The sequence below is a fragment of the Georgenia sp. Z2081 genome (assembly GCF_055326445.1).
Map to the genome: position 1 here is coordinate 1 of NZ_JBUZNK010000014.1, position 53,561 is coordinate 53,561.

Sequence of the window (53,561 nt, forward strand, 5' to 3'; positions counted from 1 at the left end):
CCCTGTCAGTGCTCGTGATCTGGAGGAGGCGCACCTGATCAACGCCGCCTACGACATCCACGCCGACGACCCCGAGTTCGGACACCGCTTCATCGCCGACGAGCTGAAGGACGCCGGCCACGCAGTGGCTGAGCGACGGGTGTGGCGGCTGTGCTCGCAGCAGCGGATCTTCTCGGCCACCGTGCGCCGCCGGCAGCGCTACGGCCGGCCGGGCCCACCGGTGTGCGATGACCTGCTCGAGCGGGACTTCACCGCCGAGACGCTGAACGCGACCTGGCTGACCGATATCACCGAGCACCGCACCCGCCAGGGCAAGGTCTACCTGTGTGCCGTCAAGGACGCCTGCTCGGGCCGGATCGTCGGCTACGCCATCGATGCCCGAATGACCGCCGACCTGGCCGTCGCTGCCCTGCGGGACGCGGTCGCTCGCCGCCAGGGAGCAGCCGCGGTGGCTGGCTGCATCGTCCACAGCGACAAAGGATCGCAATTTCGATCTCGGAAATTTCAGCGCGTACTCAAGGTCTACGGACTCCTCGGGTCCATGGGACGCGTCGGGGCTGCCGGGGACAACGCGGCGATGGAGAGCTTCTTCGCCACACTTCAGAAGAACGTGCTCGATCGGAAGCGCTGGGCCACCCGCGACCAGCTCCGGCTCGCGATCGTGCACTGGATCGAACGCACCTATCACCGACGACGACGGCAACGTCGACTCGGCAGGCTCACTCCGATTGAATACGAACTCGTCCACCACCACGCCGTCACCCTGGCGGCCTGACCCCGAAGTCAACGAAACCTTCAGCAGACCCAAGCGAATCGGCACGACGTGGATACACTGTTCCCGCGCCTGGTCGCTGCTCGTGGGTTCGAGGATGCTGATGATGTTGCCAAGGTCATGCACTACCGGGTGGACCGCGCCACCAGCCGGCCCGCTGGGTCCGGGCGCACCCGCAAACCACCGGCGCTGATTGCTGGACTCATCCCACACGCCGCAGGTCCAATGAGCACTGAGATGCGCCAAGCCCTCACCGAGCGGCGGGAGCTGATCGAGGCCCGCGCCGATGCAGTCCTGGATACCGCCATCGACCAGGGCGAGCCCTGGACCGGGGCTCTGGGCGAGCAGCCCACCGATGAGCGCGGACAGGCACGGTGGCGGCACTCAGCTCGTACGATCGCCGCTTACCGGGATCGCTACGGCATTGACGAGGACAGTCCACTTGGGCCGGTGCCGGAGTCGGTGGCGCAGAAGATCGACCATGCCCGCGCCACCACAGCACTACGACACCTCACCCCGAAGGCCGCGCCGGAGCGGGATGAGCCCCGGCGTGATCCGGTCGGTGTCGACCGCCGCGGTCCCGCCCTCTAACCACCGGAGCTGCCTCCGGGCTCGTGAACCAGGCACTAGAGACTGCGGGCTTGCTCCTGTGGTGAGGGTGCCGACGTGTTGATGGTGCGGTCTAACAGGCCGGAGCGTCCTGGAGTGGACTCTTCGACGTGGCCCATGAGTTCACGGACATCCTTGGCATCGGTCACCACCTCGGCGATGCCGCGTTTGAGCAGTTCGTTCACCCCTGTACTGGCGGCACTGGTGACCGGGCCGGGCACCGCGCCGGCGCCTCGGTCGAGGTAACGGGCCTCGACAGGCACGAGCATCGCCATTGACCGGATACCAGCCTCGGTGACCACCGTGGTACCCGAGAGGGCGGCCATCAGACGAGTACGAGCGATGAACCGTTGCCGAGTCGGTTCCGCTCCGGGCGGGGCTTCGCTGACCAGCGTGCCGAGGTCACCGATCCGGCCCAGCATCTCGGCATGACCCGACGGATACAGCCTGTCCACTCCGCCAGCCATCACTGCCACAGTGCTCCCACCCACTGCCAGCGCGGAACGGTGGGCTTCACCCTCCACCCCGTAGGCGCCACCGGCAACGATGACGTGCTCCCGGCGGGCCAGATCATCGGCGATCTCCCCAGTGACGGTCATGCCGTAGGAGGTGGCGGCGCGTGAACCGGTGATCGTCACCCGATCCTTCATGTCGCCGGCCAGCATCGAAGTCGCCCCGCGAGCCCACAGTACGAACGGGGCACGGGCACCCAGATCGTTCAGACTCTCCGGCCAGTGGTCATCGGCGGGGATGAGGGCGGCGATGCCACTGGCCTCAGCCTGCGCGAGGCGGTCGGGCAGATCGTCGGGGATGCGGGTGGCCATCCAGTTACGCCAGGCGATCCCATCGACCCTGTTCATCCCCGGCACCGACGCCTGGGCATCGTCAATGAGTCGGAGGGTTTCGACCCCGCCAACACGGGCCAGCACCCGTCCAGTGGGTGCGTCGTTGGGGTCGGCGATCATCGACAGCACCATCCGTGCGCCTCGCTCACCCTGCACTTGTTCTGCCAGCTGTGTCATGATCTTGTGCTCCCCCCGACGTCTGCGGTCGTGTGTCGGCAAGGTGCACATACCCCAGCGGCTGGAGGGGCGAGGGGTTCCGCCTGTCACTGCTCAGGCGTAAAGTAGATGGCACAGAGGCAGAAGCCCCTCACCATGTAGCCCCGCTCGCCGGGGTTGTCCTTCGGGATACCTCCACACGTACTGCCTCACCACCGTTACGTGCTTGGAGGCACTCATGTTCCGACTCATCTGGATCGCCAGCATCCACCTGGCAGGCTTCTTCCGCCGGGTCATGCCCACCAACATCCTGCTGGACAAGATTCGCACCCGTTCCGGTCTCAAGTGGGGTGTGCCGGCGATGCTAGTCGCGATCCCGTACCTCTATGCCGCGAGCCTGCTGAGCGTCATCATCCGCGATGGCGGCCCCGGATGGTTGAACATCTTCGTGCTGATCGCTTTGTGGTCGGCGTTGAAGATGCTCTGGATCGGCCCCATCAGCCTCGTCCTGCTTGCCCGCGCCCGGAGCGCGGAGGCACGGACCTACGATGCGGTCCCGCCTCACCTCGATGTCGGAGGTTCCTGGATAGACTGGGACTGCATGTGCACGTCGGGAGACACACGAACGAGCTGAGAGGAGGTCCCGCATGGCGACTAGCGATCAGGTCAAAGCGCTCGTAAAGAGCCACGCCGACGGTGATGACCCTCAGTTCTACGCAGTGGCCATGCAGGTAGCGGCGAAGGCGGCACGGGCTGGACAGGCCAAGTTCGCTCAGGAGCTCCGCGACCTCGTGAACGACCTGCGCGAGCACGCCGAAAGCAGAGCACGAGTCACATCGATCGTGCCGTTGACCCAGCCTAAAGGCGAACTCGGAACGCTCCTCAACGTCTCGTACCCTGAGGCCCGGCTAGGCGACCTAGTTCTCACTGACAAACTCTCCGACCGTTTACGCCACGTCCTCCTCGAACAACGTCAGCGTGCCGCTCTTATGAAACATGGCCTGACTCCCGCGCGCAGACTGCTGCTCACAGGACCTCCGGGGACAGGAAAGACCTCTACAGCTCGCGTCGTGGCTGGCGAACTTGGCCTACCGCTATTCTCGATTCGTCTCGACACAGTTCTGACCAAGTTCATGGGTGAGACCGCAGCGAAACTGCGACTTGTCTTTGATGCCCTCGAAAAGACCCGCGGCGTATATTTCTTCGATGAAGTCGATGCACTTGGCGGGCACCGTGCCGCACAAAACGATGTCGGTGAGATTCGACGTGTCCTCAACTCATTTCTTCAGTTCTTGGAGGAAGACACATCTGAAAGCGTGATAATCGCGGCAACCAACCATCCTGGCCTATTGGATAACGCGCTTTTCCGGCGGTTCGACACAGTCATGGACTTTACGCTGCCAGACGATGCTTCAGTTGAGTCCGTAATCCGGAACACACTTTCTTCGTTCCAGATCAGCAATCTCAGCTGGCCCCGCATAGTCCCCGCTGCCCGAGGACTTAGCCATGCGGAAATCTCGACAGCGGCAGAGAATGCGGCCAAGCGAACTGTTCTCAGCGGTCGCAATCGTGTGCGAACTGATGATGTCGTTATTGCCCTCGAGGAACGCCCCCGCACGCCTCGCCGACCTGACGGGGTCACCTAACAAAGATGGTTGAGAGAGACCGTCCACACATCGTCGTACCTACGCCGCCTGCAAGCGAGCCATTCACGCTCGTAGGTCCCGGCGGCGGGAACGACAAGCCGGCTTTTGGTGGCAGTCGCCCTGCGCACGGCAAACGTCTGACCGACGAGTTCGAGAAAGCTTGGACACCCTCGGAAGACGAAATCGAGACTTCGGGAACATACATCACTTTCGCCTCGTTCCCAGACCTTGAACTAGCAATCGAGAGTCTTGAATCGCGACGGTCCGGCATACAACCCGAACTAGTAGCCGTTCAAGAAGAATCTACTCCCGCTGGTGCTGTGTCCAGGGCGACAGTCTTTATCCCGGACGGGAAGAAGGAGTTCTTCCTTAAGAAGCTCGAACAATATGTCACAACCGCTAAAGTCACAGAAGGCAAGCCAGATAACGCCGCCCTAATCGAGGGCATCGCATCGATCCGACGTGCGACGATTCGCGAGCTTTGGACTGACCCAGCCAACGAGTTCCCAACTGATCAGACACAGCTTCGTTGGTGGGAAGTCTGGCTTCGGACGAGTGACGGTAAAGAGCAAGAGCGACTGACGGCCTATGCTCAACGACATAACTTACGAACGAGCGACCATTACCTCGGATTCGGGGACCGCACGGTTGTTCTCATGCAGGCCACCGCTGAGCAACTCGCAATGACCTTCCGCAGCATTGATGACATCGCAGAGCTTCGCCGTCCGCATGAGGTTTCGTCGTTTCTACCAGGATTATCTGCTGCCGAGCAGAGTCAGTGGGTTCACGAGCTTCAATCACGCGTAGAACACGCCGACATTGGATCGCCAGTCGTGTGCATACTGGACCGAGGCGTTCAAGCAGGTCACCCGTTGCTCGAAGAATCGCTGTCAGCTGAAGATCTTCACGCTGTCGAAACGAGTTGGCGTAAAGACGTTTCGGTTCATTCACACGGTACTGAGATGGCGGGGCTCGCACTATACGGCGATCTTCAAGCAGCAATCACCGCTAGCCAGAGCATCCGTCTGGGACACCGACTTGAATCGGTCAAGCTTCTTCCTGACGCCAGGGACAACGATCCTGATGTCTATGGAGCGATCACTGCACGGGCAGTCGATCAGCCCGAAATCACCGATCGCGAGCGTGGTCGGGTCTTCATGTTGGCCGTAACCGCCCCCGCAGCGATGCCAAACCCTGGAGCGAATGTCCAGAACCGGCCAAAACAAGAGTCGGGTCGTCCCACAGCATGGTCTGCGACCATTGATGCCCTGGCCTTTGGTCGCGCAATCGATGATACGTCTGCCAAGTTCACCTACCTCAATCGCGATGAGGAACCGACGCCGAGGTTATTCGTGATCTCGGCAGGTAACATCCGCGATGTCAGCGCGCAGGGTGATCACCTCGAACGCAGCGATGCCGAGGCGGTCGAAGACCCCGCGCAGTCCTGGAACGCGCTCACCGTAGGCGCATATGCCGAGCACGATGCCATGGACCACGCCCCGGACATTTTCAAAGGTTACGTACCGATCGCGCCTCGGGGTGAACTCTCACCGACCAGTCGCACCTCAGTGTCGTTTGACCAGAAGCGATGGCCTTTCAAGCCCGACGTCGTCGCTCCAGGAGGGAATCTCGCGCGCACACCAGATGGCACCGATGTTGATACCCCAGAGAACCTGGCAATCCTCACCACTCGCCTTCAACGTCCGGGTGTGGGGTATTTCACGACAACTCGTGACACCTCGGCGGCCACCGCTCAAGTTGCTGCCATCGCGGCCGATATTCGCGCTATATATCCTCATCTGCGGTCAGAAACCGTGCGAGCTCTAGTTGTCCATTCTGCCGAGTGGACTGATGTCATGAGGACCCGCGTTGATGCTGCCCCGAACAAGACGGATGCTGTGAACCTCTTACGTCGCTACGGAATGGGTGTTCCTAGCCTTGAACGAGCCACCCGGAGCGCATCGAACGCGCTGACACTGGTCAACGAGGCCCTGATCCATCCGTACAAACGCGAAGGTAGTTCCAGCAGTGGCAAGGCACGAGAGATGAATCTCCACCAGCTTCCATGGCCAATTGAAGAGTTGTCCTCGCTTGGCGAAATCAATGTGCGGCTGCGAGTGACACTGTCCTATTTCATCGAGCCGAACCCATCCAGTCGAGGTTGGACGGGGCGATACGTGTACCCATCTCACGGACTTCGCTTCGCGATGAAACGCCCGGAAGACAGCGTCGAGTCGTTCCGCCAGCGAATCAATAGACAAGCCCGCGAAGATGGACAGAAGCCAGTGTCCCTCAAGACAGAGCCCGGATGGCTGTTTGGGCGGGATCAGCAGACCTCGACGGGTTCACTTCACACCGACATCTGGACCGGACCGGCAGTCGACCTTGCGAGCAAGGAGGCAGTTGTTGTCTATCCTGTCGCTGGCTGGTGGAGGAACCGGCCGCAGATGGACCAGAGCGACCACGGTGTGAACTACTCACTCGTGTTGAGTATTGAAGCGCCAGAGGTCGAGATCGATCTCTGGACTCCGGTGGCACAACAGGTGGCGACCGTCATCGAGGTGTAAGTTAAGGACGGGAGACGCCCCGACCGTGGTTCAGTTCCCTACTCGACAACGTCGGCCTCAACGAGCGCGTCCCGGACAGCCTTCCGTCCAACACCTAGGCGTCGCGCGATCGCACGCATCGAGATCCCGGCTCGGAACAAGCGGACACTCTCGGCCCGTTCATCCACGTCGAGCCCAGGACGACGACGGGGAGTGTTTCGGCGGCTCATGTGCGCGGACACAGTCGCCCGATGAATGTCGTACTTCGTCGCCAGAGCTCGAACACTCATGCCCGCGTTGTAGTCCTCGATTAGACAGTCGACCTCGGCAGGGGTGAGAAAGGTTTGAGCCGTCTCGATTCTCCGGACTAATGAGCCACGGGCATCCCTCACAGGAGGCGTTGACGGCCGCTTCGGACCTTCGTACATCCCCCGTGAAGACCGTGTTACCAGGGTTTTCGTCCTACGGGGAAGGTTGCTAAACGTGCTACGAAGTGACCCCACGAGAACGGGCGGGCCCCGGACGAGGATCTTCTCCACGTCCGGGGCTCGCCCGTTGTAGCGCCCGGTCTCGACCTCGAGCAACCGACCCGGTCGAGGGCCCCTCCACGGCCACCCCACGGTGCGCGGATCGGCGGATGGGGGCAAAGTTGAGGGATGAGCACCGACCAGACCTCTCTGTCCGCCTCCCGCACGATCGATGCGCCGGCCGACGCCCTCTTCCAGGTCCTCTCCCTCCCCTCGCGCCATCACGAGTTCGACGGGTCGGGCACGGTCCGCTCCGACGACTACGCCGACCGGATCCAGCAGGTGGGCGACACGTTCGTCATGAACATGCACGCCGAGTCCCAGGGCGGCGACTACCAGATGCGCAACCACGTCACCGCGTACGCCGAGAACCTCATGGTGGGCTGGCAGCCCAACAGCCCCGACGCCGACGGACCCGGCGGCTGGGAGTGGCTCTACGAGCTGAGGTCGCAGGGGTCGGGCTCGACCGAGGTCACGCTCACCTACGACTGGTCGAAGGTCGAGGACCCGAAGCTGGCCTCCGTCTTCCCCGTGCTGTCCGAGTCGAGCCTGGAGCAGTCGCTGAACCTCCTCGCCGCCACCGTCTCGGACGCGTGACCCCGTGATGGCGCGCATCCGATCACGACGGGGCACCCGACGACGTGCGGGCCGCGACGCCCCCCAGGTTCCCGGCCGCGGCGCCGGAGGCACGGCCGCCCATGACGCGGCGCTCGGCGCCGGGGACGCACGAGGCACGACGCCCGACGACGTGACCTCCGACCTGCCGCCACGGCGAGGCTTCCTCGCCGAGTACCCGCGTACGCGGGTGGTCATCCTCGCCTCGGTGACCATCGTCCTGGTCGGTCTTGCCGTCCAGACGATCAATCAGGCCGGCGCACTGCTGAGCTCGGTACTCATCCCGTCGGCGGTGGCGATCCTGCTCACGGGGCTGCTCATGCCGCTGCAGGTGCTGCTCAACCACCGGCTGCGCCTGCCGCGCATGGCGGCCGCGGCCCTGACAATCCTCATCACGCTCGCCTTCCTCGCGGGCATCGGTACGCTCGTCGGCACCCAGCTCGCCGAGGGGGTCGGCGAGGTCGGTGAGCTCGCCTCCCTGCAGGTGCAGGACATCGTCAACGCGATCGCGGGCTCCTCGCTGCCCGTCGACGCCGCCCAGGTGCAGTCCGCGATGGACCAGGCGACCACCTGGCTCCAGGAGAACTCCTCCACGATCGCCTCGTCGGCCATCGGTGTCGGCACCGGTGCGGCGGGCGTGCTCATCGGCGCACTGCTCTGCCTCATCGCCACGTTCTTCTTCCTCGCGGAGGGCGACCGCCTGGGCACGTGGGCGATCATGCGCCTCCCCCGCCAGTGGCACGAGCGGGCCTACGAGGCGTCCCGGCGCGGCTGGGTCACCGTGGGCACGTACACGAAGACGCAGGCGCTCGTCGCCGCGGTCGACGCGCTCGGCATCGGCATCGGTGCGGCGATCCTCGGCGTCCCGTTCGTCGTCCCCCTCACCGTGCTGACCTTCGTGCTGTGCTTCATCCCGGTGGTCGGTGCGGTCGTCTCAGGCGCCCTGTTCGTGCTCGTCGCGCTCGGCTCCGAGGGCCTGACGGCGGCCATCATCATGCTCATCATCGTCGTCGGTGTGCAGCAGCTCGAGTCGAACCTGCTCCAGCCCGTGCTCATGGGCAAGGCCGTGGACATCCACCCGATCGTCGTGCTGCTCGGTGTGGCGACCGGTTCCTACATCATGGGCCTCGTCGGGGCGCTGTTCGCCGTCCCGGCCATCGCCACCGCCAACACGATCGCGAGCTATCTCGGTGGACGCGACCCGTTCCCGGGGCTGGCCCGCGGCGGGAGCGCCCTGACCGACCCCCCGCGCAAGCTCCTGCCGGAGGTGTCCGCGGAGTCGATGCCGAAGCGGCTCGGCTCCGTGTCGCCCGGGTGGGTGGAGAGGCGGAACTCCCGGCGCGACCGGAAGATCCACGAGGTGCGCCACGGCGACGCCTGACCGGTGACCGTCCTACCCGGCCGCTACCGGACCGGGACTACGGCCAGGATCAGGGCTAGAGCCGCACCCTGCGGTCGGTGGCCGCCGACTCGTAGGCGGCGTAGATCGCCTGCACCGAGGCGTAGGCCAGCTCGACGTCGGCCTGCGGCGTCCCGCCGTGGACCACGCAGTCGATGAAGTCCTGCATCTCCCCGACGTAGCCGCGCGCCAGCAGCTCGTCCAGCAGCACGTACTGCCAGCCACCCTTGTTGTCGACCTTCTCGGTGACGTACACGTCGTCCAGCGCGGCGGCGTCGGAGTGGTAGAGCCGCATCGAGTCGTTCGGGCTGATCTGGCACAGGTGGACGCTGTCCGTGGTGAACACCTGGACGGAGTTGCGCACGCCGCCCACGATCGTGTCGGTCGCCGTCACCACGCCGCGCGTCCCGTCGTCGAAGGCGAGAACAACGTTGGCGACGTCCTCGACGTCGACGGGCCGACCGTGCAGGTAGCGCCGCTGGTCGTCGGTGAGCGTGGGCGTGATCGCCGTCGCGTCCGCGAGGACGGACTCGACCGCCACGCTCCTCCCCGAGGCCCGGGCCTCGACCTGCTTGAGGTACAGCATCGCCGAGAGCGGGTGGCAGCCCTGGCGGATGAGCGCTCCGCCGCCGGTGTGCCGCCAGTACCGCGCGTACTCGGAGTGCGAGCCGTTGTGCGACTCCTCCCCCAGCATCATCGTGATCCGCGAGCCCGTCCGCTCCAGCACCTCGCGGCTCTTCTGGACCGACGGCGCGTAGACGTAGTTCTCCGCGTAGCCGAACACCAGTCCGCTCGCGGCGACGACGTCGCGCAGCCGGTCCATCTCGGCCGTCACGGCGTCGTACATCTTCCTGCGGTCGACCTGGTCCGCCCCGGCGTCGGGCACGTCGAAGTAGCCGGTCAGCGGCTTCTCGCAGATCACGTGCTTCCCCGCCTCGAGGGCCCGCGTCACCATGTCGACGTGCACGGACGGCGGCGTGCAGATGTCCACGACGTCGACGTCGACGTCGGCGAGCAGCTGTTCGAGGTCCTCGTAGACCGTGCCGACGCCGTGCCGCTCGGCGAACGCGTCCCGCCGCGTCGGAGGCGCGGCCACGGCGACGATCCGGACGTCGTGGCCCGCCACCCGGCGATACGCCTCGGCGTGCAGGTCCGCCACGAATCCCGCGCCGACCATACCGATACCGACTGTGCGCATGTCTAGCGGTCCTTTCCAGAGGTGACGAGCTTCTTGATCCTGCCGAACGCACCGAGCTGGGCGATCAGGACGACGGCGATCAGGACGAGGAACATCAGGCTGATCGGCCGTTGGAACATGGGCAGCCAGCTGCCCTCGCTGAGGATCAGGGCGCGACGCAGGTTCGAGTCCGCCATGGGCCCAAGGATGACACCGAGGAGGAACGGTGCGGCGGGGAAGCCGAACTCGTAGAGGAAGAGGCCGACAAGACCGAAGATCAGCATCATGCCGACGTCGAAGAGCGAGTAGTTGATCAGGTACGAGCCGATGACGCACAGCACGTAGATGACCGGCATGAGGATCTCCTTGCGCAGCCCGAGCACGCGCACCGACACCTTCATGACGAGCAGCGCCAGGAACCACATCGCCACCGCGGACGCGGCCAGGTAGACGGCCACCTCGTATATGAACTCCGGCGACTCGCGGGTCAGCAGCGGACCGGGGCGGTAGCCGTGCATGAGGAAGGCCGCGAGCAGGACCGCCGCCGGCGCCGACCCGGGGACCGCGAGCGAGAGGATCGGGATCATCGCGCCGCCGATGGCCGAGTTGTTGCCGGACTCCGCCGAGATCACCCCGAGCTCGTTCCCCTTGCCGAACGACTCGCGGTCCGTGCTGGCGCCCTTGGTGGCCGCGTAGGAGAGCCACCCGCCGACGTCCTCGCCGACACCGGGGATGATCCCGACGCCTGTCCCGATCGCGGACGACCGCACCACCGTCGGGGTCCTGCGGAAGACGGTACGGAGCGCGGCGCCGACCCGTGCCTTGGCCATCTTCAGCGCCACATGGTCCGACCTGCGGAAGGCCTTGACGATCTCGGGAAAGCCGAACAGGCCGATCATGATCGGGATCAGCTGGATGCCGCCCATGAGGTTGACGTTACCGAAGGCGTAGCGCGGTTCGGCACCGATCGGGTCCAGGCCGATCTGGGCGACGAAGAGCCCCAGGAAGCCGGCGATCCACCCCTTGAGCGCGTTGTCCTTGGCGGTGAGCGTGCCGCAGATCGCGATGCCGAACCCCGCCAGGAGGAAGAACTCCCAGGCACCGAAGTTGAGCGCCGCCTGGGTGAGCAGCGGGGTGAGCGTGAGCAGGAAGATGACGCTGATGATCGTGCCGACGGCGGACGCGGTGATGGCGAGGACGATCGCGTACCCTGCCCGGCCCTGCTGCGCCATCGGGAAGCCGTCGACCGCCGTCGCCGCCGACGCCGGCGTCCCGGGGATGTTGAGCAGGATCGCTGTCTGTGCCCCACCGGAGATGGAGCCCACGTAGATCGCCAGCAACGAGATCAGCGCGGTGTCGGTGGGCATGCCGAACGTCAGCCCTGCCAGCAGCGCGATCGCCATGGTCGCCGAGAGGCCGGGGAGGATGCCCATGATGAGGCCGACGAAGGTCGCCAGCACGAGCACCACGAAGTTCAGCGGCTCCGAGACGGTGCTCAGAGCTCCGATCAGATGGTCAGTCATGGCGCGTCCTCACGGGAGCGGGATGTTGAACACGACGGTGAACAGGACGACGATCGCGCCGACGGTCGCAGCGGAGATGACGAGCACCCAGTACCAGCGCACCGCACGCAGGAAGGCGAGCATCGCGATCGCGAAGATGAGGGACGCGGCCCAGAACTGGAGGACGTGGACGAGCACGAACGTGTAGGTCGCCATGAGCAGCAGGCCGACCACGGTCGTCCGGGTGTCCGGATGCCGCGCGACGCCGGCGAGCCACGAGACCGCCTCGCGCGAACGAGCCCGCATCCCGGCGCCGCGGACCGACTGCCGGAGCAGCAGCAGGCTCGCGACGAGCAGCGCACCGCCCAGGAGCGCCGGCATCAGGGCAGGCGAGGAGTGCAGCGGCTCGGCCGTACGGTTGTGGATGCCGACGCTCCCCGCGAGGATCGCGAGCGACAGGACCGTCAGCAGGGTCGAGCTGATGAGGTTCAGCCTGGGTTCGTTACCCATCGGTGCATGCTCCTGCCCGTGACTGCGCGATGAACGGTGAACTGCGCGATGAACGGTGACGACGCGGTGCCGGGCGGGCGCCGTGGACCGGCCGCCCGCCCGGCCCTCACTACGGTCGGGGGATGTCGAAGTCCTCGGGGCTGTTCTCCGCGACTCCGGCGTCGAAGAGGGTCCAGGCGACGATCGACTGCAGCTCGGCGACCCGGTCGCCGGAGTCGGCGCGGCCGATCGCCACCGGGTCCATGCCGTTCTGCTCGCAGAACTCGAGGAAGGCCTCGTCCTCCATCGCCGCGTCGAAGCCCTCGTCGAGCGCGGCGAGCACGCCCTCGTCGAGGCCCGTGGGAACAGCCAGTCCGGTGGTCTCGCCCATCGGCAGCGTGTCGCTGATCTCGGGAAGGGCGTCGGACAGCGTCGGGATGGTGATGTCGCCGTCGAGCGTGACCGGCTCGTCCGAGAGCGTCGCCAGGCCACGGAGGTCTCCCGCGATCAGCATGTCCTGCATCTCGACGAGAAGCTGCGGGGCGAAGTCGACCTCGCCCCCGAGCGCGGCGAGGATCGCCGGGTTGCCCCCGTCGTATGGCACGTGCCGATACTCCACGCCGGCCGCCGTCGCGATGAGCTCGGCCGCGATGTGCCCCGCGCTGCCCGGGCCCGCCGTGCCCGCGGAGACCTCGCCCGGATTGCCCTCCATCGCCGCCAGGAGGTCCTCGATGGACTCGTAGGGCGAGTCGGCGGGCACCGCGATGATGTTCGGGGTGAACGTCGCCAGCCAGAAGTCCCAGTCCGACGGCATGGTCTCGAGCGTGCCCATCACCGGCATCGAGGTGAAGGCGAGCATGCCGTTGGCGAGCAGCGAGTACCCGTCCTGGCCGGCGTTCATCACCGTCTGCGTGCCGACCGACCCCGCGGCGCCGGGGCTGTTGGTCACGACGATCTCGTTGTCGTAGTGGTCCCCCATGGCCTCACCGACCGTGCGGGCCGTGAGGTCCGTCGATCCGCCGGCGTTGAACGGCACCGTCACGTTGATGTCGCGCTCGGGAAAGCTTGCGCCGGCGTCGTCGTCGCCTGCGCAGCCCGCGGTCACGAGCGCCACGGCTGCGGCGCCGGCCATCACCTGGTTGATCCTTCGCATGTCGATCTCTCCTCGTCGGTTCGTATGTCGATGACGGAACTGCCCTCGTGGAGCCGGCAGTCGATGGTGGTCTGGGCGGGCTCGCCGCCGGATGACGAGAGCTCGCCGAGCATCTGCTCGGCGGCAGCACGGCCGACGTCGCCGGAGCGGGGGTCGACGAGGGTGAAGTCGTTCCTGCCGACCGTCGCCCAGTCGGGCGCGCCGATGATGACGACCGACAGGTCCTGCCCGGGCGTGACGCCCTGGTCACGGAGGAGGTCGATGCTGCCCCTGGCCGGCACGTTGTAGCCGAGGCACCAGGCGGTCACCTCGGGATGGTCGCGGAGCGTGCGCTCGGCGAGCTGGTACCCGCCCTCGACCGAGAACTCGCCGTCGAGGCTCAGCTCGGTCACCCGGGTACCCGCGGCCGCCTCGAGCCCGTCCCAGAAGCCGCGGCGGCGGCTGTCCAGGGTGGCGAATCCCGAGTCCCACCCGAGAAACGCTGCGCGGGTGTGGCCCATCCGGCCCAGATGCCCACCCAGCAGGTACCCGCTGCGGTAGTTGTCCGGGATGACCTCGCTGAAGGATCCGGTGATCCCCTGCAGCGGACGGTCCACCAGGACGAGGGGGACGCCGATCTTGCGGATGAACTCGGTGTTCGTCGCGCCGGCGGTGGTCGGCGCGAGGATGAGACCGTCGACGCGCTGCTCGGCCATCTTGATGATGATGTCCCGCTCGCGGGTCGGGTCGTCGAACGTGTTGCTGATCGACAGGACGTAGCCCTCACGCTCGACCACCGCCTCGATGGCGACCATGAGGTTGGTGAAGTGCTGGTTGGCGAACTGCGGGACCAGCACCGCGATGACACCCTGTCGCTTGCCCTGCAGGCTGCTCGCCGGGCTGCTCTTGATGTAGCCGGTCGCAGCGACCGCCGCCGTGACCCGCTCGCGCATGTCTGCGCTGATGAACCTGCCTTCCTTGCCGCTCAGCACGTACGACACGGTGGCCGCGGTCGTGCCCGCCTCCCGTGCGACGTCCTTGAGCGTCGGATAGCGCCTCATGCCGCGATCCCGGTCTTCTTCGAGCGCTGCGACAGGGCCGTTCCGGCCGTCGGCGCAGTCGTCCTGCACTGGTCCACGTTGACCTCCATGCGACAGGCAAACGTTTGCCTATCTGATGTACCGAGCCTTGCGGAGGTCAGCTCCTGTTGTCAACCCCTCGATCGGGCCGGGCACGCGGGTGCGCCCCACCTCGGTGGGCCCCCGTAGCTACCCGACGCCTCCGCGCAGCGCCGCCTCGAGACGGTCGAGCGCCTTGCCGGACGTGCGCTGCTTGATGACTCCCTCGAGCCCGTGGGCGGTGAGCACGGCCTGGCCCGGGTGCCACTGGACCTGGATGACGGCCGTGTTCATGTTCATCGACCCCGAGCCCATGAGACCGATGAGGGCCTGCCGGTCCTGGCGCAGCACGGCACGCAGCTCGGCGGCCACGGCCGCCTCTCGCTCCGGCGTCGGGGGGATGGGCACGACGCGCTGCGAGCCGTAGACCTTCGTGAACAGCCGGGCACCCAGCCTGCCGCCGCTGCGGCCCCCGGAGCTTCCACCGACACTCCCGCCCAGGGCTCCGGCGGCGGCGCCGCCGATCCCGCCCCCGATGGCTCCGCCGATCGCTCCCCCGCGCGCGCCGAGGTCAGCGTTGGCCTCGACGAGAAGATGAGAGATCTCCTCCGGGGTGAGGATCGGCGTCGGGTGGTCCCGGACGTCGGGGGCCGGGCTCATGCGGGACGGCCCGGGATCGGGCCTCCCCCGGACGCGGGTGGGACGGGCGAGCGGTGTCGTGGCACGGGCCAAGGCTAGCGGCCCGTCAGCGCACGAGCCGCGGCACGAGGCGGACGAGGGCGACCATGACGAGGAGCTCGACGAGCGTCTGCGTGACGACGACGATCGGCGCCGCCTCGAAGCCGGCGGGGAGCGCGAGCGCGAGCGGGAGCACCACGAGCGAGTTGCGGGTGACCCCGGCGAACGTGACGGCGCGCCTCCCGGGGACGTCGAGCCCGGCGGCACGGCCCGCCCAGGCGCCGACCGGGAGCATGACGGCGGCGAACGCGACGTAGACCGGGACCACGAGCGGAAGCGCGCCGAGCTCTCCGCGGACGGCCGCGATCTGGGAGGTCACGACGACGCCGAGCGTGAGCATCATCAACGGCACCATCGCGCTGGTGACGGCGCCCGACCAGGCCGCGGCCGCCCTCGCGCGGGCGGCGAGCGCCTGGGTGAGCGCGGCGGCGGCGAGCGGGAGGGCGATGAGGACGACGAACGCGCGGACGAACGGGCTCAGGTCGACCGCGGCGACGGCGTCGGGGCCGGCGAGCAGCCACAGGTAGGCGGGCAGCAGCGCCATCTGCGCGAGCATGAGGAGCGGGGCCGCCGCGAGCAGCCGGTCGTGCGCGCCGCCGGCGAGGCCCGTGAAGACGATGACGTAGTCCACGCACGGGGTGAGCAGCACGAGCAGGACGCCGACGAGCAGCGCCCGGTCGTGCGCGACGACCCGCGAGAGCACGGCGACCACCACCGGCACGAGAAGGAAGTTCACCGCGAGCACGACGACGACGAACCGCACGTCCTGCACCGCCCCGCCGATCCGGGCGAACGGCACGCCCAGGAACGTCGCGTAGAGCAGCAGCGCGATCGCGGGGTCGACCGCGTGGCGCACCGCCCCCGCCGTACCCGGGACGAGGAGGCCGACCGCGGCACCGAGCGCCAGCGCTACCAGGTAGAGCGGCACCTGGTGGCGCTCCATCCCCTCGACGACCCTGCGCATGCCGTCCATCCTCTCGCGGGCATCCCGCCCGGTCCGGGTGATCTCCTCCGCACGTGACGCCCACGCGGGTCGCGGTTAGGCTGGCCTAAGTTGCCGTGCCCCGCGCAACGTGCGCGTTCGGGCAGGCCCCCGAGCCGAAAGGTGCACATGACTGCCCCCACCGAGCGTTCCCGTCGTCCGCAGCGGCCCCAGATCGTCCTCGAGGTGCTCGAGCAGATCCAGCTCACGCCGCACATGGTGCGCATCGTCGCCGGCGGTCCGGGGATCTCCGCGGTCGAGGACGCCGGCCGCACCGACGCCTACACGAAGATGCTCTTCCCCCACCCGGACACCGACCTCACGCCGCCGTACGACATGGAGGCGCTCCGCGCGGAGCTCCCGGTCGAGCAGATGCCCGCGCTGCGCACCTACTCGATCCGGCGGTTCGACCTGTACGCCGGGCGGATCTGGATCGACTTCGTCGTGCACGGCGACCGGGGCGTCGCAGGGCCCTGGGCGACGGCGGCGCGGCCCGGGGACGCGGTCGTCCTCGGCGGGATCGGCGGCGGCTACTCCCCCGACCCCGACGCCGACTGGCACCTGCTCGCCGGCGACGACTCCGCCCTGCCGGCGATCGCTGCCGCCCTCGAGGCGATGCCGCGCGACGCCGCGGGCGTCGCCCACATCGAGGTCGACTCGGCCGCCGACCACCAGGAGATCGACTCGCCGGACGGCATCGAGGTGCGGTGGTTGCACCGCGACGGCGCCGAGCCCGGCACCACCTCCCTGCTCACCGACGCCGTGCGCGAGACACCGTGGCGGGACGGGCGAGTCCAGGTCTTCGCACACGGCGAGCGCAGCGCGATGAAGTCGCTGCGCCCGTACCTCACGGACGACCGGGCGCTCGATCGCGCCCAGCTGTCGATCTCGGCGTACTGGGCCCACGGCCGGATCGAGGACGCGTTCCAGCAGGAGAAGCGCGAGGACGTCGGACGGATCTGACGCGGACGGCGTAGGCCGGCGGACCGACTCGCGCTCACTCGTCGAGCGGAAGTTCGCTCACCGGTCAGCCGTGGTGGCGCCCGTCGGGCAGGTTCGCGCTCACTCATCGAGCAGAAGTCCGCTCACTCGCCGGAGGGGGTGCGGCGGTACTCGCTCGGCGTGAGGCCAAGGACCGTGCGGAAGTCGGCGCTGAGGTGTGCGTGGTCGGCGTACCCGAGGTCGGCGGCGACGTCCGCGATGCCGAGGCCCGGCTCCTCCCGCAACCGGCGGGCGGCCTCCTGCAGCCGGTATCGCCGCACGATCGCCAGCGGCGGCAGGCCCACGTACCTGCGCGCGACGCGCTGCACCGCGCGCACGGACAGACCCAGCCGCTGCGCGACCTGCTCGACCCGGACGACCTCGGGGTCCGTGGCGACGAGGTCCTCCATCGCGTTGGCGGTGCGCCCGGGGGTGTCCGGCGGCGGTAGGTGCTCTCGGACCCAGCCGGCGAGCGCCGCGACGGCCCGACCCCGGCCGGCGTCCTCGTCCGGGTCGGCCATCGCGTCGGCGACGGCGTCGTGCACCTCCCGCAGTCCAGGCACGGCCGGGTCGAGCTCGGTCTCGATGTCCCGCAGGGCCTGCGGGTCGTCGGAGAGGACGGCCAGTCCCGCCGGCCGGAGCAGCGCGCCGACCGCCCAGCCGGTACCGACGAGGTCGCGGTGCGAGACCCCCGTCGTCGGGCCGGCGAGGGTGACGCCGTCGGGCCCCACCACCAGGTTGGACGCGGGGAACGGGAGGATCCGCTGGCGGGAGACGCTCCCAGGGTCCAGGTGCCAGCGCGGCACCCAGAACCAGCGCACGCGGTCCGCGAGGTCGGCCGGCACCGGTGCGCGGTGGAAGGTCGGGAGCCGCGCGGGGTAGAGGATCCCGCGGCCGTCCGTCAGGTCGGTCACCGTGCCCCCCGCCTCCGGCGTCGTCGCGAATCTCCAAGCCGCACCCGTCCACGTGAATCTAGCGTCGAGCCATGACCACCGAGCAGACCGCGCCCACGACGACCGAGAACGACGCGCCGCGCCTCGGGGTGAGCGGCGAGCACACCACGAACGGCGTCCCGCACGGCTCGACGAGCCTCACGCCCTTCCTCGCGGTGCCCCGCGCCGGCGCGGCCGTCGAGTTCTACCGCGACGTGCTCAGTGCGCGCGTCGTCGACGTCACCGAGATGGGCGGTGTGGTCGTCCACGCCGAGCTCGACCTCGGCAACGGGCGCCTTCAGATCGGCGAGCCCAGCCCGGAGTTCGGCCTCGTCCCGCCGCCCGAGGGCGACGCTGCCTGCTACTCGCTCGGCTACTTCTGCGCGGACGCCGACGCGGTCGTCGCGCGCGCCGAGGCTGCCGGCGCGCGGGTCCGCGAGCCGCTGGCCACGTTCGTCTCCGGCGACCGGTACGCCTCGATCCTCGACCCGTTCGGCGTGCGCTGGACGATCATGAGCCGAGTCGAGGACCTCTCCGAGGACGAGAGCGCGCGCCGCGTGGCCGCGTGGGCGGCGGAGCAGGAGGCTGCCGCACAGGCCTGAGGTCGGGCCCGCGCCCTCCCCGACGACGGACGGCGGCACGGAATGCGTTACCCGCGCGCGCCGCCCGGGTGTCAGACTGGGGCCATGCAGGGACGCAGCACACTCGTCACGGTGCTCATCGTCGTCGCCTTCATGGTCGCGGCCTGGTGGCTGGTGGGCTGGTTGTTCCAGGCGGTGTGGTTCCTCGTGCGGCTCGCCGTCGTCGCGGTCGTCGCACTGGTGCTCTACGTGCTCGTCAGCCGATGGCTGGCACGCCGCGGCGACTGATCGCGACCACCATGGACGCACACGCCGCCGGGCACGAGCACGTCGACCCGCACGCCGACCCGCTCGAGCACTGGGATCGGCGCTACTCGGAGTCGGACCGCATCTGGTCGGGCCGGCCCAACGCGACCCTCGTCGACGTCGCCGCTGACCTGCCGCGCGGGCGCGCACTCGACCTGGGGTGCGGCGAGGGGGCAGACGTCATCTGGCTGGCGCAGCAGGGGTGGACGGCCACCGGCGTCGACCTGTCCTCCGTGGGGGTCGGCCGGGCCCGGGCCGCAGCCGCGGATCTCGACCTCCCGACCGGATCGGCGAGGTTCGTCGCCGCCGACCTCGGCACCTGGGACCTCGACGGCGGCCCGTGGGACCTCGTCACGGCAAGCTTCCTGCACTCGACCGTCGAGCTGCCCCGCACTCAGATCCTGCGCCGCGCTGCGGACGAGGTCGCGGCGGGCGGCCACCTGCTCGTCATCACCCATGCGGCCCCGCCACCCTGGGCGGACGCCGCGATGCACGAGCACCGCTTCACCACCCCGGAGGAGGACGCCGCCGAGCTGGCTCTTCCCGCCGGCGACTGGAAGACCGTCCGCGCCGAGGTCCGCAGTCGCGCCGCCACCTCCCCCGACGGCGAGCACGCCGCCCTCGACGACGGCGTGCTGCTGCTCCGCCGCAGGTAGCCGCCGGGCCACCCCGTCCTGCAGCGACCAGGTTCGGGCCCCCGCCCCGGCGGTCCGTGGCCGCGGACGGAGCCCGGTCAGGCCACGACGTCGTCGTGCTCGATCTCGTGCGCGGCGACGAGACGGCTACTGATCCGCGTGGCCACGTAGCCGACGACGGCCAGGGAGAGAACCACTGCTCCGACGAACACCGCCGGCAGGCCCCACAGCTCACCCACGAGGCCACCGGCGAGCGCCCCGAGCGGCATGAGGCCGTAGCCGATCATGCCTCCGGCACCGCCGACCCGGCCGAGCGCGTCGGCGGGGATCAGTCGCTGACGCAGGGTGCGGGTGACGACGTTGCCGATCATGTTGAGCAGGCCGACGACGACCAGGGCGATGCCGATCGCCCACGGCTCGGGCACGAGGACCGGCACCAGGAGTGCTCCGAACTGGATCGCCCAGGACCCGATGAGGACCGGCACCTCGGGCAACCACCGCAGCACGTGCTCGGCGAGGAAGGACCCGACGATCGCGCCGACCGCGAGGAGCGCAGCGAGCATGGCGTAGTTCTCAGGCGTCATGCCGACCGCCGACTCGGCGCCGACCATCCACAGGACCAGCACCGCGAAGTAGGCGGTGCCGGCGAAGTTGAGCACCGACTGTCCGATCAGGAGCGGCCGGAGCACCGGGTGCCGGACCTGGAGGCGCAGGCCCTCGAGCACCTCCTGGAGGCGGCCGCCGACCGGCCCCGTCGGCTCGGTGTGCGCGGGCCGGAAGTCTCCACGCATGCCCAGCCCGATGACGAGCAGGAACGCCACGCCGAGAGCGACCGGGATGCCGAAGACCCAGCCCGCCCCGGCCGCCACGAGGAACCCGGCGACGGGTGCGCCGAGGAAGTTCGTGCCGATCTGCTCCAGGCCCATCACCCGGCCGTTGGCAGCGGTCAGCCGCGAGCGCGGGACCAGCTGCGGCACGATCGAGGATCCGGCGAGGTCGACGAAGACCTGCGTGACGCCGTACAGACCGACCCCGGCCACCAGCAGCGGGATCGACAGGTTGTCCGTGACGGCGAGCGCCGCGAGCCCGGCGACGACCGCCAGCCGCGCGGCACCGCCGACGAGCTGGACGTGGCGCCGGTCCGAGCGGTCGACGACGACGCCGGCAACCATCCCGAGCAGCAGCCAGGGCAGCCAGAAGGCGACCTGGATGAGCGAGATCTGTCCCGGGGAACGTGTGAGCGTGATGGCGACGAGCGGGACGCCGACGAGGATGAGGCCGTCGGCGAGGTTGGCGATCCCGACACCCGTGAGATGGACGGCGAATCGTCGACCGAGCGGCTCGCGCACCGTGGCAGCGATCGCAGGGACCGGTCCGTCGACGCCGCGTTCAGCCGTCCCTCCCGCGACGGTCGCGTCGACATCGTGCGCGGGTGGTGCCGTGGTGTCTCGCGTCGTCATGTCGGTTCTCCCCTAGAGTTGTTACAGACGAACGTCTGCAAAGAAGACTCTGCAAAGGTATCTCTGCATCATGTCGACGTGCAAGAGCCCCACGCCCCCGTCCTCATCGGGCACCGGTCCCGGGGCGGCCACCGGCGAGCCCGGTACGCCAGGTACGCCACGAGAGCCTGCCGGGCCGACCGACGGCCGTGATCCCGCGATATTCGCCCCCGCCATCGACGCGGGCGCGATGAAGGCCTTCGCCCATCCCCTGCGCATGGCGATGTACGACTACCTCAACGACCACGAGGCCGCGACGGCGACGACGCTCGCCCGGCACACCGGGGAGAGCACCGGACAGACGAGCTACCACCTGCGCCAGCTCGCGCGGCACGGGCTCGTCGAGGAGGTCCCGGGCCGGGGCACGGGCCGGGAGCGCTGGTGGTCGGCGGTGGGGTTCCGCATGGACACCGACGTCTGGTCGGACCCCCGCAACCGGCCGGCTGTCGCCACGGTGCTCGACCACCAGATCACCCAGCGCGCCCGGGCAGTCGAGGAGTGGCTGCTGCGTGCCGAGACCGGCGACGGCGCGTGGACGGAGGCCTCCGTCAACTCGCGCCACACGGCGACGATGACGTCCGAGGAGACCCGCGCGATGCGCGACGCGCTGATGGCCGTGCTCCACGAGCACTCCGAGGCGGCGAAGGCGCGCCGCGAGGACGGGGAGTCCGCAGCGGCCGGCCCGACCCGACGCGTGCGCGTCTACCTCGACGTGTTCCCGCTGCCCGAGGACTGATCACCCGCGGCCGCGTCGGAGCTCGGGGCTGCGGACGGCGTCGGTCAGGTGGTCGGCGCCGGCCGGCCGACCTCGAGCCGCACGGGTCGGACGGAGGCGGGCCCGACGTCCGACGGGCTCGGGATCGTGGTGCCCGGGAGGCCGGCGGCAGCGCTCCCGTAGGCGACCGCGTGCGCGAGCCGCTCCTCGGGCGGCAGGCCCCGTTCGCTCGCGAGCAGATAACCGAACAGGCTGGAGTCGCCGGCGCCCACGGTGCTGACGACCTCCGTCGCACGGGCCGGGGCGTGCCAGGCCCCGTCCGGCGTCGCCAGGACCGCTCCCCCGGCGCCGAGCGTCACCAGCACCGCACCGACGCCGCGCCCGACGAGCTCGAGCGCGGCGTCGGCGGCGGCCCGGTGGTCCGCCTCGAGGCGCACCGCGTCGGCGTCGGTCAGGCTGGCCAGCTCGTCGCCGTTGGGCTTCATGAGGTCCGGGGCCGCCGCAGGCAGTGCCGCGGCGAGCTCCGCGAGGGGCGGTCCGCTGGTGTCGACGGCGATCCGGGCACCGGTCGCCCGCAGGTCGACGACGAGTTCCGCGTACCAGGCATCGGGCGCCCCCGGCGGGAGCGAGCCCGCGAGGACCACCCAGTCGGCGTCGCCCGCGAGCGAGACGACGTCGTCCCGCAGACCGTCGAGCAGCCGGCGGTCCGCGAGCGGGCCGGGGTGGTTGATCTTCGTCGTCGTGCCGTCCGGCTCCGTGAGCGTGAGGTTGACACGGACAGGACCCGCGGGCAGCCGGGTGCGGCACTCGATCCCCGCGCCGCCCAGCTCTGCGACGAACACCTCGTCGGCCGGGAGCACGGCGAGCGTGGGGACGCCGGCCGCGACCGCGGCGCGCGAGATGTTGACGCCCTTGCCCCCGGCCTGCGCGGTGGCCCCGGTCGAGCGAGCGACCCCACCGCGCACCAGCCGGCCGCCGAGGACCACCGTGCGGTCGATCGACGGGTTCGCCGTCAGGGTGACGATCATGCGACCACGAGCTCGACGCCGAGGTCGTCCAGCACGGCGCGCGGGACGGGCGGGTCCGCCGAGTCCGTGACCACCACGTCGACGTCGGCGAGGTCCGCGAAGCTCACCGTGGCGTCGCGCGCGAACTTCGACGAGTCCGCGAGCACGACGACGATGCGGGCCGCCCGCACCAGCGCTGCCTTGACGGCCGCCTCCTCCGGGTCGGGGGTGGACAGACCGTGCTCGGCGCTGATCCCGTTCGTCCCGACGAACGCGACGTCGACCCGGACCCGCTCGAGCGCCTCGGTCGTGGGCGACCCGACGGCGGCCTGCGTGGTGCGGCGGACGCGGCCCGGCAGCAGGTGCAGGTCGACCTCGGGCAGCAGGGCGAGACCCGCGGCGATCGGCACGGCGTGGGTGAAGGCGACGAACCGCGCGCCCTGGGCGACGAGGTTGACGAAGCGGCCGGTCGTGCTGCCGGCGTCGATCACCACCGTGCCGCCGGCCTCCGGGAGGAAGTGCTGCGCCGCGAGGGCGATCCGCTCCTTCTCCCGGGATCGCGTGACGTCGCGCTCGTCGAGGCCGGACTCGATCGCCGAGAGGGACGCGGCGGGCACGGCACCACCGTGCACCCGGCGCACGAGCCGCATCCGCTCGAGCGCGCCGAGGTCGCGCCGCACCGTCTCGCTCGTCACGTCGAACTCGTCGGCGAGCTCCGCGACGGAGACCCGGCCGCGCGTGAGGACGAGCCTCGCGGCGGCCTGCTGCCGTTCCTCTGCGTACACGGTGCTCCTCCCTCGCGACCCGACGGTGCTCGCGCCGATGCTATGCGCGCCTGGCGCTCAGGGCTCGACCGTCACCTTGATCCCGGTTCCGGTGCGCACCAGGTCGAAGGCGTCGAGCACGTCGTCGAGCGGCACGCGATGGGTGATGAGGTCCGCGACCGGGACGCGCCCGGACGCGATGTGCTCGAGGGCCCGCCGGTTGTGCTCCGGGGCGGACCCGTTCGCGCCGTGGATGTGGAGCTGCCGGTAGTGCACGACGTTGGAGTCGAGCGCGATCACCGGGTCGTTCTTCGGCAGGCCGCCGAAGAACGAGATGCGCCCGTTGCGGGCGGCCATCGCGACTGCCTGCTCCTGGGCGACCTTCGCCGCGGTCGCCGTGATGACGACATCGGCCCCCCGCCCGCCGGTCAGCTCGAGCACCCGCTCGACGACGTCGACCGCGGAGGCGTCGATCGTCCCGTCCGGCCGGGCGGCGGCCGCGGACATCGCGAGCCGCTCGGCGTTGACGTCGACGAGGTGGACCGCCCCGGCGCCGTGGACGCCGCGGGCGACACGGACGTGGAGGCAGCCGATCGGACCGGCACCGAACACGACGACCGTGTCCCCCTCCTCGATCCCGAGGAGCTCCTGCGCGTTGATCACGCAGGCGAGCGGCTCGGCCACGGACGCCTCGTCGAGCCCGACGCCGTCGGGGACGCGGTTGAGACCGTCGACGGCGAGGACCTCGCGGGGCACGACCATGTACTCGGCGAACCCGCCCTCGTACTGGTAGCCGACCGACGTCTGGTTCTGGCACACGGCCATCCAGCCCCGGCGGCACTCGTGGCACCGACCGCACGGCACGGCGGCGATCACCTGCACGCGGTCGCCCACCTGCCACGGCCTGCCGTCCGGGGCCGCCGCGTCCGCACCGACCTCGACGACCTCGCCGGCGATCTCGTGCCCGGTGGTCCGTGGGGGGCTGAGGTTCTGGTGCCCGTTGTGGAAGATCTTGACGTCGGTGCCGCACGTCGAGCAGTTCCGCACGCGGATCTTCACCTCGTGCGGTCCGCACGTCGGCTCCGGCACGTCCTCGAGCCGGACGTCCTCGGGTGCGTAGAAGCGCAGGGCCTTCATCGGTCCTCCTGGGTCGACCGTCGGCGCCGGTGCCGGCCGCCGACCCCGATCATAGCCACACGTTCGCAGAATCTGCCAGCGCTGTTTACTTGGCTTCAGTTGGGTTCGTGTGGTTTCATCCTCGCAATAGACGTGTGGCAGCGCGACGGCCGACGTCGGCCGCCGTCGATCTCGAGGAGGAGAGATGTCCGCACCCACTGACGTGAGGCCGGCCGAGGAGGACGCCCGCCCCGGGCGGGGCGCCCGGGTGGCCGTGCAGCGGTTCGGCACGGCCCTGTCGAACATGGTGATGCCCAACATCGGCGCGTTCATCGCGTGGGGGCTCATCACCGCCCTGTTCATCGAGGCGGGGTGGATCACGCTCGTCGGCGACCGCGTCCTCGGGCACGAGGGCGGGTACGGGTTCGTCGAGCACTTCGGCGGCTGGGGAGCCGGCGCCGAGGGCGGCGGAATCGTCGGTCCGACCATCACCTACCTGCTGCCGATCCTCATCGGGTACACCGGCGGTCGGATGATGTACGGCGACACGGCTCGAGGTGGCGTGGTCGGCGCGATCGCGACGATGGGCGCGATCGCCGGTGCCGACGTCCCGATGTTCCTCGGCGCGATGGTGATGGGACCGCTCGGCGGCTGGTCGATGAAGAAGCTCGACGCGCTGTGGGCCGACCGCATCCGGCCCGGGTTCGAGATGCTGGTCAACAACTTCGCGGCCGGCATCTGGGGCATGCTCCTCGCCGTCGTCGGGTTCGTCGCCGCGGGCCCGTTCGTCTCGGCGTTCTCCACCGCCGCGGAGCGGGTGGTCGACGTCCTCGTGGACAACAGCGTCCTGCCACTGACCTCCGTGCTCGTCGAGCCCGCGAAGGTGCTCTTCCTCAACAACGCGATCAACCACGGCGTCTTCACCCCGCTCGGGACGGCCGAGGCGGCGTCGGAGGGGCAGTCGATCCTCTTCCTCATCGAGGCGAACCCCGGACCCGGGCTCGGGCTGCTCCTCGCGTTCACGGTCTTCGGCACCGGCATGGCGAAGGCGTCCGCGCCCGGCGCCGCCCTCATCCAGTTCGTCGGCGGCATCCACGAGATCTACTTCCCGTACGTCCTCATGAAGCCGGTGCTCATCGTCGCGATGATCGCGGGTGGTATGACCGGCGTGGCGACGAACCTGCTCCTCGACTCCGGGCTGCGCGCCCCGGCCGCGCCGGGGTCGATCATCGCGGTGCTCCTGCAGTCACCGGCCGGCAGCCTCCTCGGCGTCACGCTGTCCGTCGTCCTGTCGGCGGCCGTCACCTTCGTGGTCGCCGGCGCCCTGCTGCGGACGGGGCGGTCGGGTTCCGACGACCTCGCCGGGGCGACGGCCGACATGGTGGAGATGAAGGGGCGCAGCTCGATCGCCTCCTCGCTCGTCGCCGGTGCGGGCGGGACGGGCCGGATCCGCACCATCGTGTTCGCGTGCGACGCCGGCATGGGATCCTCCGCGATGGGGGCCTCGGTCCTGCGCAGGAAGGTGCACGCGGCCGGCTTCACCGACGTCACCGTGGACAACCGGGCGATCGCGAGCCTCACGGACGACGTCGACCTCGTGGTCACGCACCGGGACCTCACCGAGCGCGCCCGCGGCCGTACGCCGTCGGCCGTCCACGTGTCCGTCGACGAGTTCCTCGCCAGCCCGCGCTACGACGACGTCGTCGCCCTGCTCCAGGAGCAGGCGGACGGGACCGTGGGCGGGACCGCGGACGGAGCCGGCACCCCGGTCGGCACCGAGCACGGCGCTCCGATCGGTGCCGATCAAGGTGCCGCGGCGGTCGCGACCGCCGCACCCCCGAGGCACGGCCTGCTCGAGCGGGAGTCGATCGTCCTCGACGGCGCCGCACAGAACCGCGACGACGCGATCGACGAGGCGGGTCGGCTGCTGGTCGCCGCGGGCGCGGTCCCCGAGGAGTACGTGGCCGCGATGCACGAGCGCGAGCTGTCGGTGTCCACGCTCGTCGGGAACGGGCTCGCGATCCCGCACGGGACCGACGCCGCCAAGGACCTCGTCCGACGCACGTCGCTGTCCTTCGTCCGGTACACCGAGGGCGTCGACTGGGGCGGGCAGCGGGCGGAGTTCGTCGTCGCCATCGCGGGCACCGGTGACGACCACCTCCAGGTGCTCTCGGCGCTCTCGCAGGTCTTCCTCGACGAGGCGGAGGTGGACCGGCTGCGCGCGGCGGGCTCGCCCGAGGAGGTGCTCGACATCCTCGGCGCGGTCCAGGTCTGACGGGAGGCGGGCTGCGTCCCGGCTCGACCGGGTTGCGGTCCGCGCCGCCGGAGGCGACGCTCAGGGTGCCCGCCGCCCGTCGTTCGAAGGACCCCGATGCACTCGCTGACCCGCAGGTGGACCCGGCTCGACCAGGAGGGGCACGAGGACCTCGAGCTCCACCACGCGGCGAGCCTGGTCGCCGTCGGTGCCGTCGAGGTCGGCCAGGAGCGCTACTCCTACCGGGCGAGCCTCACCCACGACTGGGACTTCCTCCACCTCACGGTCGGCTCCGGCGACGGCCGTGCGCTGTCGGTCCACCGCTCCCCCGCCGGCGTCTGGAGCGTCGACGCGCAGGACCGCGAGGACCTCGCGGACGCGGTCGACATCGACCTGTCGTTCAGCCCGTTCACCAACACCCTGCCGATCCGGCGGCTCGACCTCGACCTCGGCGCCTCCGCGGAGATCGTCTGCGCCTACGTCGACACGCCGTCGCTGGAGGTGACGACCGACCCGCAGCGGTACACGCGGCTCGACACCCACCTGTACCTCTACGAGTCGATGGACTCCGACTTCACCCGCGAGATCACGGTCGACGACCAGGGGCTCGTGGTCGACTACCCCGGCCTCTTCACCGTCGAACCGGCCTGAGGGGCGTCGCGCCCGTCGGGCTCATCCGTCGAGCACGGCCGGATACACCCACAGCGCCAGGACGGCCGCGACGGCGAGCGACACGAGCGCGGCGACAACAAGGGTGATCCTGGTCGCGGCGCGCCCGCGCACCACCAGGGCCAGGAGCAGCAGTCCCACCCCCAGCACCCCGAGCAGGGCCGCGAGCGCCGCCGCCACCCCGGCGTCGGTCGCCACCTGCTCGTCCGCTCCGCCGTTCGCTGCCTCGACCTCGGCCCAGGTGAATCCGAAGTAGGCCGCCGAGACGGCGGCGGCGACGATGACCGCCACCAACCAGTACCGGTTACGGGTGCTCGCCCGGTCGGCGTCCGCCTGGGTGATGCGCCTGCGCTCGAGGCGAGCGGCGGTCGGGTCCTCGTGCGACGTCGGCCCGGCACCCGCGGCCGGGGCGTCCTGGGGGAACTCTGCGTCGTCCCTCGACGGGTCCGTGGTCATGATGCGCCTCCTCGGCTCCGGTGCGGGCGAAGGTGCCCGCACCACCCCGCGCCGGGCGCCGAGATACCGTGCTCACCCGCCTGACGCGGACGCTCCGATCCTACCGAGGGCGCCTCGGGCCGTTCCCTTCCGGGAGGGCCGGACCGTGCCCCGCCGGCGGGGCCGACCCGCGCGACGCACGCCCAGGCACGTTCGTCGCGATCAGTCGTCGTAACCGACGAACCCGACGGGGATGCGTCCGCCGGAACCGCGCCACACGGCGGCAGCGTGGTCGGTACCCAGGCCCCCGTAGAGCTCGATCATCCCGACGCCTGCTCCGGCGAGATCGACAGCCAGCCCCTCCGTCTCCCGGAGCGACCCGACGGGGATGATCGTCGCGTCAGGATGCTCCACCCGCTCCACGCCGTCGCGCGCGGGGACCAGGAACACCTGCGGACGGACCTCGCCGCGCGCGAACGCCGCCTTGAAGTCGGCGATGAGCTCGAGCGACTCGAAGCCGTACCGGTTGAGGCCGAGCCGCACCGGGTCCGGGCGGTCGTCTCCCGCGAGAGCAGCCCGGACCTCTGCCGCGACGTCGACCGGGAGCCCGCCGCAGAGCTCGAGCCGCGCCCACCCCTCCCCGACGAGTCGCAGGGCTTCGGGGACGACGTCGGCAGCCTCCGCCCCGACGACGGTCAGGCCGTCGGTCAGCAGGCGGTCACCCGGTGTCCCCTCGTACAGCACGGCGGTGGGTTCCATGTGGGGGACAACCGCGGGCGGTACGGACATGTTCCACCGGTCCGCCACCGCGTCGGCGGGTGAGCACTCAGCCGACGGGAGCGTCCGCTACCGCTCGAGCATCACGGGATAGAGCACGAGGACGAGCACGACGGCGACGACCATGAGGACCAGGGACAGCACGAAGGTGACACCGGTCGCGACCCGGCGGCCGGGTGCGCGGGCGAGCAGCAGAACCAGGAGGTTGCCCACGCCGAAGGTCCCCACGGCGGCCGCGGCCCCCACCACCAGCGCGGCGGCCCGCACGCCGTCCTCGTCGAGGCCGTGGGCGGTCGCGTCGGAGTGCCCCCACCAGAAGCCGAGGAACGCCGCGACGGCGGCGAGACCGACGACGACCGGCACCACCCAGGCCCGGCCCTCACCCGCGTTCGGGGACGGTGCGTAGGGATCGGTCATGTGACGATGGTGCCATGCGCTCCCCGGTCGCTGAGTACCTCGACGAGATCCTCGCCGCGACGGCCATCGGGCCGGCCCGCGGGGAGCAGGCCACCTACATACCCGAGCTCGCCCGGGTCGACCCCGGCCTCCTCGGCCTGGCGCTGACGACCACGGACGGAGTCACCTACACGTCCGGTGACGCCGACACCCTGCTCTCGATCCAGTCCGTGTCCAAGCCGTTCGTGTACGCCCTGGCCCTGCGCGACCGCGGGATCTCCGCCGTCGAGGCGAAGGTCGGCGTCGAGCCCACCGGGGAGGCCTTCAACGAGATGACCCTCGAGGAGGTCTCCAAGCGTCCCTACAACCCGATGATCAACGCCGGCGCCATCGCCACGAACACCCTCGTCGGCGACCCGGGGCTCACGGACGCGGACCGGGAGGCGGTCATCCTCGACGGCCTGTCCGCGTTCGCCGGGCGGCGCCTCGATGTGGAAGAGACGGTGTTCGAGTCCGAGATGGGCACCGCCCACCGCAACTACTCGATCGCGCACATGCTGGCCGGCTACGGGATCCTCGGGACCGACGCGCACGCCGCCGTACGCGGATACGTCCGCCAGTGCGCGGTGCGGGCGAGCGCGCGGGACCTGTCGGTCATGGCGGCCACCCTCGCCAACGGCGGGACGAACCCCGTCACGGGGGAGCAGGTCGTACCGGGCACGGTCGTGCGCCAGACGCTGTCGGTCATGCTCGCGTGCGGGATGTACGACGCGGCCGGCGACTGGATCACCGACGTCGGCATCCCGGCCAAGAGCGGTGTCGGCGGCGGACTCATCGGCGCGCTGCCCGGGCAGCTCGGCGTCGCCTCGTTCTCTCCCCCGCTCGACGAGCACGGGTCGAGCGCCCGCGGCGTGGAGATCTTCGAGCGGCTCAGCCACGACTTCGGCCTGCACCTCATGTCCGTCCCGCCGCTCACGAGGTCCGTGATCCGCGGCCGCCGGACGCTCGACCTGGGCGGCGGCGCCTCGGCGACCTGCTACGAGCTGCAGGGACCGCTGCGGTTCTCGAGCGTCGAGGCCGTCACGCGGGTGATCTCGGAGAACCCGCCGTCGCACCCGGTCGTCGTCATCGACACGAGCTCGACGACGTCGGTCGACCCGACCGCCACCCGCATGCTCGGCGACGTGGTCCGCCGCCTGACCGACGACGGCGCGCGAGTGTGGCTCGTCGGCCCGCCGGGGACGATCCACGAGCACGACCTGGGCGAGGACGCCCACGTGGTGTCGACGATCGACGACGTCGGCCGGGACGCGTAGCTCCGGACGGATCGGGGCGGCACGGGCCGCGAGCCCCGGGGGCCCGTGGCCGGCCGGTCCTCGGGGCCCGGGTCAGCCCGGCTCCTCCTCGCCGCGGTAGAAGGCCGCCGCCCGGGCCGCCGCGTCACGCGCCACCTCGGGGTCGGCCCCGGCGGCGAGATGGGCGGACTCCCAGGCGCGTGCCAACTCGGTGGCGAACCGCAGCCCGGGCTCGGACGTGCTGAACTCGCCCATCGCCTCCGGGGTCGAGCGCGGGTCGCCGGCGAGGAGAAGCGCCAGGGCGAGGAACGCGCCGTCCCAGCCGATCCCGGTCGCGGCGGGTCCGAACGCGCGCCAGTGGTCGTCGTCGGGCACCGTGTGCCGCAGGGCCACCGTCGTCCCCCCACCGGACGGCACGATCGCCACCGACAGTCGACTGACGTCGCCCTCGAACTCCCAGGTCACGTCGAGGGCGCCCGGCTCGACGCAGCGCTCGATCGTGCCCTCGGTGCCGCTGCCCGTCAGCCGGTAGCGGCCCCCCTCGCGCAGGTCGCCCTCGACGGGCTCGAGCCACCTCTCGAGCCGGGCCGGGTCCGTGAACGCCGACCACAGCTCGGCGGCCTTCGCCGCGAAGGTCTGCTGGAGGAGCACGACGTGCGTACCGTCGCCGGGCTCGAGGGCACGCCCGACGGCTGCGATCTGCTCCGAGAGGTCCACCCCGCCACGGTGCCAACCGGGTCCAGCCTCCGCAACCCGACGGGCCGAGGCGGCCCGGACCGGGGCAGGGCGGTCGGCGAGCGGTCAGGTCACCAGAACGCGCGCACGGCGATGGCGTCCGCGAACGCCTCGAGCCCGTCGTCGACGGCACCGAGGTAGAGCGAGCCGTCGATGAGCGAGATCTCCATGACGTAGAAGCCGCCCTTGCCGTCCCGGACGAGGTCGACCCGGCAGTAGAGCAGCTGCTCGTCGCGGCCGAGCCGGTCCTTGATGTAGCCGTGGATGGCCCGCCGGATCCGCTCGCCCCAGCGCCACTCCTCCTCGGAGGCCTCGCGGGAGGACGCGACCTCCTCGTGGACGTCGTCGACCGAGCGGAAGGACGGGTGGAGCATCGGCTCCTTGACGACCATGTGCTCGGAGAGGCCGTTGAAGTAGATGAGGGAGATCTCGCCCTCGCGGTCGATCTGGTCGAGGTAGCGCTGGACCATGACGGTCCGGCCCTTCCGCAGCTGCCGGTCGACGTGCAGGATCGCCTCCTGCCGGGAGGCGGCGTCGGTGGACGTGTAGCGACCGGTCCCGCGCCCGCCGGAGGAGACCGCGGGCTTGACCACGAAGTCGCCGTCGGCCGGCATCCGCGTATGGATCTGGTGCTTGCTGTAGCCGACGTCGGGCTCGAGCCACTGCGTGGGGATGATCGGCATCCCGCGCTTCTCGAGCTCGAGCAGGTAGTGCTTGTCGGTGTTCCACTCCATGACGTCGGGGTGGTTGAGCACCCGGTGCAACGACTTCGTCCACGTGAGGAACTGGTCGAGCTTCTGCGCGTAGTCGCGCACGCCGCGGACGACGACCAGCCCGGCCTCGGACCAGTCGACCGTCGGGTCGTCCCACACGCGCACCCGCACGTCGATGCCGCGGGCGCGCAACGCGGCCGGCAGCTCCCGCTCGTCGTCGCTGAGCTCCGGCGCTCCGGACCACGTGGCAAGGGTGACTACTGGCGTCGTCGACATGCTCGGCAATCTACCCGCGACCACGGCGCCGCGCGGCCCGGCGCCACGCACGCCGACGACCGGCGTCGCGCAGGTCACCCCGGCGTGACCAGCATGTGAGACATGGGGGGCGGGGGCAGCGCGCACCCCCGGGGACCGCGCAGAGTCCTGCCGTTCCGCCGGGCACCCCCCGGGCCCCACGCACCGACAGGGATCACGATGACCGCACGCCGCACCCACCGCGCAGCCGCTCTGCTCGCGCTCGCCGCCGCACTGCCCCTCACGCTCGCCGCCTGCTCCTCGGAGGACGAGGGCGACGGGGAGCGCGGGTCCTCCGCGGACTCCCCCATCCGCATCGGCGTCGTCGGTGCGGCCGACCCGCAGTGGGACATCTTCACGGACCTGGCCGAGGAGGAGGGCATCTACATCGAGGTCCAGGACTTCACCGAGTACACGCAGCCGAACCCGGCGCTGACGGACGGCTCGCTGGACCTCAACCAGTTTCAGCACATCCTCTACCTCGCGCAGCACAACGAGGCCACGGGCGACGACCTCACCCCGATCGGCGCCACCGCCGTCTACCCGCTCGGCCTGTACTCGACCGAGTTCACCGACGTCGAGGAGATCCCCGACGGCTCCGAGATCGCCATCCCCAACGACGTGACCAACCAGGCGCGCGCCCTGTTCGTCCTGGAGGAGGCCGGGCTGATCGTGCTCAACGAGGACGCCGGCGTCGTCCCCGACCCGACGGACGTGGACGAGGGCGCCTCCAGCGTGACCGTCGCGCCGATGGACGCGAACCAGACGGTCGTCGCGCTCGACTCCGTCGCGGCCTCGATCGTCAACAACGACTTCGTCAGCGACGCGGGGCTCTCCCCCGCCGATGCGATCTTCGAGGACTCCGCCGAGTCCGAGGGCGCCCGCCCCTACATCAACGTGTTCGTCGCCCGTGCCGACGAGGCGGAGAACGAGAACTACGCCCGGCTCGTCGAGCTCTTCCACGACCAGAGCGTCGTCGACGCCCTCCAGGAGAGCTCGGGCGGCACCGCCTCGATCGCGGACCAGGACCCGGCCGAGCTGCAGGAGATCCTCGACGAGGTGCAGGCCTCGCTCGCCGAGGGCTGACCCTGCCACCTGCGAGGCAGGGACCGGAGAACCCTCAGAGCCCACCGTCGGCGGGGCGCGGAGCACCGCGCCCCGCCACCGGCATGAAAGGTGCCATGAGCACAGTCATCTCCTTCGACGACGTGTCGAAGACGTTCCCGAGCAAGTCCGGCGACGTGCGCGCCGTGCGTCACGTGAGCCTGGAGGTCGCCGAGGGTGAGATCTTCGGCGTCATCGGCTGGTCCGGCGCCGGGAAGTCCACCCTCGTCCGGCTCATCAACGGCCTCGAGCCCGTCACCGACGGGCGCGTGAGCGTCCTCGGCACGGAGATCTCCGGCCTGACCGAGCGGCGCATCCGCCCGATCCGGCCCGAGATCGGGATGATCTTCCAGCAGTTCAACCTCTTCAACAGCAAGACGGTCACCGAGAACATCGCCTATCCGCTGCGCCTGGCCGGCTGGTCGAAGGAGCGGCGTACCGCCCGGGTCGCCGAGCTGCTGGACTTCGTCGGGCTGAGCGACAAGGCCCGCTCCTACCCCGACCAGCTCTCGGGCGGGCAGAAGCAGCGCGTGGGCATCGCGCGCGCCCTCGCCCCGGGGCCGAGGATCCTGCTGGCCGACGAGTGCACGTCGGCCCTCGACCCGGAGACCACGCGCGAGGTGCTCGCCCTGCTCCGCCGCATCAACGAGGAGCTCGGCCTGACCATCGTCCTCATCACCCACGAGATGGACATCGTCAAGCACCTGTGCGACCGGGTCGCGGTGATGGAGCTGGGCGAGGTCGTCGAGTCCGGCACCGTCTACGACCTCTTCTCCGACCCCCAGCACGACACGACCCGCCGTTTCGTCGCGACGTCGCTGCGCGACAGGCCGCGTACCGACACGCTCCGCGCGCTCGCCGAGACCCACCCGGGCGCCGTTCTCGCCACCGTGGCCGTGCGGGAGAACCGTGGGTCGTCCGCCGTGCTGGCCCGGACGCTCGGCGAGCACCCCGGCGTGCAGTCGGCCCTCGTCTACGGCGGCATCACCGACGTCGGCAACCGACCGCTCGGGTCGCTGACCTTCGCGCTGACCGGGGACGCCGAGCGGGTGGCGGCGCTCGTGGAGGCCCTCGAAGAGGTCGCCGAGGTCGAGCGTCACGAGCTCGACGCCGGGCCCGACCCGAACGACCTGCCGCCCGCACCGACGACCCCGACCGATGCGACCACGCCGACCGGTCCGACCACGCCGACCGGCCCGACCACGCCCGAGACGGAGGGCCCGCGATGACGTTCGACTGGGAGAACAACTGGGACGTCTTCCTCGAGGCCTTCCTCGTCACGCTGCAGATCGTCGGCACCACGCTGCTCATCGGCGGCGTGGTCGGCCTCGTCCTGGGGACGCTGCTCTACGCGACCCGGCGCGGGGGCGTGCTCGCCAACCGCTGGCTGTTCGGGTTCCTCAACGTCCTGACGAACTTCGTCCGGCCGATCCCGTTCATCATCTTCCTCACAGTGATGGGCCCGGTGACGATCGGGATCGTGGGCACCCGGATCGGCACGGAGGCGTTCATCGTGCCGGCGTCGATCATGGCCTCGTTCGCCACCGGGCGGATCGTCGAGCAGAACCTCGTGGCGCTCGACCCCGGCCTCATCGAGGCGGCGCGCGCGATGGGCGCCTCGCCCTGGCGGATCATCCGCACCGTCGTCATCCCCGAGGCGCTCGGACCGCTCATCCTCGGCTACACGTTCATCTTCATCGCCATCGTCGACATGTCCGCCCTCGCCGGGATGATCTCCGGCGGCGGTCTCGGTGCGTTCGCCCTGACCTACGGCTACCAGCGCTTCGACTGGTGGCTGACGGTCATCACGGTGATCGTCATCGTCATCCTCGTGCAGTCGGTGCAGTTCTTCGGCAACTGGCTGGCGCGCAAGGTCATGCGCCGCTGAGGCCGCGAGGCACCGCTCTCAAGGGTGTCGGCGAGGTTGCTGGTGCGGGTGACGTCCAGAGAGCGGGCGATGGTCTGAACTGCCCCGATGGAACCGTTCCCGGCGTGACGCCCCGGTGACACCATGTCGCCATGCCGAGCCTCTCAGCACTCGCCTCACCGGTCCTTGCCACTCCGGTGCTTGCCGGTGCCTCGCCGTTCGCGGACCGCCCGACGCCGATCATGTTCTACGTCGTGCCGGCCCTCATGGTGCTGATCATCGTCGGCAGGGTCGTCCAGGGGATCCTCCGGCTGCGCGCGGAGCGGCGCCGCCAGGAGCACCAGATCCGCATGCTCGAGCTGCGGCACCAGGCGTCGACCGGGAACGTCGGCCCCGCGCCGTCCGGCACCGCCGACGAGGGGTGGTCCGGCCTCGAGGCGCAGTACCTCCGCGCGCGGCAGGGGCGCGGCGCCTCATGACAACGGGAGGAGCGTCGTTCCCGACGGGGTGGGTGATCACCGCCGTCGTCATCATCGCCGTGATCAACGTGGCGAGGATCCTCTGGCGGCTGGGAACGGGCGGGTACTCAGGGCACGGCGGTGACGACGGCTACGGCCGTGATCGGCGTCGCCGGTCCGGCTGGGGGCGCGGCTCGGGACGCCGTCGTGGCTCGTCGGGGCGGAGCAGCTTCGGCGGCTCGTTCGGTGGCGGCTCGGGATCACGGTCGTTCTCGGGGCGCTTCGGCGGAGGCTCGGGCCGCTCGCGCCGCCGGTCCTCGGGCGGCTCATCGAAGCGTCGCGGCGGCGGGATGCGCAAGGGCAGTCGTCGCATGGGCGGCAGGAAGCGCTGACCCGGCACACGGACGACCGGACACAAGGACGGGGCCCGACGGCGGAACGTGCGTTCCGTCGTCGGGCCCCGTCCGTGTTCAGCGGCGGCCCCCCGCGTGGGGTCAGCGGCTGTGCCGCCCGGCGCCCTCGTCGCCGAGCGGTCCGGGTCCGCCCGTGCCGTCCGCGTCCTCGGGATCACGCTCGATGTGGATGTCCTCGCTGGTGACGGGCGTGCCGTCCTCGGCGAAGGTCTCCGTCACGGTGTACCGACGCAGGCGCACACGTCCGGTCGCCTGACCGGCCGCGTCGGTGCCCGCGGGAGCGCCGTGGTCGGCGTGCGTCGGCCGCGCCCCCGCGGGGACGTCGTGCCCGGTCCGGGGCTCGGCGCCCGCGACGGGCTCGGGTGCCGGACGCTCGGTCACCGCCGGGGCGGCGTGCGTGCCGGGCCCGCCCGCCGGCGGCAGGTCGGGTCCGGGGCCCGCCGAGGGGGCGACCCGCTCGTCCGGGGCCGCTGCGGCGTCGGTCGTGGAGACGTCGGCCTCGAGCGGGCGCCCGTCGGCGGTCGGAACGTCGGGACGCGCGGAGTCCGGCCGGTCGTCGCGGAACGCGCCGCGCTCGTCGGCACCCTGCGCCGGTGCTCCCTGGAAGCCGGCCGCGGGGGGCGCTCCGTGGACACCTCCACCGGCGACCGCCGGGTCGATGTCCGGACGACGCTCCTGGTCGGCGACGCCGGGCTGCTGGTCCCAGCCCGCGTACCGGCCCTGGAGCCCGTAGTGCGCGAACAGCTCGCTCTCCTGCTCGGGGCTGAGGCTCTCGTCCACGTCGAGCCGCGGAGCGTCCTTCACGAGGTCCTTCGTGAAGGGCACGACGATCTCGTCGTGGTCGTAGCTCGCCCCCTCCAGCGGGACGAACGACTCCTTGGTGCCGAACAGACCGGTGTTGACGGTCATCCACGTGGGGTCGTTGCTCGAGTCGTCGAGGAACACCTGCCCCACGGTGCCGATCTTGCCGTCGTTCCCCCGGACGGGCGTCTTCGCGGCGAGGATGCCCCCGACGTCATTGATGCTGATCATGCTTCTCCCTCGTTCGATGGTGTCGTACGGGTGATCTGCTCAGCTGATCGGCGGTCGTGTCAGACGTCCGGCTCGTCGGGACGCAGGGTGCCCCCCTTGTCGCCCTCGACGCCCGAGCCGCCCAGCACGCCACCGTCGTGCGTGCGGCCGGTACCGCCGCCACCGTCCTGTCCGTCGTGCATGAACGCGGACGAGCGGTCCTCGTGCTCGGCCACCGGGTTGTCCGGGCGGTTCACACCGTGCTGGTACTCGCTGGGCTGCGACTCGCCCACCTCGTCGTGCTCGCCGTCGTGGCGGTCGGCGACATGCTTTCCGTGGTGACTCATGACGTGCCTCCTCAAGGTGTGGACGCGGGCCGCCCGGTGCGGGCGCTCGCACGCTGCGAGGCGCCCCCGGGCCGACGCCACGTCCCCGTGGCACGACGCTACTCGGGGCCCGCCCGCCGCGCACGGGGAGACGACGTTCGTCGTCGACAGGGCCGCGGCGCTGCCCGGTGCCCACCTGCCGCGCACGGGGAGACGACGAGGGCCCCGGACGCGGATGTCCGCGTCCGGGGCCCTCGTTGCCGGTACACCGCCTGGGACTCGAACCCAGAACCCACTGATTAAGAGTCAGTTGCTCTGCCGATTGAGCTAGCGGTGCTCGGTGCTGGGGTCCGTCGTGGGGCGACGGGCACCGGCTGAACCGAGGGATCACACTACCGTGGCGGGACACGGCGGCCCAGTCCGTCGCCCGGTCCGGGGCCGTGAGGTCACGCACAGCGGCCTACCCTGACGCTGTGACCACCCCACCCGCCGCCGCCCCCCGGCGGCTCTGGGTGCTCTACCTGGGCGGCTTCATGGGACCCTTCGGCGGGGGCATGGTGACGACGATGCTGCCCGAGCTCGCCGAGGGGCTCGGCACCACGGTCCACGGCGCCTCGCAGTCGATCACCTGGTACCTCGCACCGTTCGCCGTCCTGCTCCTCGTCTCGGGCACCCTGGCGAGCCGGTGGGACCGCGCCACGGTCGTCCGGGTCGGCTACGCCGTGTACGCGGCCACCTCCCTGGCCTGCGCCCTGGTCCCCAACCTCCCGCTCTTCCTCGGGGCCCGCGCCCTCCAGGGCGGGGCCAACGCCTTCCTCACGCCGGTGCTCATCACGCTCATCGTCGCGGCGAGCGACCGACGGCACGTGGGCCGCGCGCTCGGCGGTCTCGCCGCTGCCCAGGCGGGCGGGCAGGCGCTGTCACCGCTCGCCGGTGGTCTCGCGGCCGGCTACGACTGGCGGATCGCGTTCCTCGCCACGGCCGTCGCGGCGCTGCTGCTCGCCGTGCTCACGCCGTCCGGGCCGCGGGGCCGGGTCGAGCGCGAGGTCGGGTCCTGGCGGGCGCTGGCCAACCTGCGCCTCGGGTCCACCACCGTCGTGGCGGCCTGCGCGCAGCTCGCCGCGAACTTCGTCGTGCTGTCCGCGGCGCTCATCGCGACCGACCGGTTCGGGATGAGCCCGGGTCAGCGGGGGCTCGTCGTCGTCGCCTTCGGGGTCGCGGGGTTCGCGACGGCGCGGGTCGCCGGCGGATGGGCCGACCGCGTCGGCGTCCTCACCATGGGCGCCGTCGCGTCCGCGGTGCTCGCGGCGGCCACGTTCGCCGTCCAGGTCTCCCCCGCGCTGTGGGTCCTCGTGCTCGCCCTCGCGCTGTGCGGAGCGACCGCCACCTGCGTGCGGATCCTGTCCTCCAGCCTGGCCATCGCCTCGACCCCCAGCAACGAGTCGGGGGCGACGTCCGTCATGCAGGCCGCGCAGTTCGGTGCCGGCGCCGCCGCTCCCCTGCTGCTGCCGCTGTTCGCCGTGTCTCCGGCCCTCACGGGTGCGGTGCTCGCCGCGGTCGTCGTCGGGGGCATCGTCGTCGTGGCCCTTCCTCGGGCACACCGGCGCGGGCCGCCGTCCTGATGTCACGATAGGGACATGGAATCTCTCGCCACCGGTGACCTGGCCCCCGACTTCGACCTGCCCGCGCACGACGGCTCGCGGGTCGTCCTCTCCGAGCTCGTCAGCTCCGGGAAGGGTGCTGTCGTGTACTTCTACCCGAAGGCCGCCACCCCCGGCTGCACCACGGAGGCCTGCGACTTCCGGGACAACGAGGCGGCGCTGGCGGCCGCCGGCTACTCGCTCGTCGGCATCTCGGCGGACCCGGTCGCGGACCTCGAGGCGTTCGCCGCGGACAACCACGTGTCGTTCCCGTTCGCGTCCGACGAGGACCACGCCGTCGGCGACGCCTACGGGACGTGGGGCACGCACGAGACGCCGTTCGGCACGCAGACGGGCAACAAGCGCTCGACGTTCGTCGTCGACCCCGAGAGGCGACTGACCTACGTCGAGTACGGCGTCGACCCGAACGGTCACGTCGCGCGCCTGCGCGAGGTGCTCGGGGCGTGACGGCTCCCACGGGGGCGCGGCTCGCCATCGGCGACACCGCGCCCGGCTTCAGCCTGCCGGCACACGACGGGGGCGACCGCAGCCTCGCGGAGCTGCTGGGCGTGGGCAGCGCCGGCCTCGTCGTCTACTTCTACCCGCAGGCGCTGACCCCCGCGTGCCGGCAGCAGGCGTGCGACGCCCGTGACCGGTACGACGTGTTCACCGACGCGGGCTACGGCCTCGTCGGCATCTCGCCCGACCCGGTCGAGCGGCTGGCCCGGGCCGTGGAGGACGACGGGCTACCGTTCCCGCTGCTGTCCGACGAGGACCACGCGGTCTCGGAGCAGTGGGGCGCCTGGGGCGAGAAGAAGAACTACGGGCGCACCTACTCGGGCCTCATCCGTTCGACGGTCGTGCTCGACCCGGCCGGGGTCGTCAGCTGGGTGCGCTACAACGTCCGGGCCAAGGGGCACATGGCGCTCCTCGCCCGCGAGCTCGGGCTCACGGATCCGGCGACGCCGTAGCGGCGGTTCGGCGTCGACGTGCGGTTCGGCGTCGTGCGACGACGTAGGCTCTTCCTCCGCGGGCGCGAGCCCGCGAGCGCGAGTGGCGTAACTGGCAGCCGCGCCAGGTTTAGGTCCTGGTGCCTTCGGGCGTGCGGGTTCGAGTCCCGCCTCGCGCACCGTTCCCCTAGCGGTCAGTATCCGACTGCCGCCGCTCCGTACTCGGCCTGCGACTGGCTGAACCCCTCGAAGAGGAGCTGATCGATCAGACCCTGGCGGGAGAAGGACATGAAGTCGAGGTAGTTCTCGGCGCTCAACGCCGCCTGCTCGTTCCAGTCCACCGAGAGGCTGTCCACGGCGTAGGTCGCGTCCTCGGTCGAGTAGCCCTCGTACTCCAGCTGGTCGATCAGGCCCTGCCGGGAGAACGACATGAAGCTGAGGTAGTTCTCCGCGGACCCGACGGCGTTCTCCTGCGCGATCGACCGTCCCGAGGTGTCGGCCTCCCCGGCGGCGGGTGGCTGCGGCGCCTCGACCTGCGCGCCCGCACCGTCGTCCTCGTCGGTCGCCACCGATGTCGTGTCGTCGGCGCTGTCGGAGCCCGTGTCCGCCACGGCGACGGCCGCGTTCAGCTCGTCCACCTCCGACTGAAGGGCGTCGACCTCGCCCTGGGTGTCGGCCAAGGCGTCACGGGCATCCTCCGCCTCGCCCTCCGCCTCGGCCAAGGCGTCACGGGCATCCTCCGCCTCGCCTTCCGCCTCGGCCAAGGCGTCACGGGCATCCTGCGCGTCACCCTCGGCCTCGGCCAGCGCGTCTCGGGCGTCCCTCGCCTCGGCCTCGGCCTCCTCGCGCGCCTCGACCAGCGCGGGGTCGCTCGCCTGCGACGTCCCGATGCCCACGCCGAGCAGGAGACCTGCGACGGCGGCCGCCGTCAACGGCACCCATCGCCTCTTCTTCTTCGTCGGTGCGGCGGCGGGCGGTGCGTCGGGCGTCGGTGCCTGGGTCTGATCCATGTGCGGACCGGGGTACACGGGCTGGTTCATCGGGCTGTCCTTCACGGGGGGCTGTGCAGCAGGACGGTGTGTACAACAGGGTGCTGTGCATACCGCAGGGGGGTAGGCAGATAGTAACCATGTTCTTCCGACTGCGACGCGGTTGCGGCTCACGATCTTCACCTCGCTCGCACCCGGGTGCCCGGCGCCGGCGTCCGCGTGGCAGGTCGCGCCGGGGCTGCCCGCCGGGGTAGAAACGACGGGTGAGCGACATCGCGTCCGACGACATGGGTCCCTGGCTGTCCGAGGAGGATCTCGAGCTCGTGCGCCGCAAGGTGCCGATGCTCTACGTCGACGTCGTTCCCGTCCGGGTCGGCGAGAACGGCGTCCTCGAGGCGGTCGGCCTCCTGCTGCGCGCGCGGCCCGAGGGGACGATCACCCGCGAGCTCGTCTCCGGTCGCGTCCTGTTCCAGGAGACGGTGCGGCAGGCGCTCGTGCGGCACCTCGAGAAGGATCTCGGCCCGCTCGCGCTCCCCCAGCTCCCGGTCTCACCCGTGCCGTACGCGATCGGCCAGTACTTCCCCACCCCCGGCGAGCACTACCTGGACCCGCGCCAGCACGCGGTGTCGCTCGCCTACGTCGTGCCCGTCGCGGGCGACTGCAGCCCGTCCAACGACACCCTCGAGCTCAGCTGGTTCACGCCGCGCGAGGTGCTCACACCGGAGATCACCGGCGACATGTCCGAGGGGCACGCCGACCTCGTACGGCGCGCGCTCGCGCACCTCGGTCGCCTGCCGTGACGAGAGGTGGGGAGCGGGTCGGGGACCGTCCCGCTCGTCACGACGACGTCGGTCGTACGGGGACCGGAGCCTCGCCCACCCGACCCGACGGCGTGACACCGGTCGCGCGGCGTCGTGGCGTCGTGTGGTGGGCGCTCCTCCTCGACGTGGCAGTGGTCGCGGCCTTCACACTCGGCGGTGCGGACGCCCACGAGCGGGGCGCCGGGGACCTGGCTCGCATTGCGTGGCCGTTCCTCGCCGCGCTCGCGATCACGTGGGTGGCGGGTCGGCTGTGGCGTGCCCCGACCTCGCTGTGGCCCACCGGGGTGGTCATCTGGCTCGGCACCCTCGGGATCGGCATGGCACTGCGCGCACTCACCGGCGGCGGCACCGCGTGGACGTTCGTGCTCGTGGCTGCCGGCCTGTTCGCCGCCGGGTTCCTCGGCTGGCGGCTCGTGGTGCTGGTCGTCCGGCGTGCGACTCGACCCGGTTCCGACCGCTCCCGACCGTGAGGAAGCAGCTGCCGCTCGTCAGTCCTGCGCCTTCAGCGCGTAGGGCCACTCACCCGAACGGAGGGACGGGGTCGAGGAGATGGTGGCGAGCAGCTCGTCGAACGGCGTCGTGTCCTTCAGCTGGTTGGCCAGCTCGATGAGCTTGGCGATCGTGAAGCCCATCATGACGAGTGAGCCGACGAGCCCGACGATGCCGAGGACGCCCGAGACCCCGAATGTGACGGGGGTGGCGAGGATCGCGACGATCGACGCGAGCAGCAGGACGATCTCCCCGACCCACAGCAGGCCCGAGTTACGGAATTCGTCGATGGCTTCGCCGTAGATCTCCAGCTCACGTGCGATGTCGCGGGCGTGCTGCTCGATGAACGTCATCGCGTCGCTCTGCGGCGTGCGGGCGTTGGCGTAGGCGGTGGCACCGTCCGCCGACCAGTGCTGCGGTCCGACCTCGGTGGTCTGGAAGTCCGTGATGGTCTCGAGCACGGACTCCGCCCACGCGATCCAGTCATCCTTCGCCTGCTGCACCGCGGCGTCGTCCCGGACGTTCAGCTCGACGCGATCGGCGTCGCCGGACGCGTTCGCGCAGCCGTCCGCAAGATCGTTCGCGGGGCCACTGACCGCACTGCTGACCACCGGCGGGACCTGGTTCGGAAAGTTGCGCAGGCCGCCCTCGGCATCACGCAGCTCGCCCGAGACTCGGCGTAGCTCGGACCTCAGGAACTCGGCGCTCGACATATCGTCCTCTTCTCGGTTCGTCGTCAGTGTGTCGTCCTGGTGATCCACACCCACCGCGGAGGTCAGGTGCGAGTATCGAACTCGTACTCGGACTCCTCGTCCGTCTCCTCGTAGTGGTCACACGCGGCCTTCAGCGCGCCCGCCATCAGATCCATCTCGTCGCTCCCGCCACCGGCGACCGCGGCCATCGTCGTCCGGATGGAGTCATAGACGCCGCCGACCCCGCCGCTCCAGGAGCCGCTGTCGACCGTGAACGACTCCGCCCGGCCCTTGAGCCTCGTGTACTCGTCGGCGAGCGTCGTGTCCCAGGTTCTCGCCACCGAGCGCACGACGCTGTAGGTGATCTCGATGTCAGCCATCGGTCTGTCTCCGTCCTTCGTCGTTCTCCGTCAGCGGGATGCTCCGCACCAGGTCGAGCCCACGGTCGATCGATGCCTGCTGACGTTCGGCCAGGCCCGGGAACTCGAGGTCGAGCTGGGCGAGACGATCGTCGTGTCGTCGAGCCAGCTCCTCGAGCAACGCGAAGAGCTGTGCAGCCTGGGACTGCACGTCGTAGCGCGTCGACCAGCCGCGCGCGACCGTGAGTCCGGTCGGCCGCCCGGACACGCCCTGCAGGGTGAGTAGTCCGTCCGGAGACGTCACCTCGTCGGGCTCGCCGTGGATCTCTCGGAGCCGTTCGGCATGGGCGGCGCGTACCCCGGGATCGAGCAGGTCATCGTTGCCTGACGCGCTCGACGGACGCCACGCGGCATCGGCCGCATCAGCTCCGACGTGCTCTCGAAGCTGTTCCGGCGTCATGGTGGTCAGTGTCCGCAACCTGGCGAGCAACCCCCCGAGGTCCACCTGCTCCATCTGGCTGGTGTCACGTGCAGCGACGGCGGCGCGGTGCGCCTCCACCAGGTGGAGACCGAGGTCCTTCTCGGCGACGACCTCCGGCCAGTCGGCGGCGAGCTCGATGCCGACCGTGCGAGCGTCGTCATCGACGACGAGCAGCACTGCGTCCTGCGAATCCCCGCCCTCGAAGTGCCCGCTGTTCGTGGTGTTCATGCTGTGGTGCCGGTCCTCGCCGTCGGGTGTCTCGTCATGGACGTCGATCTTTACCGAGATCGAGCACGAGTCGTGACCCCGTTGACGGGGAGTCCTCCCCCCCCTCGCGATCCTGGACGCAACCGCAGAGCCCCCGCCAGCGCGGCCGGGGAGCAGGTAGCGTCGACGGAACCGATCGGGCCGGTGCTCGGCACACATCTCGTGCGGGGCGCACGCCCCGATCCAGCTGCCCGCAGAGCCGTGAAGGAGACTGGATGGATGAGGACTTCGTGACCGCCGAGCGGTTCGTCGCCGTCGCCGGTTCCCGACACGCGGCCGAGACGGTCACACGCACGCCCCTTCGGATAGCAGGCCTGCTCGTCGCGACCGCCCTGGTCTACTGGCCCCTCTTCGCGCTCGCGGGGATCCCGTGGTCGCTGCTCGTCGCACTGGGTGCCGCCGCCGTGTCGACCGCGCTCATCGCCTGGCTGGGCCGGCGGGCAGCCCGCGACTCCGCGGCCGGACTGTCGCTCACCCTGTCCCCCGCCGGCCTCGAGTACGTCGGTGACTCCTCCGTCCGGCGGATGGCGTGGGACGACGTCCACGCGGCCGAGGTGATCCCGACGATCACCCCGCTCGGAGGCGGCGCTCCGACGGAGGGGTTCAGCGCCTTCCGCCGCGAGGGCCTAGGACTGGTCGGTCGCGGCACCACGGAGGTCACGGGCGGTCCGCTGGCGGAGCGCACCTACGCCCAGGACCCTGCGCGCTACGGCACCGACCCGGACACCGGTGAGTCGAGAACGGCGATCCCGCTGTCCCAGTTCGACGAGCGATGGGAGCGCCACCGGATCGGCGAGTGGGTGGCGCACCACCGGCCCGGCGTCGCGCGGCAGGCCGCCGCACGCGCGGGCCGCACCGGGGGCTGATCGGACCGGGAGTCAGCGCGCGTCGAGCACGCGCACAACATCGGGGGCGAGGGCACGGAACGCCGCACCCCGGTGGCTGATCGCGTGCTTCTCGGCGGGCGCGAGCTCGGCCGCGGACCGCGTCTCGCCGTCGGGCAGGAACAGCGGGTCGTAGCCGAAGCCGCCGCTCCCCCGCGCCTCGCGCAGCAGGCGCCCCGGCATCTCGCCGCGCCGCGTGACCTCGACCGGTGTCGCGCCGGGAGCACCGGGCACCACGAGCGCGGCCGCGCACACGAACCGCGCCGCGCGATGCTCGTCGGACACGTCGGCGAGCTGGGCGAGCAGCAGCGCGTTGTTCGCGGCGTCCTCCCCGTGCCGGCCGGACCAGCGCGCGGAGAACACGCCGGGCGCGCCGCCGAGCACGTCGACGGCGAGACCGGAGTCGTCGGCCACGGCCGGCAGGCCGGAGGCCGCGGCGATCGCCCGGGCCTTGAGCAGGGCATTGTCCTCGAACGTCACGCCGTCCTCCACCGGAGGTTCGATGCCGAGCTCCCCTGCCGTGACGATCTCCTCCGGCACCAGACCGGGGACGAGCGGGGTGAGGATCTCCCGCAGCTCGGCGAGCTTGCCGAGGTTGTGGGTGGCCAGCACGAGCCGGGGCCTGCGCGGCTCGCCCTGGGTGGGCTCCGGCGTCGGGACGTGCGCGACGGGCCCCGGCCCACCCGCCGCGGATCCCGGCGTCGGGACCCCGGGTCCCGTCACGCGTCGGAGCCCGTCGCGAGGGCGTCGCACTGGAGCTCGGTGAGGCGCGCGGTGCCGGCGAGCGCGAGGTCGAGCAGGGAGTCGAGCTCGGCGCGGTCGAACGCCTCGCCCTCGGCCGTGCCCTGGACCTCGATGAACGTGCCGGAGCCCGTGGTGACGACGTTCATGTCGGTGTCCGCCGCGACGTCCTCGACGTAGGGCAGGTCGAGGACCGGGCGTCCGTCGACGACGCCGACCGAGACGGCTGCGACGGAGTCCTTGAGCACGCCGGCGCCCTTGCGGACGTGCCCCTCGCGCTGGCCCCAGGCGATGGCGTCCGCGAGCGCCACGTACGCGCCGGTGATCGCGGCGGTGCGGGTCCCACCGTCGGCCTGGAGGACGTCGCAGTCCAGGACGATCGAGTTCTCCCCGAGCGCGGACATGTCCACCACCGCGCGCAGCGAGCGGCCGATGAGCCGGCTGATCTCGTGCGTGCGCCCGCCGATCTTTCCGCGCACGGACTCGCGCTGGGAGCGGTCGTTCGTGGCGCGCGGAAGCATCGCGTACTCCGCGGTCACCCAGCCCTCGCCGGAGTCCTTGCGCCAGCGCGGCACACCCGCCGTGAACGAGGCCACGCACAGCACCCGGGTGTCGCCGAACTCGACGAGGACCGACCCCTCGCCCGCCTTCTGCCAGCCCCGGGTGATCCGGACGTCGCGGAGCTGGTCGGGTGCGCGGCCGTCGGGTCGGGGCGTGGCGGTGCTGCTCGAGTCGTTGGTCATGGCGTCGAGGCTACCGGCGGGCACTCCGGCCCGGGCCGGACGACCACCGAACGCGAGGACGACTCCAGGGTCGACGACGAACCGCCCGCCCGGCACGTTCCCCACCGCACGCTCGACGACCCCCCACCGCACGCTCGACGACGTCGCGGCGCCGCGGTCACCCCGTGTTCTGCAGCCCAGCCGCCGCGCCCTTGAGCGTGATGAGGAGCAGCTCGTGAACCTCCGGGGCGACGTCGTCCGCCACCTCGTCCGTCCCCTCGCTGCCGGATCCGCTCCCCCGCAGGACCCGCAGCGCCCGCAGCTGGAGCAGCGAGAGCGCGTCGATGTACGGGTTGCGCAGGGCGACCGCGCGGCCCAGCACGCGGTGTGAGTCGAGCAGCTGATCCTGGCCCGTGACCTGCAGGACCCACCGGCGCGTGAGCTCGAGCTCCTCGAGGACCATCTCGCCGAGGTCGTCCCGGTCACCGAGCGCGAGGTAGCGGGCGGCGATGAGGTCGTCGGCCTTGGCCAGGGACATCTCGATGTTGTCGACCATCGTGGCGAACAGCGGCCACTGCGCGTAGGCCGAGCGCAGCAGCTCGACGTCGCCGACCTCGGCGAGCGCCGTGCCCAGCCCGAACCAGCCGGTGAGGTTCGTGCGGGCCTGCGACCAGGCGAAGTTCCACGGGATCGCCCGCAGGTCGTCGAGGGACTCGACCGACAGCCCGCGCTTGGCGGGTCGCGAGCCGATGGCCAGGTGCCCGACCTCCTCCTGCGGCGTGACCTGCGCGAACCAGGCGGGGAAGCCCTCGGCACCTACGAGCGCGTCGAACCGCTCGCGGGAGGTGACGGTGAGGCGCTCGGCCAGCTCGGCGTACCGCTCGGCCGCCTCGGCGTTGCGCTGCTCGACGCTCGGGGCGGACGCCATGAGCGTGGCGGCCGCGACCGACTCGATGTGCCGGATGCCGATGGCCCGGTTGAAGTACCGCGCGGAGATGACCTCGCCCTGCTCGGTGACCTTGAACCGCAGGTCCACGCTGTGGGGAGGCTGCGCGAGCACGGCACGGTGGGCGGGGCCGCCGCCGCGGCCCAGGGCGCCGCCCCGGCCGTGGAACTGGGTGAGCGAGATGTCGTGCTCCTTGGCCCAGTCGGCGATCTGCCGCTGGGCGTCGTAGAGCGCGATCGTCGCGGCCACCGGGCCGACGTCCTTGGCGGAGTCCGAGTAGCCGAGCGTGACCTCGATCTTCCGGCCGTTCGCGGCCAGCCGCTCCTGCACGTCCGGGATGTCGAGCATCTCGGTGAGGATCCGCGGCGCGTTGCGCAGGTCCTCGAACGTCTCGAACAGGGGCACGACGTCGATGACCGGGGCGTGGCGACCGTCGCCGGCAGCGATCCGCGCGAGCCGGTAGACGTTGGCGATGTCCTCGCTCGACTGCGTGAAGGAGACGAGGTAGCGACCGGCCGCCCCCTGCCCGAGCCGCCGCTGGACGAGCGCGACGGCGCGCATGGTGTCGAGCACCTCCTCGACGGGCACGGCCGGCGGGTGCTCCTCGGGGTCCACCTCACCGTCGAGGATCGCGAGCGCCTGGCGGTGGACCTTCGAGTGCTGCCGCATCTCCAGCTCTGCGCCGTGGAAGCCGAACGTGACGAGCTGCCGCTCGAGGTCGGCGAGGTCGCCGTTCGCGGCCCGGCGCGCACCCGCCGCCAGGAGCGACGAGCGGACGGTGCGGATGTCCTCCAGCGCCTCCTCCGGGTCGGCGTAGGCGAGGTCGGCGTCACGTTCACGGGTGGCGTCCAGGCGGGAGGCGACGAACAGCAGGACCCGGCGGTGGGTCTCCCCCGGCGACATCGCGGCGGCCCGCTCCGCGACCTTCGGGCTGAGCTGACGCTGCAGCTGCCACAGGCGCGAGACGGCGTCGTCGGGGGCGACCAGCGTGTCCGCGACGGTCAGGTGCATGGCGACGTCGCGCGTGCGCTCACCGATCGTGGCGAGCGCGTGCTCGGACATGATCTGCGCGGCCTCGATCGTCAGCGGAGAGACGACGTTGGGGTTGCCGTCGCGGTCGCCGCCGATCCAGCTGCCGAGGCGGACGAACGCCGGGGCGATCGGATCGGCGATGCCGGCACCCTCGGGGTCCAGCGCGTCGTCTAGGCGCCGGTACACGGCGGGCACGATGTGCACCAGCGAGCTGTCGAAGGTCTGCATGAGGGTGCGGACCTCGTCGAGCGGGCCGGGGCTGTACGGCCGCAGCTCCGCGGTGCGCCACAGCGTGTCGACCGACGCGAGCAGGTCGCGGTCGATCTCGGCGAGGGCGAACGGGCCGAGCCGGTCGTCGTCACGAGCGTCGATGAGTCTGCCGATCGTGCCGATCGCGCGGGTCACGGCACGACGCCGGGCCTCGGTCGGATGCGCGGTGAACACGGGGTGGAAGCGCAGATCGCCGAGGCGGCGGCGCGCCTCGTCCTCACCGACCTCCTCGGCGAGCGCCCTCACGGCGCCCGGCAGGGAGCTCGGGGACTCGAAGCCGCGGGCACCGCCGCCCTCGGTCTCGCGGAGCACGCGCACGCGCTGCTGCTCCTCGGCGAGGTTGGCGAGGTGGAAGTAGCAGGAGAAGGCGCGCGCCACCTCGATCGCCCGCTCGGGCGTGAAGCCGGCGACAACCTCCTCGGCGCGGGCGATGTCCGTCGCGCTGCTGGCCCGGCGGGCGTCGATGACGAGCTGCCGCAGCGTCTCGACGTCGTCGTAGAGCCCGTCCGAGCCGGACTCCTTGAGGACCTGGCCGAGCATGTTGCCCAGCAGCCGGACGTCGGCCCGCATGGCGTCGGGAACTCCCGAGGCGGAACCCGCGCCGGTCGTCGTCGTGGCCGTGGGTGGCGCGGAGGGCGGGGCCTGCGGCGGTGCCGCCTCCTGCGCGGCGGGATCGAGCGGGTCGGACGCGCGGTCTCCTGGTGCGATCACGCGTGCAGGCTAACGGTGCGCCGCAGGCGTCCGCAGGCACGACCACCGGGTGGCCACCGCGGTCGGGGCACGGCGGTAGGGCCACCGAGGACGGGGCGTGGCGGGAGGTCACCTCCGTAGCCGCAGCTCCGTGGCGACCCGGAGGACCTCCCGGGGCTCATCCTCCTCCGGCGGTCGGAGACCTGCAACACAGAAAGGGGTGCGTGCCGGCTCCCGGACTCCCGTCAGAGCACCCAGGTGGCGCCGGGGGCCGCGAGATCGACGGGCCCTTCGTAGACGCCGCGGGCCTCCTCCACCACGGTCGCCTTGTCGGTCCACGGCTGGACGTGCGTGAGGACGAGCCGGCCCACCCCACCCGTCACGGCAAGCTCGCCGGCCCTGCGACCGGTCAGATGGATCCCGCGCGCCTCGTCCCGACCCTCCTGGAAGGCCGCCTCGGCCAGCAGGAGGTCCAGGCCCCGGGCCATCTCGTCCTGACCGGGGCACGAGTCGGTGTCCCCCGTGTAACCGAGCGTCACGCTGCCCGAGCCGTCCTCCGCGGGTCCCGTCACCCGGATGCCGAACGCCGGCACGGGGTGCCGCGCGTCGAACACCTCGACCGTCATCGGTCCGATCCGCACGGGCGTACCGGTGGCAAGGGCGTGGAAGGTCAGGACGTCGGAGTAGTCCTCGTCGGGCCCGTCGCCGCCGACGTCACGGGTGCGCCCGAGGGTGCCCTCCGGCCCGTGGACCGCCAGCGCGGGAAGCGGACCGTCCGGGTGCCAGCGGCGGTAGACCTGCATGCCGATGAGGTCGACCATGTGGTCGGCGTGCAGGTGGGAGAGCACGAGGGCGTCGAGGTCGGCCGGGTCCACGTGGTTGAGCATGGCGCCCATCGCCCCGGGCCCCAGGTCGAGGACGATCGAGTGCACCCGCTCCGTGCCGTCCGGACCGGGGCCGCTCGCCTGGACGAGGTAGGCCGACGCCGCGGAGTCGGGTCCGGACATCGATCCGGCGCAGCCGATGACGGTGAGCCTCACAGCGCGACCGCCCCTCGGCTGGTGGGTTCGACGCTGCTGACCTCGGGACCGAGGAAGCGGCGCGCGAGCCGCTCGAACTCCTCGGGGTCCCCGGTGGACAGGAACCTGTGCTGCGGCGGCCCGGCGGCAGGGCTGCGCTCGATGTCGTGGGCGACAAGCGTGCGGTAGACGTCCTTCGCGGTCTCCTCCGCGGAGGAGACGAGGGTGACGTCGGGTCCCATGACGTAGGAGATCGCCCCCGTCAGCAGCGGGTAGTGGGTGCAGCCCAGCACGAGGGTGTCGACGTCGGCATCCTTGGCGGGCGCGAGGTACTGCTCCGCGATCTCGAGCACCTCGGGGCCCGAGGTGATGCCTGCCTCGACGAGCTCGACGAACCGCGGCGCAGGAGCGATGGTCAGGTCCAGGCGGGGAGCCGCGGCGAAGGCGTCTCGGTAGGCACCGGAGTCGACGGTCGCGCGCGTGGCGATGACGCCGACCCGTCCGGTGCCGGTGGCTGCGACCGCACGCCGCACGGCCGGTCGGATGACCTCGACGACGGGAACCCCGGCGTCGAGGGCGTACCGTTCGCGTGCGTCCGCGAGGACAGCTGCCGAGGCGGAGTTGCAGGCGATGACGAGGAGCTTGACACCGGCGGTGACGAGCTCGTCCATGACCTCGAGCGCGAGCTGGCGGACCTCCCCGATGGGGCGCGGGCCGTAGGGGCTGTTGCGCGTGTCACCGATGTACACGACCTGCTCGTGCGGGAGCTGATCGATGACGGCACGAGCGACCGTCAGGCCTCCGACGCCGGAGTCGAAGATGCCGATCGGCGCATCATTCATGGCGACGACGCTAGTTCGACCGGGGTCGCGTGTGCAGCGCGTTGATCAGTGACTCCTGCCACCAGGTCAAGGACGTGTAAAGGATCGCCATGGCCTCGAGGACCGCGTCGGGCCCGTCCGTGGCGCCCGAGCCGGCGGCCTCGGCGCGCGCGTAGAGCTCCTCGTCGCTGAGGGTGTCCCCCAGACCGAGCCGCGTGGCGAGCACGAGGCGGACGTCGTTGACGGCGCGCAGCACGTCGGCCTCCTCGCCGTCGCGGACGAGGAACGCGCCGTCGGGGCCCGTCGGGGTGTCGAGCTCCTCGACGACCGCCGTGAGGCGCTGGATCTTCTCGGCGCGCAGCGGCGCCTCGGTGAGCTCGCGCAGCTCGCCGGCGATCGACTCGTCCTCGGACATCGCGGGCAGGAGGCGGGCGAGCGCCGGGTCGGTCGGCGGCCGGTCGCCGGCGGGTCCGGCATCGGTGGGGACGAAGTCGAGGGCCGCGAGGACGGCGTCGTCGCCCGTGGGGGGCGCGGGCTCGGTGCCCGCGGCGCCTCGACCGTCGGTTCCTGCGTCACCGGGCGCCGTGCCGGCGCCCTCCGTCTCGCCCGGCGGCTCGCCGTGCCCCAGGAGCGAGGCGACGTCGGAGAAGGGCCGGGCGAGGAAGAGCCGCTCATGGACGTCGAGGCGCGAGGCGATGCCGCCCCGCACGCGGCGGAAGGGGTCCATGTCAGTCCTCGCCCTCCTCGATCGTGGCCCACAACCCGTACCCGTGCATGGCCGCGGCGTCCGCCTCGACCGACTCGCGCGAGCCGGTCGACACGACCGCGCGGCCATCCTGGTGCACCTGGAGCATGAGGCTGCGGGCCCGCGCCTCCGGATAGCCGAAGTAGGTGCGGAAGACCCACGTCACGTAGGTCATGAGGTTGACCGGGTCGTCGTGCACCACGCAGCGCCAGACCGGCGCCCGCCGCGCCTCGGGCTCGGCGCTCGCCTCGGCGAGCCGGTCGGTCTCCGGGGCCGCGGGAGCCTCCGGGGCGGCCGGTGCCACGGGTCGGACCATGGCGTCCACGATAACGTCCGCCGCCGGGGTCACGGCCTCGCGCGGTCCGGGCGCGGCGACGCCGACCCCTCGCGACTAACCTTTGTCCATGAGCCCCCGCGCATCGACCGCGCTGAAGACGGACATGTACGAGCTGACCATGGTCGAGGCCGCAGTGCGCTCCGGGACCGCCGAGCGTCGCAGCGTCTTCGAGGTGTTCAACCGCCGGCTCCCGCCGCGGCGGCGGTACGGCGTCGTCGCGGGCGTGGGACGTCTCCTCGATGCGCTCGGCGACTTCACGTTCGGCCCCGCCGAGCTCGACTACCTCCACCGCGAGCAGATCGTCTCCGAGGAGACGATCGACCGGTTGCGCGAGTACCGGTTCACCGGGGACGTCGTCGGCTACCCCGAGGGCGAGGTGTTCTTCCCCGGGTCGCCGATCGTCGTGGTCGAGGGCACGTTCCTCGAGGCCGTCGTGATCGAGACGCTCGTGCTGTCGATCCTCAACCACGACAGCGCCGTGGCAGCCGCGGCCTCCCGAATGGCGACGGCGGCGCACGGTCGGCCGCTGCTGGAGATGGGGGCCCGCCGTACGCACGAGGACGCCGCGGTGGCCGCGGCTCGCGCGGCGGTCGTCGGCGGCTTCTCCGCGACCTCGGTCCTCGAGGCCGGCCGCCGGTACGGCATCACCGCGATCGGCACGGCCGCCCACTCGTTCACCCTCCTCCACGACTCCGAGGAGGAGGCGTTCGCCGCCCAGGTCGACGCCCTCGGGCCCGGGACCACGCTGCTCGTGGACACCTACGACGTCGAGCGCGGGGTCGAGCTGGCGGTCGCGGCCGCGCGCGCCGCCGGCGGCGAGCTCGGTGCTGTGCGCCTCGACTCGGGCGACCTCGTGGCGCAGGCGTTCACCGTGCGCGCGCAGCTCGACGCGCTCGGCGCCACGACGACGCGGATCACCGTGACCTCCGACCTGGACGAGTACGCGATCGCCGCGCTCAACGCCGCGCCCGTGGACAGCTACGGCGTGGGGACGAAGCTCGTCACCGGCTCCGGACACCCGACCGCCGAGCTCGTCTACAAGCTGGTCTCCCGCGTGGGCGCGGACGGCCGGCCGCACGAGGTGGCCAAGCGGTCGACGTCGAAGAAGTCGGTCGGCGGGCTCAAGCGGG

General features: G+C 71.1%; 58 protein-coding genes and 2 tRNA genes (1 of these 60 running past the window's edge). 28 read left to right on the forward strand and 32 right to left on the reverse strand.

Features of this window, described 5'->3' with window-relative positions; translation table 11 throughout:
• On the forward strand, positions 1–775 hold a 775-nt coding region (locus tag ACZLKG_RS15010), incomplete at its 5' end, for an IS3 family transposase (RefSeq protein ID WP_463649167.1).
• 222 nt (positions 776–997) lie between these two features.
• On the forward strand, positions 998–1,363 hold the full coding sequence (locus ACZLKG_RS15015) for a hypothetical protein (protein ID WP_463649168.1): 366 nt from the start codon (positions 998–1,000) through the stop codon (positions 1,361–1,363).
• Positions 1,364–1,398: 35 nt separating this feature from the next.
• On the opposite strand, the gene ACZLKG_RS15020 is transcribed toward ACZLKG_RS15015, so the two are convergent.
• Positions 1,399–2,403 (reverse strand): DNA-processing protein DprA, encoded by a 1,005-nt coding sequence (locus ACZLKG_RS15020; RefSeq protein WP_463649169.1) that lies wholly within the window; start codon positions 2,401–2,403, stop codon positions 1,399–1,401.
• A gap of 217 nt (positions 2,404–2,620) precedes the next feature.
• On the opposite strand from ACZLKG_RS15020, the gene ACZLKG_RS15025 reads away from it, so the two are divergent.
• The 5 genes from ACZLKG_RS15025 to ACZLKG_RS15045 all read left to right on the forward strand — a co-directional run bounded on the left by ACZLKG_RS15025 (position 2,621) and on the right by ACZLKG_RS15045 (position 9,097).
• Positions 2,621–3,016, forward strand: coding sequence for a sulfate permease (locus ACZLKG_RS15025; protein ID WP_463649170.1), 396 nt, complete (start codon positions 2,621–2,623; stop codon positions 3,014–3,016).
• 13 nt (positions 3,017–3,029) lie between these two features.
• Positions 3,030–4,028: an AAA family ATPase gene (locus ACZLKG_RS15030; RefSeq protein WP_463649171.1), complete on the forward strand. Its 999-nt coding sequence runs from the start codon at positions 3,030–3,032 to the stop codon at positions 4,026–4,028.
• A 5-nt stretch (positions 4,029–4,033) separates the two neighbouring features.
• Positions 4,034–6,595 carry a S8 family peptidase gene (locus ACZLKG_RS15035; protein ID WP_463649172.1) on the forward strand — a complete coding sequence of 854 codons (2,562 nt, stop codon included), beginning with the start codon at positions 4,034–4,036 and terminating at the stop codon, positions 6,593–6,595.
• A 635-nt stretch (positions 6,596–7,230) separates the two neighbouring features.
• On the forward strand, positions 7,231–7,698 hold the full coding sequence (locus ACZLKG_RS15040) for an SRPBCC family protein (RefSeq protein ID WP_463649173.1): 468 nt from the start codon (positions 7,231–7,233) through the stop codon (positions 7,696–7,698).
• Positions 7,699–7,849: 151 nt separating this feature from the next.
• Positions 7,850–9,097 (forward strand): AI-2E family transporter, encoded by a 1,248-nt coding sequence (locus tag ACZLKG_RS15045; RefSeq protein WP_463649174.1) that lies wholly within the window; start codon positions 7,850–7,852, stop codon positions 9,095–9,097.
• Between the two features lie 55 nt (positions 9,098–9,152).
• Here ACZLKG_RS15045 and ACZLKG_RS15050 read toward each other — a convergent pair whose 3' ends face one another.
• The 7 genes from ACZLKG_RS15050 to ACZLKG_RS15080 form a co-directional block, all read right to left on the reverse strand.
• On the reverse strand, positions 9,153–10,313 hold the full coding sequence (locus tag ACZLKG_RS15050) for a Gfo/Idh/MocA family protein (RefSeq protein ID WP_463649175.1): 1,161 nt from the start codon (positions 10,311–10,313) through the stop codon (positions 9,153–9,155).
• Between the two features lie 2 nt (positions 10,314–10,315).
• Positions 10,316–11,815 (reverse strand): tripartite tricarboxylate transporter permease, encoded by a 1,500-nt coding sequence (locus tag ACZLKG_RS15055; RefSeq protein WP_463649176.1) that lies wholly within the window; start codon positions 11,813–11,815, stop codon positions 10,316–10,318.
• A gap of 9 nt (positions 11,816–11,824) precedes the next feature.
• Complete coding sequence (locus tag ACZLKG_RS15060; RefSeq protein WP_463649177.1) at positions 11,825–12,304, reverse strand: tripartite tricarboxylate transporter TctB family protein; 480 nt, start codon at positions 12,302–12,304, stop codon at positions 11,825–11,827.
• A 109-nt stretch (positions 12,305–12,413) separates the two neighbouring features.
• A complete protein-coding gene (locus tag ACZLKG_RS15065) occupies positions 12,414–13,436 on the reverse strand; it encodes a Bug family tripartite tricarboxylate transporter substrate binding protein (RefSeq protein ID WP_463649178.1) in 1,023 nt (340 codons plus the stop codon).
• Positions 13,415–14,476 (reverse strand): LacI family DNA-binding transcriptional regulator, encoded by a 1,062-nt coding sequence (locus tag ACZLKG_RS15070; RefSeq protein WP_463649179.1) that lies wholly within the window; start codon positions 14,474–14,476, stop codon positions 13,415–13,417. The genes ACZLKG_RS15065 and ACZLKG_RS15070 overlap by 22 nt, the downstream gene beginning before the upstream one ends.
• 207 nt (positions 14,477–14,683) lie before the next feature.
• Positions 14,684–15,193, reverse strand: a complete 510-nt coding sequence (locus ACZLKG_RS15075; protein WP_463649180.1) for a hypothetical protein — start codon at positions 15,191–15,193, stop codon at positions 14,684–14,686.
• 85 nt (positions 15,194–15,278) lie between these two features.
• A complete protein-coding gene (locus tag ACZLKG_RS15080) occupies positions 15,279–16,235 on the reverse strand; it encodes a bile acid:sodium symporter (protein ID WP_463649181.1) in 957 nt (318 codons plus the stop codon).
• A gap of 147 nt (positions 16,236–16,382) precedes the next feature.
• Between ACZLKG_RS15080 and ACZLKG_RS15085 the strand changes: the two genes are divergently transcribed.
• Complete coding sequence (locus ACZLKG_RS15085; RefSeq protein ID WP_463649182.1) at positions 16,383–17,216, forward strand: siderophore-interacting protein; 834 nt, start codon at positions 16,383–16,385, stop codon at positions 17,214–17,216.
• A gap of 122 nt (positions 17,217–17,338) precedes the next feature.
• Here the strand turns inward: ACZLKG_RS15085 and ACZLKG_RS15090 are convergent, their stop codons facing one another.
• On the reverse strand, positions 17,339–18,148 hold the full coding sequence (locus ACZLKG_RS15090) for an AraC family transcriptional regulator (protein ID WP_463649183.1): 810 nt from the start codon (positions 18,146–18,148) through the stop codon (positions 17,339–17,341).
• A gap of 71 nt (positions 18,149–18,219) precedes the next feature.
• On the opposite strand from ACZLKG_RS15090, the gene ACZLKG_RS15095 reads away from it, so the two are divergent.
• From ACZLKG_RS15095 to ACZLKG_RS15105, 3 genes are all read left to right on the forward strand, one after another.
• Positions 18,220–18,768: a VOC family protein gene (locus ACZLKG_RS15095; RefSeq protein WP_463649184.1), complete on the forward strand. Its 549-nt coding sequence runs from the start codon at positions 18,220–18,222 to the stop codon at positions 18,766–18,768.
• An 84-nt stretch (positions 18,769–18,852) separates the two neighbouring features.
• Positions 18,853–19,035 (forward strand): hypothetical protein, encoded by a 183-nt coding sequence (locus ACZLKG_RS15100; protein WP_463649185.1) that lies wholly within the window; start codon positions 18,853–18,855, stop codon positions 19,033–19,035.
• An 11-nt stretch (positions 19,036–19,046) separates the two neighbouring features.
• Positions 19,047–19,709 carry a class I SAM-dependent methyltransferase gene (locus tag ACZLKG_RS15105; protein ID WP_463649186.1) on the forward strand — a complete coding sequence of 221 codons (663 nt, stop codon included), beginning with the start codon at positions 19,047–19,049 and terminating at the stop codon, positions 19,707–19,709.
• Between the two features lie 77 nt (positions 19,710–19,786).
• On the opposite strand, the gene ACZLKG_RS15110 is transcribed toward ACZLKG_RS15105, so the two are convergent.
• Positions 19,787–21,148, reverse strand: a complete 1,362-nt coding sequence (locus tag ACZLKG_RS15110; protein WP_463649187.1) for an MFS transporter — start codon at positions 21,146–21,148, stop codon at positions 19,787–19,789.
• A gap of 229 nt (positions 21,149–21,377) precedes the next feature.
• Here ACZLKG_RS15110 and ACZLKG_RS15115 point away from each other — a divergent pair, with 229 nt between their 5' ends.
• Positions 21,378–21,923 (forward strand): winged helix-turn-helix domain-containing protein, encoded by a 546-nt coding sequence (locus ACZLKG_RS15115; RefSeq protein WP_425708575.1) that lies wholly within the window; start codon positions 21,378–21,380, stop codon positions 21,921–21,923.
• 44 nt (positions 21,924–21,967) lie between these two features.
• Here the strand turns inward: ACZLKG_RS15115 and ACZLKG_RS15120 are convergent, their stop codons facing one another.
• From ACZLKG_RS15120 to ACZLKG_RS15130, 3 genes are read right to left on the reverse strand one after another with little or no spacing between them, the layout of a single operon-like run.
• Complete coding sequence (locus tag ACZLKG_RS15120) at positions 21,968–22,930, reverse strand: 1-phosphofructokinase family hexose kinase (RefSeq protein WP_463649188.1); 963 nt, start codon at positions 22,928–22,930, stop codon at positions 21,968–21,970.
• On the reverse strand, positions 22,927–23,694 hold the full coding sequence (locus tag ACZLKG_RS15125; RefSeq protein ID WP_463649189.1) for a DeoR/GlpR family DNA-binding transcription regulator: 768 nt from the start codon (positions 23,692–23,694) through the stop codon (positions 22,927–22,929). Before ACZLKG_RS15125 ends, ACZLKG_RS15120 begins: the two co-directional genes overlap by 4 nt.
• A 57-nt stretch (positions 23,695–23,751) precedes the next feature.
• Positions 23,752–24,810, reverse strand: coding sequence for a zinc-dependent dehydrogenase (locus ACZLKG_RS15130; protein ID WP_463649190.1), 1,059 nt, complete (start codon positions 24,808–24,810; stop codon positions 23,752–23,754).
• A gap of 184 nt (positions 24,811–24,994) precedes the next feature.
• Here ACZLKG_RS15130 and ACZLKG_RS15135 point away from each other — a divergent pair, with 184 nt between their 5' ends.
• Both ACZLKG_RS15135 and ACZLKG_RS15140 read left to right on the forward strand, forming a co-directional pair.
• A complete protein-coding gene (locus tag ACZLKG_RS15135; RefSeq protein WP_463649191.1) occupies positions 24,995–27,064 on the forward strand; it encodes a PTS mannitol transporter subunit IICBA in 2,070 nt (689 codons plus the stop codon).
• 96 nt (positions 27,065–27,160) lie between these two features.
• Positions 27,161–27,694 carry a putative glycolipid-binding domain-containing protein gene (locus tag ACZLKG_RS15140; protein WP_425708580.1) on the forward strand — a complete coding sequence of 178 codons (534 nt, stop codon included), beginning with the start codon at positions 27,161–27,163 and terminating at the stop codon, positions 27,692–27,694.
• A 21-nt stretch (positions 27,695–27,715) separates the two neighbouring features.
• Here the strand turns inward: ACZLKG_RS15140 and ACZLKG_RS15145 are convergent, their stop codons facing one another.
• From ACZLKG_RS15145 to ACZLKG_RS15155, 3 genes are all read right to left on the reverse strand, one after another.
• Positions 27,716–28,168 (reverse strand): hypothetical protein, encoded by a 453-nt coding sequence (locus tag ACZLKG_RS15145; protein ID WP_463649192.1) that lies wholly within the window; start codon positions 28,166–28,168, stop codon positions 27,716–27,718.
• A gap of 201 nt (positions 28,169–28,369) precedes the next feature.
• Positions 28,370–28,906: a DUF6506 family protein gene (locus ACZLKG_RS15150; protein ID WP_463649193.1), complete on the reverse strand. Its 537-nt coding sequence runs from the start codon at positions 28,904–28,906 to the stop codon at positions 28,370–28,372.
• Positions 28,907–28,993: 87 nt separating this feature from the next.
• Complete coding sequence (locus ACZLKG_RS15155) at positions 28,994–29,341, reverse strand: hypothetical protein (protein ID WP_463649194.1); 348 nt, start codon at positions 29,339–29,341, stop codon at positions 28,994–28,996.
• A 14-nt stretch (positions 29,342–29,355) separates the two neighbouring features.
• Here ACZLKG_RS15155 and ACZLKG_RS15160 point away from each other — a divergent pair, with 14 nt between their 5' ends.
• On the forward strand, positions 29,356–30,636 hold the full coding sequence (locus ACZLKG_RS15160) for a glutaminase (RefSeq protein ID WP_425708584.1): 1,281 nt from the start codon (positions 29,356–29,358) through the stop codon (positions 30,634–30,636).
• A gap of 72 nt (positions 30,637–30,708) precedes the next feature.
• On the opposite strand, the gene ACZLKG_RS15165 is transcribed toward ACZLKG_RS15160, so the two are convergent.
• Positions 30,709–31,332 (reverse strand): SRPBCC domain-containing protein, encoded by a 624-nt coding sequence (locus tag ACZLKG_RS15165; protein ID WP_425708585.1) that lies wholly within the window; start codon positions 31,330–31,332, stop codon positions 30,709–30,711.
• A gap of 89 nt (positions 31,333–31,421) precedes the next feature.
• Entirely contained in the window at positions 31,422–32,339 is a 918-nt protein-coding gene (locus ACZLKG_RS15170) for an ATP-grasp domain-containing protein (protein ID WP_425708586.1), read from the reverse strand.
• Positions 32,340–32,537: 198 nt separating this feature from the next.
• On the opposite strand from ACZLKG_RS15170, the gene ACZLKG_RS15175 reads away from it, so the two are divergent.
• The 5 genes from ACZLKG_RS15175 to ACZLKG_RS15195 all read left to right on the forward strand — a co-directional run bounded on the left by ACZLKG_RS15175 (position 32,538) and on the right by ACZLKG_RS15195 (position 36,178).
• Positions 32,538–33,443: a MetQ/NlpA family ABC transporter substrate-binding protein gene (locus ACZLKG_RS15175; protein WP_425708587.1), complete on the forward strand. Its 906-nt coding sequence runs from the start codon at positions 32,538–32,540 to the stop codon at positions 33,441–33,443.
• Positions 33,444–33,538: 95 nt separating this feature from the next.
• Positions 33,539–34,690 carry a methionine ABC transporter ATP-binding protein gene (locus ACZLKG_RS15180; protein WP_425708588.1) on the forward strand — a complete coding sequence of 384 codons (1,152 nt, stop codon included), beginning with the start codon at positions 33,539–33,541 and terminating at the stop codon, positions 34,688–34,690.
• On the forward strand, positions 34,687–35,349 hold the full coding sequence (locus tag ACZLKG_RS15185) for a methionine ABC transporter permease (RefSeq protein WP_425708589.1): 663 nt from the start codon (positions 34,687–34,689) through the stop codon (positions 35,347–35,349). The genes ACZLKG_RS15180 and ACZLKG_RS15185 overlap by 4 nt, the downstream gene beginning before the upstream one ends.
• A gap of 131 nt (positions 35,350–35,480) precedes the next feature.
• Positions 35,481–35,807: a hypothetical protein gene (locus ACZLKG_RS15190; RefSeq protein WP_425708590.1), complete on the forward strand. Its 327-nt coding sequence runs from the start codon at positions 35,481–35,483 to the stop codon at positions 35,805–35,807.
• A complete protein-coding gene (locus ACZLKG_RS15195) occupies positions 35,804–36,178 on the forward strand; it encodes a hypothetical protein (protein WP_425708591.1) in 375 nt (124 codons plus the stop codon). Before ACZLKG_RS15190 ends, ACZLKG_RS15195 begins: the two co-directional genes overlap by 4 nt.
• 102 nt (positions 36,179–36,280) lie before the next feature.
• Here ACZLKG_RS15195 and ACZLKG_RS15200 read toward each other — a convergent pair whose 3' ends face one another.
• The 3 genes from ACZLKG_RS15200 to ACZLKG_RS15210 form a co-directional block, all read right to left on the reverse strand.
• On the reverse strand, positions 36,281–37,231 hold the full coding sequence (locus ACZLKG_RS15200; RefSeq protein WP_425708592.1) for a PRC-barrel domain-containing protein: 951 nt from the start codon (positions 37,229–37,231) through the stop codon (positions 36,281–36,283).
• A 59-nt stretch (positions 37,232–37,290) separates the two neighbouring features.
• A complete protein-coding gene (locus ACZLKG_RS15205) occupies positions 37,291–37,557 on the reverse strand; it encodes a hypothetical protein (protein WP_425708593.1) in 267 nt (88 codons plus the stop codon).
• 243 nt (positions 37,558–37,800) lie between these two features.
• Positions 37,801–37,873, reverse strand: a tRNA-Lys gene (locus ACZLKG_RS15210).
• A gap of 136 nt (positions 37,874–38,009) precedes the next feature.
• Between ACZLKG_RS15210 and ACZLKG_RS15215 the strand changes: the two genes are divergently transcribed.
• The 4 genes from ACZLKG_RS15215 (at position 38,010) to ACZLKG_RS15230 (ending at position 40,305) form a co-directional block, all read left to right on the forward strand.
• Positions 38,010–39,158: an MFS transporter gene (locus ACZLKG_RS15215; RefSeq protein WP_425708594.1), complete on the forward strand. Its 1,149-nt coding sequence runs from the start codon at positions 38,010–38,012 to the stop codon at positions 39,156–39,158.
• A gap of 15 nt (positions 39,159–39,173) precedes the next feature.
• The gene (locus tag ACZLKG_RS15220; protein ID WP_425708595.1) at positions 39,174–39,644 is read left to right on the forward strand and encodes a peroxiredoxin; all 471 of its coding nucleotides are present in this window, start codon (positions 39,174–39,176) and stop codon (positions 39,642–39,644) included.
• A complete protein-coding gene (locus tag ACZLKG_RS15225) occupies positions 39,641–40,147 on the forward strand; it encodes a peroxiredoxin (protein WP_425708596.1) in 507 nt (168 codons plus the stop codon). The genes ACZLKG_RS15220 and ACZLKG_RS15225 overlap by 4 nt, the downstream gene beginning before the upstream one ends.
• Positions 40,148–40,223: 76 nt before the next feature.
• A tRNA-Leu gene (locus tag ACZLKG_RS15230) sits at positions 40,224–40,305 on the forward strand.
• Positions 40,306–40,320: 15 nt separating this feature from the next.
• Here ACZLKG_RS15230 and ACZLKG_RS15235 read toward each other — a convergent pair.
• Entirely contained in the window at positions 40,321–41,166 is an 846-nt protein-coding gene (locus ACZLKG_RS15235) for an Ltp family lipoprotein (RefSeq protein ID WP_463649195.1), read from the reverse strand.
• Between the two features lie 212 nt (positions 41,167–41,378).
• On the opposite strand from ACZLKG_RS15235, the gene ACZLKG_RS15240 reads away from it, so the two are divergent.
• Complete coding sequence (locus tag ACZLKG_RS15240; RefSeq protein WP_463649196.1) at positions 41,379–41,915, forward strand: DUF4916 domain-containing protein; 537 nt, start codon at positions 41,379–41,381, stop codon at positions 41,913–41,915.
• 92 nt (positions 41,916–42,007) lie between these two features.
• Entirely contained in the window at positions 42,008–42,406 is a 399-nt protein-coding gene (locus ACZLKG_RS15245; protein WP_463649197.1) for a DUF3054 domain-containing protein, read from the forward strand.
• 18 nt (positions 42,407–42,424) lie between these two features.
• Here ACZLKG_RS15245 and ACZLKG_RS15250 read toward each other — a convergent pair whose 3' ends face one another.
• The 3 genes from ACZLKG_RS15250 to ACZLKG_RS15260 form a co-directional block, all read right to left on the reverse strand.
• Positions 42,425–43,138 (reverse strand): hypothetical protein, encoded by a 714-nt coding sequence (locus ACZLKG_RS15250; RefSeq protein ID WP_425708600.1) that lies wholly within the window; start codon positions 43,136–43,138, stop codon positions 42,425–42,427.
• A 62-nt stretch (positions 43,139–43,200) separates the two neighbouring features.
• Positions 43,201–43,497 carry a hypothetical protein gene (locus ACZLKG_RS15255; protein ID WP_425708601.1) on the reverse strand — a complete coding sequence of 99 codons (297 nt, stop codon included), beginning with the start codon at positions 43,495–43,497 and terminating at the stop codon, positions 43,201–43,203.
• A complete protein-coding gene (locus ACZLKG_RS15260; protein ID WP_425708602.1) occupies positions 43,490–44,185 on the reverse strand; it encodes a hypothetical protein in 696 nt (231 codons plus the stop codon). Before ACZLKG_RS15260 ends, ACZLKG_RS15255 begins: the two co-directional genes overlap by 8 nt.
• Positions 44,186–44,439: 254 nt before the next feature.
• On the opposite strand from ACZLKG_RS15260, the gene ACZLKG_RS15265 reads away from it, so the two are divergent.
• Positions 44,440–45,090: a hypothetical protein gene (locus ACZLKG_RS15265; protein WP_463649198.1), complete on the forward strand. Its 651-nt coding sequence runs from the start codon at positions 44,440–44,442 to the stop codon at positions 45,088–45,090.
• Positions 45,091–45,102: 12 nt separating this feature from the next.
• On the opposite strand, the gene rdgB is transcribed toward ACZLKG_RS15265, so the two are convergent.
• The 7 genes from rdgB to clpS all read right to left on the reverse strand — a co-directional run bounded on the left by rdgB (position 45,103) and on the right by clpS (position 52,410).
• Positions 45,103–45,720 carry an RdgB/HAM1 family non-canonical purine NTP pyrophosphatase gene (gene rdgB / locus ACZLKG_RS15270; protein WP_425708611.1) on the reverse strand — a complete coding sequence of 206 codons (618 nt, stop codon included), beginning with the start codon at positions 45,718–45,720 and terminating at the stop codon, positions 45,103–45,105.
• A 107-nt stretch (positions 45,721–45,827) separates the two neighbouring features.
• Complete coding sequence (rph, locus tag ACZLKG_RS15275) at positions 45,828–46,592, reverse strand: ribonuclease PH (RefSeq protein WP_425708604.1); 765 nt, start codon at positions 46,590–46,592, stop codon at positions 45,828–45,830.
• Between the two features lie 157 nt (positions 46,593–46,749).
• Complete coding sequence (locus ACZLKG_RS15280) at positions 46,750–49,389, reverse strand: phosphoenolpyruvate carboxylase (RefSeq protein WP_425708612.1); 2,640 nt, start codon at positions 49,387–49,389, stop codon at positions 46,750–46,752.
• A 365-nt stretch (positions 49,390–49,754) separates the two neighbouring features.
• Positions 49,755–50,549, reverse strand: a complete 795-nt coding sequence (locus ACZLKG_RS15285) for an MBL fold metallo-hydrolase (RefSeq protein WP_425708605.1) — start codon at positions 50,547–50,549, stop codon at positions 49,755–49,757.
• On the reverse strand, positions 50,546–51,370 hold the full coding sequence (gene murI / locus ACZLKG_RS15290; RefSeq protein ID WP_425708145.1) for a glutamate racemase: 825 nt from the start codon (positions 51,368–51,370) through the stop codon (positions 50,546–50,548). Before murI ends, ACZLKG_RS15285 begins: the two co-directional genes overlap by 4 nt.
• A 10-nt stretch (positions 51,371–51,380) precedes the next feature.
• A complete protein-coding gene (locus tag ACZLKG_RS15295; protein WP_425708146.1) occupies positions 51,381–52,076 on the reverse strand; it encodes a DUF2017 family protein in 696 nt (231 codons plus the stop codon).
• Between the two features lies 1 nt (position 52,077).
• Positions 52,078–52,410, reverse strand: coding sequence for an ATP-dependent Clp protease adapter ClpS (gene clpS, locus ACZLKG_RS15300; protein WP_425708147.1), 333 nt, complete (start codon positions 52,408–52,410; stop codon positions 52,078–52,080).
• A gap of 88 nt (positions 52,411–52,498) precedes the next feature.
• On the opposite strand from clpS, the gene ACZLKG_RS15305 reads away from it, so the two are divergent.
• Positions 52,499–53,561 carry the 5' portion of a nicotinate phosphoribosyltransferase gene (locus tag ACZLKG_RS15305; protein WP_425708148.1) on the forward strand. 296 nt of this gene lie beyond the right edge of the window, so 1,063 of the gene's 1,359 nt are visible here — the first part of the coding sequence; it begins with the start codon at positions 52,499–52,501; its stop codon lies beyond the right edge, outside the window.

What these genes read in the sequence shown, in the direction of transcription:
- ACZLKG_RS15015 (WP_463649168.1), top strand. Translation starts at nt 998, where the DNA reads ATGAGCACTGAGATGCGCCAAGCCCTCACCGAGCGGCGGGAGCTGATC.
- ACZLKG_RS15020 (WP_463649169.1), bottom strand. Translation starts at nt 2,403, where the DNA reads ATGACACAGCTGGCAGAACAAGTGCAGGGTGAGCGAGGCGCACGGATG.
- ACZLKG_RS15025 (WP_463649170.1), top strand. Translation starts at nt 2,621, where the DNA reads ATGTTCCGACTCATCTGGATCGCCAGCATCCACCTGGCAGGCTTCTTC.
- ACZLKG_RS15030 (WP_463649171.1), top strand. Translation starts at nt 3,030, where the DNA reads ATGGCGACTAGCGATCAGGTCAAAGCGCTCGTAAAGAGCCACGCCGAC.
- ACZLKG_RS15035 (WP_463649172.1), top strand. Translation starts at nt 4,034, where the DNA reads ATGGTTGAGAGAGACCGTCCACACATCGTCGTACCTACGCCGCCTGCA.
- ACZLKG_RS15040 (WP_463649173.1), top strand. Translation starts at nt 7,231, where the DNA reads ATGAGCACCGACCAGACCTCTCTGTCCGCCTCCCGCACGATCGATGCG.
- ACZLKG_RS15050 (WP_463649175.1), bottom strand. Translation starts at nt 10,313, where the DNA reads ATGCGCACAGTCGGTATCGGTATGGTCGGCGCGGGATTCGTGGCGGAC.
- ACZLKG_RS15055 (WP_463649176.1), bottom strand. Translation starts at nt 11,815, where the DNA reads ATGACTGACCATCTGATCGGAGCTCTGAGCACCGTCTCGGAGCCGCTG.
- ACZLKG_RS15060 (WP_463649177.1), bottom strand. Translation starts at nt 12,304, where the DNA reads ATGGGTAACGAACCCAGGCTGAACCTCATCAGCTCGACCCTGCTGACG.
- ACZLKG_RS15065 (WP_463649178.1), bottom strand. Translation starts at nt 13,436, where the DNA reads ATGCGAAGGATCAACCAGGTGATGGCCGGCGCCGCAGCCGTGGCGCTC.
- ACZLKG_RS15070 (WP_463649179.1), bottom strand. Translation starts at nt 14,476, where the DNA reads ATGAGGCGCTATCCGACGCTCAAGGACGTCGCACGGGAGGCGGGCACG.
- ACZLKG_RS15075 (WP_463649180.1), bottom strand. Translation starts at nt 15,193, where the DNA reads ATGAGCCCGGCCCCCGACGTCCGGGACCACCCGACGCCGATCCTCACC.
- ACZLKG_RS15080 (WP_463649181.1), bottom strand. Translation starts at nt 16,235, where the DNA reads ATGCGCAGGGTCGTCGAGGGGATGGAGCGCCACCAGGTGCCGCTCTAC.
- ACZLKG_RS15085 (WP_463649182.1), top strand. Translation starts at nt 16,383, where the DNA reads ATGACTGCCCCCACCGAGCGTTCCCGTCGTCCGCAGCGGCCCCAGATC.
- ACZLKG_RS15095 (WP_463649184.1), top strand. Translation starts at nt 18,220, where the DNA reads ATGACCACCGAGCAGACCGCGCCCACGACGACCGAGAACGACGCGCCG.
- ACZLKG_RS15100 (WP_463649185.1), top strand. Translation starts at nt 18,853, where the DNA reads ATGCAGGGACGCAGCACACTCGTCACGGTGCTCATCGTCGTCGCCTTC.
- ACZLKG_RS15105 (WP_463649186.1), top strand. Translation starts at nt 19,047, where the DNA reads ATGGACGCACACGCCGCCGGGCACGAGCACGTCGACCCGCACGCCGAC.
- ACZLKG_RS15110 (WP_463649187.1), bottom strand. Translation starts at nt 21,148, where the DNA reads ATGACGACGCGAGACACCACGGCACCACCCGCGCACGATGTCGACGCG.
- ACZLKG_RS15115 (WP_425708575.1), top strand. Translation starts at nt 21,378, where the DNA reads ATGAAGGCCTTCGCCCATCCCCTGCGCATGGCGATGTACGACTACCTC.
- ACZLKG_RS15120 (WP_463649188.1), bottom strand. Translation starts at nt 22,930, where the DNA reads ATGATCGTCACCCTGACGGCGAACCCGTCGATCGACCGCACGGTGGTC.
- ACZLKG_RS15130 (WP_463649190.1), bottom strand. Translation starts at nt 24,810, where the DNA reads ATGAAGGCCCTGCGCTTCTACGCACCCGAGGACGTCCGGCTCGAGGAC.
- ACZLKG_RS15135 (WP_463649191.1), top strand. Translation starts at nt 24,995, where the DNA reads ATGTCCGCACCCACTGACGTGAGGCCGGCCGAGGAGGACGCCCGCCCC.
- ACZLKG_RS15140 (WP_425708580.1), top strand. Translation starts at nt 27,161, where the DNA reads ATGCACTCGCTGACCCGCAGGTGGACCCGGCTCGACCAGGAGGGGCAC.
- ACZLKG_RS15145 (WP_463649192.1), bottom strand. Translation starts at nt 28,168, where the DNA reads ATGACCACGGACCCGTCGAGGGACGACGCAGAGTTCCCCCAGGACGCC.
- ACZLKG_RS15150 (WP_463649193.1), bottom strand. Translation starts at nt 28,906, where the DNA reads ATGGAACCCACCGCCGTGCTGTACGAGGGGACACCGGGTGACCGCCTG.
- ACZLKG_RS15155 (WP_463649194.1), bottom strand. Translation starts at nt 29,341, where the DNA reads ATGACCGATCCCTACGCACCGTCCCCGAACGCGGGTGAGGGCCGGGCC.
- ACZLKG_RS15160 (WP_425708584.1), top strand. Translation starts at nt 29,356, where the DNA reads ATGCGCTCCCCGGTCGCTGAGTACCTCGACGAGATCCTCGCCGCGACG.
- ACZLKG_RS15170 (WP_425708586.1), bottom strand. Translation starts at nt 32,339, where the DNA reads ATGTCGACGACGCCAGTAGTCACCCTTGCCACGTGGTCCGGAGCGCCG.
- ACZLKG_RS15175 (WP_425708587.1), top strand. Translation starts at nt 32,538, where the DNA reads ATGACCGCACGCCGCACCCACCGCGCAGCCGCTCTGCTCGCGCTCGCC.
- ACZLKG_RS15180 (WP_425708588.1), top strand. Translation starts at nt 33,539, where the DNA reads ATGAGCACAGTCATCTCCTTCGACGACGTGTCGAAGACGTTCCCGAGC.
- ACZLKG_RS15185 (WP_425708589.1), top strand. Translation starts at nt 34,687, where the DNA reads ATGACGTTCGACTGGGAGAACAACTGGGACGTCTTCCTCGAGGCCTTC.
- ACZLKG_RS15190 (WP_425708590.1), top strand. Translation starts at nt 35,481, where the DNA reads ATGCCGAGCCTCTCAGCACTCGCCTCACCGGTCCTTGCCACTCCGGTG.
- ACZLKG_RS15195 (WP_425708591.1), top strand. Translation starts at nt 35,804, where the DNA reads ATGACAACGGGAGGAGCGTCGTTCCCGACGGGGTGGGTGATCACCGCC.
- ACZLKG_RS15200 (WP_425708592.1), bottom strand. Translation starts at nt 37,231, where the DNA reads ATGATCAGCATCAATGACGTCGGGGGCATCCTCGCCGCGAAGACGCCC.
- ACZLKG_RS15205 (WP_425708593.1), bottom strand. Translation starts at nt 37,557, where the DNA reads ATGAGTCACCACGGAAAGCATGTCGCCGACCGCCACGACGGCGAGCAC.
- ACZLKG_RS15220 (WP_425708595.1), top strand. Translation starts at nt 39,174, where the DNA reads ATGGAATCTCTCGCCACCGGTGACCTGGCCCCCGACTTCGACCTGCCC.
- ACZLKG_RS15235 (WP_463649195.1), bottom strand. Translation starts at nt 41,166, where the DNA reads ATGAACCAGCCCGTGTACCCCGGTCCGCACATGGATCAGACCCAGGCA.
- ACZLKG_RS15250 (WP_425708600.1), bottom strand. Translation starts at nt 43,138, where the DNA reads ATGTCGAGCGCCGAGTTCCTGAGGTCCGAGCTACGCCGAGTCTCGGGC.
- ACZLKG_RS15255 (WP_425708601.1), bottom strand. Translation starts at nt 43,497, where the DNA reads ATGGCTGACATCGAGATCACCTACAGCGTCGTGCGCTCGGTGGCGAGA.
- ACZLKG_RS15260 (WP_425708602.1), bottom strand. Translation starts at nt 44,185, where the DNA reads ATGAACACCACGAACAGCGGGCACTTCGAGGGCGGGGATTCGCAGGAC.
- ACZLKG_RS15265 (WP_463649198.1), top strand. Translation starts at nt 44,440, where the DNA reads ATGGATGAGGACTTCGTGACCGCCGAGCGGTTCGTCGCCGTCGCCGGT.
- rph (WP_425708604.1), bottom strand. Translation starts at nt 46,592, where the DNA reads ATGACCAACGACTCGAGCAGCACCGCCACGCCCCGACCCGACGGCCGC.
- ACZLKG_RS15280 (WP_425708612.1), bottom strand. Translation starts at nt 49,389, where the DNA reads ATGCGGGCCGACGTCCGGCTGCTGGGCAACATGCTCGGCCAGGTCCTC.
- murI (WP_425708145.1), bottom strand. Translation starts at nt 51,370, where the DNA reads ATGAATGATGCGCCGATCGGCATCTTCGACTCCGGCGTCGGAGGCCTG.
- ACZLKG_RS15295 (WP_425708146.1), bottom strand. Translation starts at nt 52,076, where the DNA reads ATGGACCCCTTCCGCCGCGTGCGGGGCGGCATCGCCTCGCGCCTCGAC.
- clpS (WP_425708147.1), bottom strand. Translation starts at nt 52,410, where the DNA reads ATGGTCCGACCCGTGGCACCGGCCGCCCCGGAGGCTCCCGCGGCCCCG.